This window comes from Achromobacter spanius, from assembly GCF_039673305.1.
Classification (GTDB): domain Bacteria; phylum Pseudomonadota; class Gammaproteobacteria; order Burkholderiales; family Burkholderiaceae_B; genus Achromobacter; species Achromobacter spanius_F.
Genome location: NZ_JBDJLJ010000043.1, coordinates 1 through 46933 on the forward strand (window position 1 = coordinate 1; position 46933 = coordinate 46933).

The 46933-nt window shown below is 66.1% G+C and carries 40 protein-coding genes, 1 rRNA gene and 1 other RNA gene; 10 read left to right on the forward strand and 32 right to left on the reverse strand.

The genetic code is table 11. The annotated features are described in order from the left end of the window. Positions 1-756: tRNA (5-methylaminomethyl-2-thiouridine)(34)-methyltransferase MnmD (gene mnmD, locus ABE485_RS23665; RefSeq protein ID WP_346517688.1), on the reverse strand; the 756-nt coding region annotated here is incomplete at its 3' end. Positions 757-928: 172 nt separating this feature from the next. On the opposite strand from mnmD, the gene ABE485_RS23670 reads away from it, so the two are divergent. After that, a complete protein-coding gene (locus ABE485_RS23670) occupies positions 929-1804 on the forward strand; it encodes an inositol monophosphatase family protein (protein ID WP_346517689.1) in 876 nt (291 codons plus the stop codon). A gap of 25 nt (positions 1805-1829) precedes the next feature. On the opposite strand, the gene ABE485_RS23675 is transcribed toward ABE485_RS23670, so the two are convergent. Further along, positions 1830-3530 (reverse strand): AMP-binding protein, encoded by a 1701-nt coding sequence (locus tag ABE485_RS23675; protein WP_346517690.1) that lies wholly within the window; start codon positions 3528-3530, stop codon positions 1830-1832. Positions 3531-3606: 76 nt separating this feature from the next. Here ABE485_RS23675 and ABE485_RS23680 point away from each other — a divergent pair, with 76 nt between their 5' ends. Then, on the forward strand, positions 3607-4803 hold the full coding sequence (locus tag ABE485_RS23680) for a M20 aminoacylase family protein (RefSeq protein WP_346517691.1): 1197 nt from the start codon (positions 3607-3609) through the stop codon (positions 4801-4803). 6 nt (positions 4804-4809) lie between these two features. On the opposite strand, the gene ABE485_RS23685 is transcribed toward ABE485_RS23680, so the two are convergent. After that, a complete protein-coding gene (locus ABE485_RS23685; protein ID WP_346517692.1) occupies positions 4810-5703 on the reverse strand; it encodes a LysR family transcriptional regulator in 894 nt (297 codons plus the stop codon). Between the two features lie 115 nt (positions 5704-5818). On the opposite strand from ABE485_RS23685, the gene ABE485_RS23690 reads away from it, so the two are divergent. The 4 genes from ABE485_RS23690 (at position 5819) to pagP (ending at position 9586) form a co-directional block, all read left to right on the forward strand. Continuing rightward, positions 5819-6898 (forward strand): YeiH family protein, encoded by a 1080-nt coding sequence (locus ABE485_RS23690; RefSeq protein WP_346517693.1) that lies wholly within the window; start codon positions 5819-5821, stop codon positions 6896-6898. Positions 6899-7004: 106 nt separating this feature from the next. Beyond that, complete coding sequence (locus ABE485_RS23695; RefSeq protein WP_346517694.1) at positions 7005-7415, forward strand: acyl-CoA thioesterase; 411 nt, start codon at positions 7005-7007, stop codon at positions 7413-7415. 10 nt (positions 7416-7425) lie between these two features. Beyond that, complete coding sequence (gene mgtE, locus ABE485_RS23700) at positions 7426-8898, forward strand: magnesium transporter (protein ID WP_346517695.1); 1473 nt, start codon at positions 7426-7428, stop codon at positions 8896-8898. 133 nt (positions 8899-9031) lie between these two features. Then, positions 9032-9586, forward strand: coding sequence for a lipid IV(A) palmitoyltransferase PagP (gene pagP / locus ABE485_RS23705; protein ID WP_346517696.1), 555 nt, complete (start codon positions 9032-9034; stop codon positions 9584-9586). A gap of 15 nt (positions 9587-9601) precedes the next feature. Here the strand turns inward: pagP and ABE485_RS23710 are convergent, their stop codons facing one another. The 3 genes from ABE485_RS23710 to ABE485_RS23720 all read right to left on the reverse strand — a co-directional run bounded on the left by ABE485_RS23710 (position 9602) and on the right by ABE485_RS23720 (position 11677). Next, the gene (locus ABE485_RS23710) at positions 9602-10213 is read right to left on the reverse strand and encodes a gamma-glutamylcyclotransferase (RefSeq protein ID WP_346517697.1); all 612 of its coding nucleotides are present in this window, start codon (positions 10211-10213) and stop codon (positions 9602-9604) included. Between the two features lie 159 nt (positions 10214-10372). Further along, complete coding sequence (locus ABE485_RS23715) at positions 10373-10831, reverse strand: Lrp/AsnC family transcriptional regulator (protein ID WP_346517698.1); 459 nt, start codon at positions 10829-10831, stop codon at positions 10373-10375. A 66-nt stretch (positions 10832-10897) separates the two neighbouring features. Continuing rightward, positions 10898-11677 carry an SDR family oxidoreductase gene (locus ABE485_RS23720; protein ID WP_346517699.1) on the reverse strand — a complete coding sequence of 260 codons (780 nt, stop codon included), beginning with the start codon at positions 11675-11677 and terminating at the stop codon, positions 10898-10900. Positions 11678-11868: 191 nt separating this feature from the next. Here ABE485_RS23720 and ABE485_RS23725 point away from each other — a divergent pair, with 191 nt between their 5' ends. Then, the gene (locus tag ABE485_RS23725; RefSeq protein WP_346517700.1) at positions 11869-12405 is read left to right on the forward strand and encodes a cysteine dioxygenase family protein; all 537 of its coding nucleotides are present in this window, start codon (positions 11869-11871) and stop codon (positions 12403-12405) included. Positions 12406-12471: 66 nt separating this feature from the next. Here the strand turns inward: ABE485_RS23725 and ABE485_RS23730 are convergent, their stop codons facing one another. From ABE485_RS23730 to ABE485_RS23755, 6 genes are all read right to left on the reverse strand, one after another. After that, positions 12472-14166 carry a thiamine pyrophosphate-binding protein gene (locus ABE485_RS23730; protein ID WP_346517701.1) on the reverse strand — a complete coding sequence of 565 codons (1695 nt, stop codon included), beginning with the start codon at positions 14164-14166 and terminating at the stop codon, positions 12472-12474. 65 nt (positions 14167-14231) lie between these two features. Continuing rightward, positions 14232-15218 (reverse strand): tripartite tricarboxylate transporter substrate binding protein, encoded by a 987-nt coding sequence (locus tag ABE485_RS23735; protein WP_346517702.1) that lies wholly within the window; start codon positions 15216-15218, stop codon positions 14232-14234. Next, positions 15215-15979 (reverse strand): GntR family transcriptional regulator, encoded by a 765-nt coding sequence (locus ABE485_RS23740; protein WP_346517703.1) that lies wholly within the window; start codon positions 15977-15979, stop codon positions 15215-15217. The genes ABE485_RS23735 and ABE485_RS23740 overlap by 4 nt, the downstream gene beginning before the upstream one ends. Before the next feature lie 189 nt (positions 15980-16168). Further along, positions 16169-16888 (reverse strand): VOC family protein, encoded by a 720-nt coding sequence (locus ABE485_RS23745; RefSeq protein ID WP_346517704.1) that lies wholly within the window; start codon positions 16886-16888, stop codon positions 16169-16171. A gap of 18 nt (positions 16889-16906) precedes the next feature. After that, positions 16907-19642, reverse strand: a complete 2736-nt coding sequence (secA, locus tag ABE485_RS23750) for a preprotein translocase subunit SecA (protein ID WP_346517705.1) — start codon at positions 19640-19642, stop codon at positions 16907-16909. 190 nt (positions 19643-19832) lie between these two features. After that, positions 19833-20807, reverse strand: a complete 975-nt coding sequence (locus ABE485_RS23755; protein ID WP_346517723.1) for a M23 family metallopeptidase — start codon at positions 20805-20807, stop codon at positions 19833-19835. Positions 20808-20934: 127 nt separating this feature from the next. Between ABE485_RS23755 and ABE485_RS23760 the strand changes: the two genes are divergently transcribed. Further along, positions 20935-21342: a DciA family protein gene (locus ABE485_RS23760; protein ID WP_346517724.1), complete on the forward strand. Its 408-nt coding sequence runs from the start codon at positions 20935-20937 to the stop codon at positions 21340-21342. A 196-nt stretch (positions 21343-21538) separates the two neighbouring features. Here ABE485_RS23760 and lpxC read toward each other — a convergent pair whose 3' ends face one another. The 16 genes from lpxC to rnpB form a co-directional block, all read right to left on the reverse strand. After that, on the reverse strand, positions 21539-22462 hold the full coding sequence (gene lpxC / locus ABE485_RS23765; RefSeq protein ID WP_346517706.1) for a UDP-3-O-acyl-N-acetylglucosamine deacetylase: 924 nt from the start codon (positions 22460-22462) through the stop codon (positions 21539-21541). Between the two features lie 241 nt (positions 22463-22703). After that, entirely contained in the window at positions 22704-23888 is a 1185-nt protein-coding gene (gene ftsZ, locus ABE485_RS23770; RefSeq protein ID WP_346517707.1) for a cell division protein FtsZ, read from the reverse strand. Positions 23889-24075: 187 nt separating this feature from the next. Next, complete coding sequence (gene ftsA / locus ABE485_RS23775; RefSeq protein WP_006217473.1) at positions 24076-25302, reverse strand: cell division protein FtsA; 1227 nt, start codon at positions 25300-25302, stop codon at positions 24076-24078. 4 nt (positions 25303-25306) lie between these two features. Beyond that, positions 25307-26131 (reverse strand): cell division protein FtsQ/DivIB, encoded by an 825-nt coding sequence (locus ABE485_RS23780; protein WP_346517708.1) that lies wholly within the window; start codon positions 26129-26131, stop codon positions 25307-25309. 12 nt (positions 26132-26143) lie between these two features. Next, entirely contained in the window at positions 26144-27094 is a 951-nt protein-coding gene (locus tag ABE485_RS23785) for a D-alanine--D-alanine ligase (RefSeq protein WP_346517709.1), read from the reverse strand. Beyond that, positions 27091-28497 (reverse strand): UDP-N-acetylmuramate--L-alanine ligase, encoded by a 1407-nt coding sequence (gene murC, locus ABE485_RS23790; RefSeq protein ID WP_346517710.1) that lies wholly within the window; start codon positions 28495-28497, stop codon positions 27091-27093. The genes ABE485_RS23785 and murC overlap by 4 nt, the downstream gene beginning before the upstream one ends. Beyond that, on the reverse strand, positions 28494-29570 hold the full coding sequence (gene murG / locus ABE485_RS23795; protein ID WP_346517711.1) for an undecaprenyldiphospho-muramoylpentapeptide beta-N-acetylglucosaminyltransferase: 1077 nt from the start codon (positions 29568-29570) through the stop codon (positions 28494-28496). The genes murC and murG overlap by 4 nt, the downstream gene beginning before the upstream one ends. After that, positions 29567-30760 carry a putative lipid II flippase FtsW gene (gene ftsW, locus ABE485_RS23800; RefSeq protein ID WP_346517712.1) on the reverse strand — a complete coding sequence of 398 codons (1194 nt, stop codon included), beginning with the start codon at positions 30758-30760 and terminating at the stop codon, positions 29567-29569. The genes murG and ftsW overlap by 4 nt, the downstream gene beginning before the upstream one ends. A 55-nt stretch (positions 30761-30815) precedes the next feature. Next, complete coding sequence (gene murD, locus ABE485_RS23805) at positions 30816-32348, reverse strand: UDP-N-acetylmuramoyl-L-alanine--D-glutamate ligase (RefSeq protein WP_346517713.1); 1533 nt, start codon at positions 32346-32348, stop codon at positions 30816-30818. Continuing rightward, the gene (mraY, locus tag ABE485_RS23810) at positions 32345-33514 is read right to left on the reverse strand and encodes a phospho-N-acetylmuramoyl-pentapeptide-transferase (RefSeq protein WP_346517714.1); all 1170 of its coding nucleotides are present in this window, start codon (positions 33512-33514) and stop codon (positions 32345-32347) included. Before mraY ends, murD begins: the two co-directional genes overlap by 4 nt. Further along, positions 33504-36362: a bifunctional UDP-N-acetylmuramoyl-L-alanyl-D-glutamate--2,6-diaminopimelate ligase MurE/UDP-N-acetylmuramoyl-tripeptide--D-alanyl-D-alanine ligase MurF gene (gene murF, locus ABE485_RS23815; RefSeq protein ID WP_346517715.1), complete on the reverse strand. Its 2859-nt coding sequence runs from the start codon at positions 36360-36362 to the stop codon at positions 33504-33506. The genes mraY and murF overlap by 11 nt, the downstream gene beginning before the upstream one ends. Continuing rightward, positions 36359-38089 (reverse strand): peptidoglycan D,D-transpeptidase FtsI family protein, encoded by a 1731-nt coding sequence (locus tag ABE485_RS23820; protein WP_346517716.1) that lies wholly within the window; start codon positions 38087-38089, stop codon positions 36359-36361. Before ABE485_RS23820 ends, murF begins: the two co-directional genes overlap by 4 nt. Continuing rightward, on the reverse strand, positions 38086-38379 hold the full coding sequence (gene ftsL, locus ABE485_RS23825) for a cell division protein FtsL (protein ID WP_346517717.1): 294 nt from the start codon (positions 38377-38379) through the stop codon (positions 38086-38088). Before ftsL ends, ABE485_RS23820 begins: the two co-directional genes overlap by 4 nt. Beyond that, on the reverse strand, positions 38379-39476 hold the full coding sequence (gene rsmH / locus ABE485_RS23830; RefSeq protein ID WP_346517718.1) for a 16S rRNA (cytosine(1402)-N(4))-methyltransferase RsmH: 1098 nt from the start codon (positions 39474-39476) through the stop codon (positions 38379-38381). The genes ftsL and rsmH overlap by 1 nt, the downstream gene beginning before the upstream one ends. Before the next feature lie 7 nt (positions 39477-39483). After that, positions 39484-39912 (reverse strand): division/cell wall cluster transcriptional repressor MraZ, encoded by a 429-nt coding sequence (gene mraZ, locus ABE485_RS23835; RefSeq protein ID WP_006226256.1) that lies wholly within the window; start codon positions 39910-39912, stop codon positions 39484-39486. Positions 39913-40269: 357 nt separating this feature from the next. Next, positions 40270-40675, reverse strand: an RNA gene (gene rnpB / locus ABE485_RS23840) — RNase P RNA component class A. 132 nt (positions 40676-40807) lie between these two features. On the opposite strand from rnpB, the gene ABE485_RS23845 reads away from it, so the two are divergent. Next, positions 40808-42634 carry an ATP-binding cassette domain-containing protein gene (locus tag ABE485_RS23845; protein ID WP_346517719.1) on the forward strand — a complete coding sequence of 609 codons (1827 nt, stop codon included), beginning with the start codon at positions 40808-40810 and terminating at the stop codon, positions 42632-42634. Between the two features lie 115 nt (positions 42635-42749). Here the strand turns inward: ABE485_RS23845 and pyrC are convergent, their stop codons facing one another. Together pyrC and ABE485_RS23855 are read right to left on the reverse strand one after the other, a co-directional pair. Then, positions 42750-43814, reverse strand: coding sequence for a dihydroorotase (gene pyrC / locus ABE485_RS23850; RefSeq protein ID WP_346517720.1), 1065 nt, complete (start codon positions 43812-43814; stop codon positions 42750-42752). Positions 43815-43825: 11 nt separating this feature from the next. Beyond that, positions 43826-45019, reverse strand: a complete 1194-nt coding sequence (locus ABE485_RS23855) for a M20 aminoacylase family protein (RefSeq protein WP_346517721.1) — start codon at positions 45017-45019, stop codon at positions 43826-43828. A gap of 147 nt (positions 45020-45166) precedes the next feature. Here ABE485_RS23855 and ABE485_RS23860 point away from each other — a divergent pair, with 147 nt between their 5' ends. Then, complete coding sequence (locus ABE485_RS23860; protein WP_008160134.1) at positions 45167-45445, forward strand: SWIB/MDM2 domain-containing protein; 279 nt, start codon at positions 45167-45169, stop codon at positions 45443-45445. A gap of 501 nt (positions 45446-45946) precedes the next feature. Here the strand turns inward: ABE485_RS23860 and ABE485_RS23865 are convergent. Both ABE485_RS23865 and rrf read right to left on the reverse strand, forming a co-directional pair. Next, positions 45947-46312 carry a DUF4870 family protein gene (locus ABE485_RS23865; protein ID WP_346517722.1) on the reverse strand — a complete coding sequence of 122 codons (366 nt, stop codon included), beginning with the start codon at positions 46310-46312 and terminating at the stop codon, positions 45947-45949. A gap of 267 nt (positions 46313-46579) precedes the next feature. Further along, positions 46580-46692 (reverse strand): 5S ribosomal RNA (rrf, locus tag ABE485_RS23870). Positions 46693-46933: the final 241 nt, after the last annotated feature.

A 46933-nucleotide genomic window follows, 5' to 3' on the forward strand; every position in this document is an offset into this window, starting at 1 on the left:
CGCCAGCCCCGCCCCCACCACCACCGCATGCCGCCCGCCCGAACGCGGCGCGGGAGCCGCCAAATGGCCCGCCGTCCGCGCCACCCCGACCGTCATGTGCCATTTGCCCCCATATCCGGCAGCCCGCCGCACATCGAATCCGGCCTCCCCCAGGGCGCGGCGCAGTTCGCCGGTGCAGGCCCAAGTGGCGACGGTGGCCTGCGGTGCGGCCAGCGCGGCCAGGTCGCGCAGCAGGGGCAGCGCCCACATGTCGGGGTTGCGCTCGGGGGCAAAGCCATCCAGGAAAAAGGCGTCGACGCGCGCGTCCAGGCGGGGCGCCAGCACGCGGGCATCGCCAAAGCCCAGCGTCAGGGAGACGGCGCCATTCTCGAATTCCAGCCGGTGCAGGCCGGGCAGGAGTTCCGGCCATTGCGCGGCCAGGCTGCGCCCCAGTTCTGCCAGCGGCTCGGGCGCGTACTGCTCCAGCAGCGCGGACAGGTTGCCGCGGGAAAACGGATGGCCTTCGATCGAGACGACATGCAGCGCCGCAGGCCGCTGCGGATCGTCGCGCCAGGCCTTCCACAGGGCCAGGAAGTTCAGGCCCAGGCCGAACCCCGTCTCGCAGACCGTGAATGACTCGCGTCCGCGCCAACGCTCGGGCAGCCCGTTGCCGCGCAGAAAGACATGTTCGGCCTGCCCCAGCGCTCCCGAAGGCGAGTGATACACGTCGCCGTAGGCAGGGCTGTACAGCCTGCCATCCGCGTCGTAATCAACCATTGCAGAAGTCAGGGGAACGTAAGTCACAACAATCGAGTCCAATAGAAAACAGGGTTTGGCAAACGCAGATTATCGGCTCTGAGGCGCGCCCGCGTTGGATGCACACCACGTGGCGCCTCGGATTCGGCCCATTGCCACGGGTTTGACGCATACATGGGCTTACACTGGTTTCATGGATACCTACGATCAGCCCCAATCGCTGGCCTCGCCCATCGACCTGTGCGCCGCGATCGACGCGGCCGTCACGGCCGCCCATGCCGGCGCCGCCATCCTGCAATCCTACGCGCACCATCGTGCCGATCTCGTGATCGATCGCAAGGCGCGCAACGATCTCGTGTCCCAGGCGGACCGCGAAGCCGAAGCCGCGATCATCCAGGAACTCAAATCCCGAACGCCCAAGTTCGGCATCGTCGCCGAAGAAACGGGCGGCAAGGCGCAAGGCGCCGCCACCTGGTACATCGACCCGCTCGACGGCACCACCAACTTCCTGCACGACATCCCGCATTACGCCGTGTCGATCGCGCTCATCGCGCATGCCGGCACGTCCATGTCCGCCAACCAGGTCCTGGCGGAAGACACGCCGGTCATCGGCGTGGTCTATGACCCGTGCCGCGAAGAGCTGTTCACCGCCGTGTACGGCGTCGGCGCCTGGCTCAACGGGCGGCGCATCTCGTGCTCGCGCACGCAGACCATCGAAGATTCCGTGCTGGCCACCGGTTTTCCGTTCCGGGACTTCTCTTTCGCCGCGCAATACATGCCGATGCTGCACGACGCGATCAACCGCGCGCGCGGCGTGCGCCGCATGGGCGCGGCCGCGCTGGACCTGGCCTGGACCGCTTGCGGCCGCTACGACGGCTATTGGGAAATGGGCCTGGCGCCCTGGGACGTCGCCGCGGGCACGCTCATCCTGCGTGAAGCGGGCGGCGCGTGCTCGGACATGCACAAGCAGGACCCGTGGCCGATCGGCGGGCGCGTCGTGGCGGGCAATCCGGCCATCGAACGCGCGCTGCATGAAATGATCGCGCCGCACCTGGAAAAGAAAGGCTGAGGCCGCCCGAGGCGGCCTGCCCGCCTCAGGCCGAGGTGCCCGCGGACGCGGCGGCCTGCGCGTCGGGCCGCAGTTCGCGGCGCAGGATCTTGCCCACGTTGCTCTTGGGCAGTTCGTCGCGGAATTCCACGAAGCGCGGGCGCTTGTAGCCCGTCAGCTTTTCCTTGCACCATTCCTGCACCTGGGCCTCGGTCAGCGACGAATCCTTCTTCACGACGAACACCTTGACGGCCTCGCCGGAATGCTCGTCCGGCACGCCGATCGCCGCGCATTCCAGCACGCCCGGATGCTGCGCCACCGCGGCTTCGACCTCGTTCGGATAGACCTTGAAGCCGGACACCGCGATCATGTCCTTCTTGCGGTCCACGATGCGCGTGTAGCCCTGCTCGTCCATGATGCCGATGTCGCCGGTGCGGAAAAAGCCGTCGGCGGTCATCGAGTCCCGGGTTTCGTCGGGCTTCTGCCAATAGCCCAGCATGACTTGCGGGCCGCGGATGCCGACTTCGCCACGCTCGCCCAGCGGCACTTCATGGCCCGCATCGTCCAGGATCGCGACGTCGGTCGACGGCAGCGGCAGCCCGATGGAACCGGAATACGCCGTCGCATTGGTGGGATTCACCGTCGCCACGGGCGAGGTCTCGGACAGGCCGTAGCCTTCGATCAGGGGCCGGCCGGTGATCTTCAGCCAGCGTTCGGCCACCTGCTGTTGCACCGCCATGCCGCCGCCCAGCGTCAGCCGCAGGCCGGAAAAGTCCAGGCGCGCAAAATCTTCGTTGTGCGCCAGCGCGTTAAACAGCGTATTGACGCCCGGGAAGATATTGACCGGCGTCTTGCGCCACGCATTGATCAGCGAAGGCTGGTCGCGCGGATTGATGATGAGCACGTTGCGCATGCCCGCGTGCATGGCATAGAGGCCGCAGACGGTCATGGCGAACACGTGGTACAGCGGCAACGCGCTGATGATGGTGAGCTGCTGGTCGGCCAGGTCGTGGATGACCGGCTGCGCCACCGCTTCCGTCTGCAGGACGTTCGCCACCAGGTTGCGATGCGACAGCATCGCGCCTTTGGGCACGCCCGTGGTGCCGCCCGTGTACTGCAGCACCGCCACGTCGTCCATCGATATCGCGGGCGGGTTGAAAGGCATGTGCGCGCCTTCGTGCAACAGCTTGGGCAGCGACAGCGCGCCGTCGATATGCCAGGCAGGCACGATCTTCTTGATATAGCGCGCGCCCAGGTTGACCAGCGGCGCCTTCAGGCCGCCGAGCAGGTCGCCAGGGCCGGTCACGACGATGTGCTTGAGCTGGCCGCGGTCGGCCACCCGCTGCAGGGTGTGCGCGAAATTCTCGAGGATGACGATGACGGACGCGCCGCTGTCCAGCAGCTGGCGCTGCAGCTCTTCGGCGGTGTAGAGCGGATTGACGTTCACGACCGTCATGCCCGCCCGCAGCGAACCCAGCATGCCGACCAGATACGCCGGCACGTTGGGCATCATCAGCGCCACCCGCGCCCCCTTGGGCAGGCCCAGCCCCTGCAGCCAGGCGGCGAATGCGCGCGCATGGGCGTCCAGCTGGGCGTAGGTGATGTCGCTGCCCATCGCCGTGCAGGCAATGCGCGGCGCGTACTGCTTGCAGGCCCGGTCCAGCAAGTCGGTGAGCGAGGAATAGCCCTCGGTGGAGATCTCGGACGGAACGCCTTGCGGATAATGAGCGAGCCACGGACGCGTCATGGTATTTGTCTCCATTAAATAGATTTTTGATTGATGATACCCTGGCTGCGTTCCCTTCATTCCGTCCGAACTCCCCATGAAACTCCTTGAACCCATCGTCGCCTGGCACCACGATATTTCCAAGATCCGCCGCGATATCCACGCGCATCCCGAACTGGCATTCGAAGAGTTCCGCACGGCCGACGTGGTCGCGGCCAAGCTCGAGGAATGGGGCATCGAGATCCACCGCGGCCTGGGCGGCACCGGCGTCGTCGGCATCATCCGCGGCAACCAGCCGGGCGACCGCGCGGTGGGCCTGCGCGCCGACATGGACGCGCTGCCCATGCAGGAAGCCAATACGTTCGAGCATGCCAGCAAGAACGAAGGCAAGATGCACGCCTGCGGCCACGACGGCCACACCGCGATGCTGCTGGCCGCCGCGCAGTATCTGTCGCAGCACCGCGACTACGCCGGCACCGTCTATGTGATCTTCCAGCCTGCCGAGGAAGGCGGCGGCGGCGCCAAGCGCATGATCGACGACGGCCTGTTCACCCGATTCCCGATGGAAGCCGTGTTCGGCATGCACAACTGGCCCGGCATGAAGCCCGGCCAGTTCGGCCTGACGCCCGGCCCCATCATGGCGTCCAGCAACGAATTCTCGATCATCGTCAAGGGCAAGGGCACGCACGCCGGCATGCCCAACCTGGGCATCGACCCGGTCATGGCCGCGGTGCAGATGGCGCAATCGCTGCAGACCATCATCACGCGCAACCGCAATCCGCTGGATGCCGCCGTGCTCAGCATCACGCAGATCCACGCCGGCAGCGCGGACAACGTCGTGCCCAACCACGCTGAACTGCGCGGCACCGTGCGCACCTTCACGCTGGATGTGCTGGACCTGATCGAGCGCCGCATGGAAGAAATCGCGCGCCACACCTGCGCGGCGATGGACTGCGAAGTGGAATTCAAATTCCAGCGCAACTATCCGCCCACCATCAACCATCCCGATGAAGCCGAGTTCTGCGCGGGCGTGCTGCGCGACATCGTCGGCGAAGCCAACGTCAACGCCAATGTGCAGCCCACCATGGGCGCGGAAGACTTCGCCTTCATGCTGCAGGAACTGCCGGGCTGTTACGTCTGGATCGGCAATGGCACCGGCGAACACCGCGACAGCGGCCACGGCCTGGGCCCTTGCATGCTGCATAACGGCAGCTACGACTTCAACGACGAACTGCTGCCCCTGGGCGGCACCTACTGGGTCCAGCTGGCGCTCAAGCGCCTGGCCAAGGCCTGACGCCCGCTATCCGCCGTCCGTCTCGCCCACCGCCAGGCACATCGCCAGGAAGCGGCCGGCGGCGCGGGCGGCGGCGTCCGCATGCGGCACCAGGATGCTGAGCGTGCGCGTGAGCGGCCTGGGCAGCAGGCGCAGCGCCGCCAAGGCCCCGTCTTCGTGGCGCATCGACATCACCGACACGAATCCCACGCCCAGCCCCGCCCGCACCGCCTGCTTCACCCCTTCCACACCCGCCAGTTCCAGCCCGACGGACGGCGCCAAACCGGCGTCGCTGAAAGCCCGCTCGACCAGCCGGCGCACGCCGGAGCCGGGTTCGCGCATGACCAGCGCCGACGCCGCCAGGTCGCGCAGCGTGACGGCGCCCTTGCCCGCCAGCGCATGGTCCGCACGCACGATCGCCACGACTTCATCCTGCCGCCAGGCGTGGACCGCGGTGTCGGCCGGCAGGCCCGCGGGCACGTCCCCCTCGATGAACGCCAGGTCCAGCGCGGGCAGTCGTTCGACGATCTCGCGCGTGTTGCCGTCCGACAGGTGCAGGCTCACCGCGGGAAAAGCGTGGCGGAAGTCCGCCACCAGCCGCGGCAGCAGATAGCTGGCGGGAGTCGTGCTGGCCCCCAGGCGCAGGTCTCCGGTTTCAAGCCCTCGCCATGAATCCCGCACGGCCTGCGCCTGCCGGTACACCTGGCGCAATTGCCGGGCCTGCTCGGCCAGGCGTTCGCCCGCCTCGGTCAGGGCAATGCCGTGACCGCTGCGGCGGTACAGGGGTTCGCCGAACCATTCCTGCAACGAACGCAGCTGGCCCGACACCGCGGGCTGCGAGAGATGGAGCGCCTGGGCCGCGCGGCTGATGTTTCCGCTGTCGGCCACGGTGGCGAAAGTGAGCAATTGGTCCGGGGTCATGCTGCTTAATTATCAGAATTTCCGATATTAATTATTTAAATTAAAGATTTTTCAAATAATAAGCGCAGATTTAATATTTCGTCTAGTTATGTAGTTATGCCGAAAAGGCCCCGTGATGAACACCTCCACCAGCACCGCCGTCCCCTTGCCCGCCAGCCCGACCGCCCCAGCCACCGCCGCCACACCCTGGCGCGACAAGCTCAATGGCGTGCTGTTCGTGGGCCTGATGGCCGGCGCGGTGATGCAGCTGGCCGACCTGCCCTTCATCCGCCAACTGGGTTTTTCGCCGCTGGTCGTGGGGATCGTCTGCGGCATGCTGTACGGCAACTTCCTGCGCGGCACCATGCCCGCCGACTGGGGCGTGGGCGTGAATTTCACCGCGCGGCGCCTGTTGCGCATCGCGGTCGCCTTCTATGGCCTGAACATCAGCATCCAGCAGATCGTGGCCGTCGGCCTGCCCGGCCTTGCCGTGTCGGTGGCGGTAGTGGTGGGCACCCTGCTGATCGGCACGGTGGTCGGCCAGCGCCTGTTGGGGCTGGACCGCGACACCGCCATGCTGACCTCGGCGGGCAGCGCAATCTGCGGCGCGGCCGCCGTGCTGGCGTTCGAGCCCACGCTGCGCGCCGCCCCCCACAAGAGCGCCGTGGCGGTGGCCACGGTGGTGCTGTTCGGCACCCTGTCCATGTTCCTGTATCCCGTGCTCTATCACGCGGGCTGGCTCGGCCTGGACACCCAGGCGCTCGGCATCTATATCGGCGGGACCATCCATGAAGTGGCGCAGGTCGTGGGGGCCGCCAGCAACATCGACCCCGCCACCACCGAAGTCGCGACCATCGTCAAGATGACCCGCGTGGCCCTGCTGGTGCCCGTCCTGCTGGTGCTGGGCATGTACCTGCGCAGCGCCGCCGCCCAGGCCGGCGGCCAGGGCAAGGGCGCCAAGCTGCCCATCCCCTGGTTCGCGGTCGGGTTCCTGGTGCTGGCCATCATCAATTCGCTCGACATCATTCCCGCAGACCTGGTCGCCGCCATCCGCCGGCTGGACGTCTTCGCCCTGACCATGGCCATGACCGCGCTGGGCATCGAAACCCGCTTCGCCCAGATCAAGAAGGCCGGCCCGCGCGTGATGGCCCTGGGCCTCATCCTGTACGCCTGGCTATTGGTTGGCGGCTACGGGATCGTGAAGCTGGCCAGCTGATGCCCGGTGCGCGGCCGCAAGGCGCGGCGGCACACCGCCGCCGCGCACGCCGCCGTCTCGTTTTTCCTGCATAATCGGCTGGTTCCCTAGCACCGGAGCCGGCCGCATGACCTCCAGCACCAAAACCCCGTTTACGACTCTGCCTGCCCATCGCGACGCGGTGTTGCGCGTCATGCCGATGCCGGCCGATGCGAACATCCACGGGGACGTCTTTGGCGGCTGGATCATGGCCCAGGTGGACATCGCCGGATCGATCCCCGCCGCCCGCCGCGCCGCCGGCCGCGTGGCCACCGTTGCGGTCAATGCCTTCCAGTTCAAAGAGCCCGTGTTCGTGGGCGACCTGCTCAGCTTCTACGCATCCATCGTCAAGACCGGCACCACGTCGATCACGGTGTCCGTCGAGGTCTACGCGGAACGTCAGCGATTGGACGCCGAAGTCGTCAAGGTCACCGAGGCCACGCTGACGTACGTCGCCACCGACGAAGCGCGGCGCAGCCGCCCCCTCCCCACCCTTTGAGCCGTAACGCATGACGCAGTCCGCCGCCGCGCAGAAACCGCCCGCGACGCCCCGCCGCCTCGACCCGGAAGACGCCCAGACCGCCCTGGCCGAGGTGCAGGAGCGCCTGCGGCGCCAGCAGCTGGTTGCCGACCTGGTGCATCGCCAGGAAGAAGGCGACGCCAAGGCGCCGCTGGTCGAAGACCTGGTGCATCGCCAGCACGAGGCCGAACTCAAGACCCTGCTCGACGGCCTGCACCCCGCGGACATCGCCTTCATCCTGGAGTCGCTGCCCAAGGACGAGCGCCAGGCCATCTGGAAGCTGGTAAGCCCCGAGCACGACGCAGACGTCCTGCTGGAAGTGGAAGACTGGGTCCGCGAGTCGCTGATCGAGGCGATGGACCGCCAGGACCTGGTCGCCGCCACCGAAAGCATGGACGCCGACGAGCTGGCCGACCTGGCGCCAGACCTGCCGCCGGACGTCGTGGCGGAAGTCCAGAAGGGCCTGACCGAGGAAGAGCGCGCGCAGCTGCTGGAAGCCATGGGCTATCCGGAAGACAGCGTGGGCGCGATCATGGACTTCGAGATGGTCCGCGTGCGCGAGGACGTCACCCTCGAAGTGGTCCTGCGCTACCTGCGCCGCCTGCACGAACTGCCCGACCACACCGACCAGATCTTCGTGGTCGACCGCCAGGACAAGCTGCAAGGCATCCTGCCGCTGTCGCGCCTGCTGGTCAGCGAACCCGAAACCGAAGTCCGCGCCGTCATGAACTCGGACTTCCTGACCCTGAATCCGCTGGATTCCGACGCCGACGCCGCCGGCGCCTTCGAACGCTACGACCTGGTGTCCGCCCCCGTGATGGACGACCAGGGCCGCCTCATCGGCCGCGTCACCATCGCCGACGTGGTGGACGTGATGCGCGAAGACTCGCAGGAACAGGCGCTGTCCCGCGCCGGTCTTCAGGAAGAAGACATCTTCGCGCCGGTCTCCACGGCGTTGCGCAACCGCGCGCCGTGGCTGCTGTTCAACCTCTGTACCGCCGCCACGGCCTCATTCGTGGCATCCCAGTTCGAAGGCACGGTCAGCCAGATCGTCATCCTGGCGTTCCTCATGTCGATTGTCGCGGGCATCGGCGGCAACTCCGGCAATCAGACCATGACGCTGATCATCCGGGCGCTTGCCATGGGCCGGATCACCGGGCGCAACCTGTGGCAGCTGGTCAAGCGCGAGCTGTTCGTGACGCTGCTGGTGGGGCTGTGCGGCAGCGTGGTGGCCGCGCTGTTCGCGTGGGTGATCTCGCATTCGCTGTCCATCGCGCTGGTGATGATGGCCGCCATGATCTGCAACATGCTGGTCGGCGCGTCGGTCGGCGTGCTGGTCCCCATGGTGCGGGCGCGGTTCGGCAAGGATCCCGCGATGGGATCGTCGGTGCTGCTCACCTTCGCCACCGACTCCCTGGGATTTTTCATTTTCCTGGGCCTGGCCACCATCTTCCTGTTGTAGTCCCCGCGCCACACCATCCGGGCGGTTTTCGGACCGATGCGGCCTGCAGGCGGCCGTTGACAGCCCGCTGACAGGGAAGATGACGATCACTCCATTACAGTAATGGGATTGTCATCTTTCCCTATGTCCCGCAATGACCGCCAGACTCCGCGCTGCGCTGCTCTGCCTGCTGCTTTCGCTTTTCGCCCTGCCCGCCCATGCTTGCGACGATATGCCCTCGTGGGCAAAGTCGGCCTGCAACCGCCTCGACCAGATCTGGACGGAAGGCGGAAACGACCTGTACGTCAGCGGATACGCGTGGCACAACCGCTCCAAATACAGCCGCGAAAAGATCGACAGCTTCAATGAACTGGCCTGGGGCGGGGGCTATGGCCGCAGCATCTACGACGAAGACGGCGACTGGCAGGGCCTGTACGCCATGGCGTTCCTGGATTCGCACTCCAAGGTCCAGCCCATCGCCGGCTACGGCTTCCTGAAGATCGGACAGGTCAGCGACAATTTCCGCCTGGGCGCCGGCTACACGGTGTTCCTGACCGCGCGCCACGACATCATGAGCTACGTGCCGTTTCCGGGCATCCTGCCGCTCGTGAGCGCGGGCTACAAGGACGCCATGCTGTACGCCACCTACATCCCCGGCTCCAGCGGCGCTGGCAACGTGCTGTTCGTGTTCGGCCGCTGGCACTTCTGAGCCCGCGGCCGGGCGTCAGAACGCGTGGCCCAGCTTGCGGACCAGGTCTCCCAGGCGCCAGTCGTCGATGCCGTGCGCGCGCAAGGCGCGCGCCGTTTCCACCACATAGTCCAGGCAGGGGCCGGAGTGCCCCACCGCATTGCGCACCGACGCGAGCAGGCGGTCGTCGCAGAGATCGGCCGCGTATTCCCGGCATGCCCGGTTCAGCAGGAACACCAGCCCGCGCACCGGCGCCGCTTCGGTATGGCAAGTCAGCCAGCGGGGGCTGTAGGCGCCCGTGACCATTTCACGGCGCCACAGCGCCTGGAACACGGCGGGCACGTCGCAGGCGGCGATCTGGAAGGCGACGCCGCGGCAGCAGCCGCCGCGGTCCAGCCCGAACACCAGGCCGGGATTGTCCGGCGACCCGCGATGATCGTGGGACCACAGGCACAGGGACCGGTGGTAGCCCCGCACGGTGGCCAGGCGCCGCTCGCGCCACGTGAAGCCGGGATGCCAGATCAGGGAACCGTACGCGAACACCCACAGGTCATCGGCGCCGTTCCAGCCAACCAGAAGGTCATCCACCGAAAGCGCTTGCCGAGATTTTTCCAATCCGGCGCAGCCGGCGGGCACTGCCAACGACATAGGGTCCTCTGATATCCCGTTCATTCCAAGGCTGGAATGAGCGATATCCTACGCCGCCGCCCGCGCAAAAGAATTGCGAGATTGGCCGTCCGCAACGCGCTGAAGGAAATTTGCATCCGCGCCAGCCCCGGTCCCGGGAAAAAAATTGCGCGGCCGCGGCTACACCGCGTCCAGGGGCAGTTCCGTGGTGCTCTTGATGACTTCCATCGAGAAGCTGGCGCTGACGTCCAGCAAGTCAACGGCGCCGATCAGGCGGCGGTAGAAGCGGTCGTAGGCGGCCATGTCTTCGACCACGACCTTGAGCAGATAGTCGACATCGCCAGCCATACGGTGGAACTCGACCACGTTGGGCAGCGCCATCACCGCGTTGATCAGGCTCTGCGTCCATTTCTCGTTGTGCTGGCTGGTCCGGATGGACACGAACACCGTCAGGTTCAGCCCGAGGGCGCGCGGATCCAGCAGAATCGCGTTGCGCGCGATGACGCCATCGTCCTTCAGCTTCTGGATGCGGCGCCAGCATGGCGTGACGGAAAGGTTCACCTTTTCCGCGATATCGGCGACCGAACAGGTGGCGTCCTTTTGCAGCAGCGCCAGAATCTTGATGTCCGTCTGATCCATGGGTTTCCTTGACGCGAACGGTGCCAATCTTGCCTTTAACTGCCGCGCGCATCCAGCCAGGCGCCCTCAGTAGGTTCCCGGGTAGCCGCCCCCGTCGATCAGGAGGTTCTGCGCGGTCATGTAGCCCGCATGCGCGGAACAGACATAGGCGCACAGGGCGCCCAGTTCTTCGGGCTGTCCGTAGCGGCCGGCGGGATTCGAGCGCGCCCGTTCGTCCCAGAGCTGCTCGAAGGTCTTGCCGGACTGCTCCAGCATGCCCTGTATGTGGCGGGCCTGCGCATCGGTGGCGAAGGCGCCCGGCAACAGATTATTGATGGTGACGTTGTGGCGCACGGTCTGTCGGGCCAATCCACCCACGAAACCGATCAGGCCGGAACGCGCGCCGTTGGACAGGCCCAGCTCGGCGTGCGGCGCCTTCACGCTGCGCGACACGATGTTGACGATGCGGCCGAAGCGCCGCTCGACCATTCCGTCCACCACGCGCCGGATCATGTCGATCGGGCCCAGCATCATGGCGTCCAGCGCGCCGATCCAGTCATCGTGGGACCAGTCGCGGAAGTCGCCGGGCAACGGACCGTCGGCGTTGTTGATGAGAATGTCGGGGTGCGGACAGGCGGCGATGGCCGCGTCGCGCCCTTGAGGCAGCGTCAGGTCGGCCGACACCCAGCCCACGCCCACGCCGGTTTCGCGCGAGATCTCGGCCGCGGCCTGCTCCAGCGTCTGGGGATTGCGGGCCGCGATGGTCACCGCCACGCCCTCTTTCGCCAATTGCAGGGCGCAGGCCCGGCCCATGCCGCGGCTGCCGCCAAAAACAAGTGCCTTCTTGCCGCTGATCCCCAGATCCATGCCTGCTCCCTGCCGACGCGTTGTTGGCGGCATGCCCCAGCGGCCCGCCGCCCCGAAGCGGTCCAGTATAGGAGTGCGCCTGGCGGGATGGAATTTTTTTCTAATCCGCCGCCTGCAGCCGCCGAATTTGGCAAAGGCATTCCGGCGCGAAGCCCCTAAGATGAATGAAATCTTGCCTCCAGGGGTATGCCATGGCCAACGTCCAACCTGCTTGCGCCGACCTGCAATCGCTGTGCGAATCCGTGCAGGCCGCCCAGATGAACGCCGCCCGCACCCTGCTGCGCGACCTTGCCGCCAGCGTCGCCCACGCCGGCGACATGCTGCGGAACCTGCCGCCAGCCCTGCGCGACGGCCGCGCCGAGTCCTACACCCGTCATATCGCGTACGCGGATCCGCATGGCTCGTTCACCATCGCCTACCTGATCTGGCGACCGGGCCAGTTCAGCCCGGTACACGGGCACAAGACCTGGTGCACCTATCAGGTCCTGCAGGGCGAACTCACCGAAACCCATTACCGCTGGAATCCCGACGCGGCCATTGCGGTGCCGTGCGGGCAAGCCGTCCGCCGCCCGGGCGAGATCGTCACCGCCTCGCAGGGCCTGCGCCACATCCACCGGCTGGGCAACGGCGGCGACCGCGTCGCCGTCTCGCTGCACATCTATGGCGTGGACCAGGCGGACCTGTGCACCGGGGTCAACCATCTGGTGGACACGGCCAGCGCCGCCTGACCCCGGCATTCCAATGAAAAACGGGGCCCCGAAGGGCCCCGTCCGCGCGCGTTCAATCTGGGCGCGTCAACCCATCCACTGGCTGACAGGCGCGGCGGCGTCCTGCAGCGGCTGCGCCACCACGTCGATCAAGGCGGGGCCGTCGTGCTCCATGGCGGCCTTGATCGCGGCGTCCAGCTTGGACGGATCCTCGACCCGCCACGCCTTCACGCCGTAGGCTTCGGCGATGCGCGCATGGTCGGTGCGGTTGAAGTCCACGCTGTAGTAGCGCTTGTCGTAGCCGGCCTTCTGGCTGGCCTTGATCCAGCCGTAGACCGAGTTCGAGAACACCACCATCAGCAGCGGCGCCTTGTGCCGCACGATGGTCTCCAGTTCGCCCACCGTGAAGCCGAAGCTGCCGTCGCCCATCACCGACACGCACTTGGACTGCGGACGACCGACCCATGCGCCCAGCGCGGCGGACATCGAGAACCCCAGCGCGCCGTGGGCGCGGTTGGTGATGAAATGGCGGCCGGGGCGCGACACGTCGTAGTAAGCGGAAAAATACGGGCAAGGCGTGCCGGGATCGGCGCAGACCACCGCGTCGTCGGGCAGCAGGCGGTTCAGCGACTGCACCACGCGCTCGGGACGGATGGGCGCATCCAGGCTGTTGGCCAGCGGTTCCAGCTGCGCCCGGCGCGCCGCCTTGGCGCGGCCGGCCAGCACGGCGCCGTCCGTGGCGTCGGAAGGCCGGTGCGCCAGGCGCGCCTGCACCTCGGCGCCCAGCGCCTCCAGCGCCAGCTTGGCATCGCCCACCAGGCCGACTTCCGTCAGATAGTTGGCGCCGATGACCATCGGATCGATATCGATGTGCAGGATCGGCACATCGCGGTTCGGGAAGCGCCAGTGTTCGGTGGAAGTCGACCCCGCACGGCAGCCGACGAACAGCACGACGTCGGCGGCGGCCACCACGTCGCGCGTGGCCATCACGCCGCCGTTGGAGCCCACCACGCCCGCATTCAGCGGATGCGTGTCGGCCAGGCTGCCCTGCCCGCTCACGGTCACGCACACCGCGGCCTTGAGATCTTCCGCCAATGCCAGCAAGGCGCCGCAGGCGCCGGCGATGACCACGCCCCCGCCGCAGATGATCACCGGCGCGCGAGCGCCCACCAGACGCTGCGCGGCGCGCGCGACGTCGGCCGGATCCGGCGCGAAGCGCATGGCCGGGAAGCGGCCGTGTTCGGGCTGCGCCCACACGTCCGACGCGTCCACCTGCTGCTTCATCACGTCGTAGGGAAAGCACAGGTGCGCGGAGCCGGGCTTGCCGGTCGTCATGGCGCGGAAGGCCGCGCGCACCATGCCGGGGATCTGGTCCGCGCGGTCGATCGTGCGGTTCCATTTCGTCAGCGGCCGGTACAGCGCTTCCTGGTCAAGTTCCGTCAGCGGATACTTGCCGCGCGAACCCACCGCCACGTCCGACGTGATGCCCAGGACGGGAATCGAGGATTCGTTGGCTTCCACCAGTCCCGGCAGCAGATAGGTCGCGCCGCCGCCGCTGGGGCCCTCGCACACGCCGACCTTGCCGGTCACGCGCGCGTAGGCGTCGGCCATGTAGCCGGCGCTGCGCTCATCGCGGGTCAGGATGTGCTGCATCCCGTGATCCAGGCGGTACAGCGCATCGTAGAACGGCAGCGTGGTGTCGCCGCACAGGCCAAAAATATGTTTGACGCCGTTGTGTTGCAGCATCCGCACCATGGCTTCGGCGCCGTTCATGTTTTCCATGTCTTCTCCACGTATTTCTTCGGCGGGGTCGGACGGCGGCCTGCCGCCGCCCGGTGCTGCGCCGCTCAGTTGTCCAGATTGATGTTGCTGCTCTTGATGAAGGCGCTCCAGCGGTCGTATTCCGACTTCACGTACGCATCCAGCGCCGGACCGTCGGACGCAACGATCTCGAAGCCCGCTTCGGTGACCTTCTTGCGGATTTCCGGGTCGGCCAGGACGGCCTGGAAGTCGGCGGTCAGCTTCTTCACGGTGGCCTCGGGCGTGCCCTTCGGCGCGAACATGCCGCTCCACGAGTACGCGACGAACCCCGGGAATCCGGATTCCGCCACCGTCGGCACGTTGGGCAGCTCGGGCAGGCGCTTTTCGCCGGCCACGGCCAGCGGCTTGATCTTGCCCCCCTGGATCTGGCCGCGCAGCGCGGCGAAGCTCAGCCACGTCATGTTGGCCTGTCCGCCCACCACGGCCTGGATGGCCGGGCCGCCGCCGCCATAAGGCACATGCAGCAGCTCGACCTTGGACAGCCGCTTCAGCTCTTCAGGCGCCAGATGGTTCAGCGAACCCACGCCGGTCGAGGCGTAGTTGAACTTGTTGGGCGGCTGCTTGGCGGCGGCTGCCAGGAATTCCTTCAGGTTGTCCCCAGGCACGCCCGGATTCGCGCCGATCACGAGCGGAAAGCGCACGGTCTGGCCGATGGCGACAAAGTCCTTGAACGTGTCGTAGGGCAGCTTGGGCTTTACAGCCGGGTTGATGCCATGGTTGTCGAAGCTGACCAGCAGCGTGTTGCCGTCCGGTTCCGCGCGCGCCACGAAGGCCGTCGCGATCTGGCTGGCGGCGCCGGGGCGGTTCTCGACCACCACCGGGCGGCCGCCCATCTGCTGCGACAGGCGCGGCTGCAAAATGCGAGCCAGGATGTCGGTGCTGCCGCCCGGCGGATATGGCACGACAAGGATCAGCGGCCGTTCCTCGGCGACCGCCGGCGTGGCGACAAAGGCGCCTCCTGCCGCGGCCAGCGTGCATACCGCTGCCAGTACCCGCTTGATCGTGTGATTCATTCGATTTCCCCTGCTGTTGTGGTGTTGGCCGGCGCTGTCGTGGCGGGTCCGGCCTGGTCCCGCATGTAAATCGTAGAAAAGCCCGTGCGTATCACGTCGGTGATCTGGTCCAGCCGTCGCCCGATGTGCGCGCTGATCAGCGCGGGCAAGGCGTCGACGTCGCGCCGTTCCAGCGCCTGCACGATGCGCAGGTGCTCGCCCTGCGTATGGCCGCGGCGGCCCTGCTGCATATCGATCCAGCGCACGAAGTGGATGCGCGCATTGACGCTTTCCAGGGCCCGCACGAATTCGTCGTTGCGCGAGTAGCGCGCCAGCGCCAAGTGGAAAGCTTCGTCCAGTTCCAGCAGCCGCGCCGCGTCGCTGTCTTCCGGTTCGTCGCGCGAACGCTCGACGAACGCCCGCAGGCTGGCCAATTCTTCGTCGGTCGCGCGCTCGCAGGCGGCGCGCACGATGCCGGCCTCCAGCACCGCGCGGTATTCGTAAAGGCTGTGGATCTGCTTGGCGTCCAGCAGGCGGGCGATGAAGCCCCGATTGACCGAGCGAGTGAGAAATCCCTCGACCATGAGCTGGTTGAGCACCTCTCGCAGCGGCGTGCGGCTGACGTTCAGCCGGCGCGCCAACTCAACCTCGTTGATGCGTTCGCCAGGCTTGAACTCGAAACGCACCGCCATTGCCTTGACGGCGCCGTACAGCTCGGCCTGGCCGGCCGACGTGCGGGACGGCCGGGCAACGGGTCGGACTGCTGCGTGGTTAAGCGTCATGCGAGGTCGCCTGAGATCGTTTCCACCTGTAAGTGAAGTGCATACTAAAGTGCATACACTTTGATCGGCAACCCGGGTTTGCCCGGACGCGCGCAATCGCCCCCGAGACAATTCGGGCACAAAAGCGCTGACAGGGAGAAAGCGCCCGGCCTCGATCGGCCAGACGGGAGAGGAACCGACCGGGATCGCTTACAGCCCGGTGTCCAGCGTGTAGTGGGCGCCGTCCCGGTTTTCGAGGGTCAGCGTGGACAGCACTGGGGTCTGGGCGGCGGCGTCCTGCTGCACATGGATGCGCAGGTTGGCCAACGGCACGTCCCAGCCTCCATTGGCGGCTTCGGCGGTGACGCCGGCCACCAGGGCCAGGCGCTCGGCAACGCCGCGGGCGTCGGCCGCGCGGGCATCGATGCCATGCAGGCTGCTGGCGCCGTTGGGATGCGCCATGAGTTCCGGGGACCAGACGCATTCGGGCGTCAGGTGTCGGCAGAAATACATGCGGATGCCGGGCAGGGGCTGCTCGGCAAAGCGCACGGTATGGAAACGGGCCTGGACTTCCTGCCCGTCCAGCAGGGCGGGTCGGGTCAGTTCCTGCACGGGATTCACGGCAAAGCCGGCGTCCTGCAGCCGCTGGTAAGTCGCTTGCGCGTCGTATGTGCGGAACACCAGCGCTTCCAGCCCGAACGGCGAATCGGCGATTTCCTTGCGCGCCGGCGGCGCGCCCGGCGGCCAGCCCAGCAGTTCGACGTACGTGCCTTCCAGCACGATCAGGCGGTTGCACGACCCCAGGTTGTGCACGGCCTTTTCGCTCAGGTGAAAGCCCTGGCGTTCGAAGTGCGGCGCCAGCGCATCCAGCCGGTCGCGCACCATGACGACAGCGTGGTCGAATTCAGTGCGGCCGACGGAATGCAGCATGATGGCGATCCCTTTCTATCAGACCAGCTTGCCGTGGCACTGCTTGTACTTCTTGCCGCTGCCGCACGGGCACGGGTCGTTGCGACCGACCTTGGGCAAGGCATTGCGCACGGGCTGGGCCCCTTCGTCCGACGCGTTCGAGGCCAGGGCTTCGTCGTAGTCGGAGTGGTGGTATTGCACGTTCTGCACATGCGCCTGCGCCGCCTCGGCTTCGGCCTGCTCGACCTGTTCCGAGGATTGCACGCGCACCGTCATCAGCACGCGCACCACGTCGTCGCGCACACGGTCCAGCATGCCCGAGAACAGTTCGAAGGCCTCGCGCTTGTATTCCTGCTTGGGGTTCTTCTGCGCATAGCCGCGCAGATGGATGCCCTGGCGCAGGTAGTCCAGCGCCGACAGGTGTTCGCGCCAGTGCGTGTCGATCGCCTGCAGCATGATCGAACGCTCGAACTGCGACCACGATTCTTCGCCGACCTGGTCGACCTTGGCCTGGTACGCATCCCGCGCCGCGGCCACCACGCGTTCGCGCAGTTCTTCGTCGTTCAGGTTGGGTTCCTTTTCCAGCATCTCGGTCAAGGGCAGATGCAGGTGCCAGTCGGCTTCCAGCGCCTTTTGCAGCGCGGGGATGTCCCACTGTTCTTCCACCGATTCCGGCGGCACGTAGGTGTTGAACAGCTCGGTCACGGCCGCGTCGCGCAGGTTGTGCACGGTGGCACCGACGCTCGCGGCTTCCAGCACGTCGTTGCGCTGCGAGTACAGCACCTTGCGCTGGTCGTTGGCGACGTCGTCGTATTCAAGCAGTTGCTTGCGGATGTCGAAGTTGCGGCCTTCGACCTTGCGCTGCGCGGTCTCGATCGAACGCGTCACCATGCCGGCCTCGATGGGCTCGCCTTCCGGCAGCTTCAGGCGCTCCATGATGGCGCGCACGCGGTCGCCCGCGAAGATGCGCATCAGCGAATCTTCCAGCGACAGGTAGAAGCGGGACGAACCCGGGTCGCCCTGGCGGCCGGCGCGGCCGCGCAGCTGGTTGTCGATACGGCGGGATTCGTGGCGTTCGGTGCCGATGATGCGCAGGCCGCCGGCGGCCTTGACCTGCTCGTTCAGCGGCTTCCATTCGGCGCGCACCTTCTCGATGCGCGCAGCCTTGTCGGCCTCGGACAGCGATTCGTCGGCGCGGATCAGGTCAACCTGTTTGTCGACGCTGCCGCCCAGCACGATGTCGGTGCCGCGGCCCGCCATGTTGGTGGCGATGGTGATGTGGCCCGGCTTGCCGGCTTCGGCAACGATTTCGGCTTCGCGGGCGTGCTGCTTGGCGTTCAGCACTTCGTGCGGCAGCTTGGCCTTTTTCAGCAGGCCCGACAGCAGCTCGGAGTTCTCGATGCTGGTGGTGCCGACCAGCACGGGCTGGCCGCGCTCGTGGCAATCACGGATGTCTTCCAGGATGGCGTTGTACTTTTCGCCATCGGTCTTGAAGACCTGGTCGTTCTGGTCCTTGCGGACCATGGGCCGGTTGGTCGGGATGATGACCGTTTCGAGCCCGTAGATTTCCTGGAATTCGTACGCTTCCGTATCCGCCGTACCGGTCATGCCGGACAGCTTTTCGTACATGCGGAAGTAGTTCTGGAACGTGATCGAGGCCAGCGTCTGGTTCTCGTGCTGGATCTTCACGCCTTCCTTGGCTTCGACGGCCTGGTGCAGGCCATCGGACCAGCGGCGGCCCACCATCAGGCGGCCCGTGAATTCGTCAACGATCACCACCTCGCCGTCCTGCACGACGTACTGCTGGTCGCGGAAGAACAGGGTGTTGGCGCGCAACGCCACCATCAGGTGGTGCATCAGCGCGATATGGCGGGGGTCGTACAGCGACTCGCCTTCAGGCAGGATGCCAAGACGGCCAAGGATGGCTTCGGCGTTCTCGTGGCCGGCTTCCGACAGGTAGACCTGCTGGCTCTTTTCGTCGACCCAGTAGTCGCCTTCGGGTTCCGGCTCCTGCGGCTTGGGCTCGCTGGCCATGCGCTTGAGCAGCGGCGGCACCGCATTCATGCGGATGTAGAGTTCGGTGTGGTCTTCGGCCTGACCGGAAATGATCAGCGGCGTACGGGCTTCGTCGATCAGGATCGAGTCCACTTCGTCGACGATGGCGTAGAACAGCACGCGCTGGCGGCGGTCCTCAACACGGAATTCCATGTTGTCGCGCAGGTAGTCGAAACCAAATTCGTTATTGGTGCCGTAAGTGATGTCGGCGGCGTAGGCGGCCTTCTTCTCTTCGTTAGGCTGCTGCGGCACGACCACGCCCGTGCTCATGCCCAGGAAGTGGTACAGGCGCCCCATCCATTCGGCGTCGCGGCGGGCCAGGTAGTCGTTCACCGTGACCACGTGCACGCCCTTGCCGGCGATGGCGTTCAGGTAGACGGGCAGCGTGGCCATGAGCGTCTTGCCTTCGCCCGTGCGCATTTCGGCGATCTTGCCGTTGTGCAGGGCGATGCCGCCCAACATCTGCACATCGAAGTGGCGCATGCCGAACACACGCTTGCCCGCTTCGCGCACAACCGCGAAGGCCTCGGGAAGCAGGTCGTCCAGGGACGTGCCCTGGGCGTGGCGGGAACGGAATTCCTCGGTTTTGGCCGCCAGCTCCGTATCGGAGAGCGCGGAGATCTTGGGTTCGAGCCCGTTGATCTGGGTTACCAGCTTGCGATACTGCTTAAGCAGCCGGTCGTTGCGGCTGCCTATGAGTTTTTTGAGCAGAGAAACCATGCGTATGTCGGCCGCACGAGCCACGCCGCACCTGAAAGCGCTGGAGCAGCGTCACCCGTGACTTGATGTTATTGGTTGAGCGGGGGTCCGCCGGAAAACGAACCAGTTTAACGCACCTGGAGCGTAATAGCCTGGACCTATGACCAGGGTAGCACTGTTGGCCGGTTTGACCGGCCAATCCGGCAAGGGTTCAAGGCGCGGCGGCCTGAGCCACCGCGGGCGGCGCATGCTGTGGCTGCGGTCCGAGGAAAAGGCGCGGATCCAGCGGCTGTCCCGCAAGGCGGACCTCGAAGTGCAGGTGCGGGCCCGTCGAGCGGCCCGAACTGCCCACGCGGGCCACTTGCTGGCCGCGCTCGACGAGCTGCCCCTGCTTGACCATCAGGGACGAGGCATGGGCGTAGCGGGTGATCAGGCCGTCGCCGTGGTCGATTTCGACCATGTTCCCGAAGCCGGGCTGCCACTTGGCCTCCAGGACCACGCCGCCCGAGGCGGCCAGGATGGGCGTGCCGGAGGGCGCGGCGAAGTCCAGCCCTTCGTGCATGGCCGAGCGGCCCGTCACCGGATTGCGGCGCCAACCATAGGAAGACGACAGATACGGGTAGTCGGTGATCGGCATGGCGGTCGGCATGCGCGCCTGATCCGCCGAGCGCTTGGTCAGGGCGGCGTCCAGCAGCTTCAGGTTGTCGGTCTGCTGCGACAGCCGCGCCTGTATTTCGTCCAGCTGGCGGCCCAGGGCCTCGGCCGAGGCCTCGCTGGGGGGGGGATGATCGGTGAACAGATCGTCCATGACGTGCGTGGCCTCGGGCTGCGCCAGCGCCTCGGGCTGAGCCGTCGCCAGCTGCTTGGCCAGTTCCGGATCGGTGTAGGCCACGCCGGCCACCTTGGCCACGCGCTGGCCCAGGCCGTCGATGCTGACCAGCTTGGCCTGCAGCGCGCCCACCTTGGCTGCCAGCAGATTCATGTTCCCGCGCAGGAAATCGGCGTCGCGGCCCGGTTGTTCGGACAGCGGCCAGCCCATGGTGTGTACGGCGGGCAGGATGGGAGTAATGTAGCGCTGTAGCGCGGCGCCAAAGATCGCCGCCGTGATCAGGGCGCCCCCCAGGAACAGCGCCAGACGCGCGCCGCCCAGGGTGAAATGCCCGTCCTGCCCGGCACGGGCGTGCATAATCACTATTTTCAAGATTTGCTTCCTAATTCTTAGAGCCGGCATGAATAGACCCTCTTCATACCGTCAACGTTCCAGTGCCAGCCGGCGTGGGGAAAATACCGCCCTGGGATGGCTGGGTCATGACATGCGGGGCGCCGGCGTGTTGGCGACCGCCCGCAAGCACTTGCAAATTCAGTACGCGGTGGCGGCGGTGTTGCCCGCCCCGCTTGGCGCCGTATGCCAGGTGGGCAAGCTGGAAAACCAGTGCCTGCACCTGGTGGTGCCCACCGCCGCCCATGCGGCCAAGATGCGTCAATTGGCTCCGCGCGTTGCGCGGTCGCTGGCGGACCAAGGCTGGAACCTTAACGAAATTGCCATCAAGGTACAAGCGGGTTTGCCCAAGCCCGGCGCCCGTCAGGCGCGCCCTCCCAAAGAGGCGCAACCCCTCAGCGACAAGGCCCTGGGGGCCTTTGAAACGCTGCACGACAATCTGCGCCCGGGCCCGTTGGCCGATGCGGTCGCCAAGCTCTTGAAACACCACAAGGGTAGCTGAGCACCGCAGCTTTGTCCGCCACGGCAAGCGTGCGGAAACGTAGCGAAACCATGTTTTCAGACCGATGGCCGGATGGTCTGCTACCGGTTTGCGACTATTGCGCTAGCGGGTGGCGACCAGCGCCATCCTTAAGCAGGAACCCGCGCGTTCGGTCGGGGACGGCCCCCGTGCGCGGGTTCAGAGGGAAAGCCTGGCCTCAGGCCAGCTTCCATTCGTGGCGAAACGCCTGCGGCGCTTCGGCCTGCGATTCATAGGTGATCAGTTCCCAGGCGTCTTGCTGCGCCAGCAGCGCGCGGGCCAACTGGTTGTTCAGGCCGTGGCCCGACTTGCACGCCACATAGCGCGCCACCAGCGGCTTGCCCAGGAGATACAGGTCGCCGATGGCGTCCAGGATCTTGTGTTTGACGAATTCATCGTCGTAACGCAGACCGTCGCTGTTGAGCACGCGGTACTCGTCCATGACGATGGCGTTGTCCAGGCTGCCACCGCGAGCCAAGCCCATCGACCGCAGGGCTTCGACTTCATTCACGAAGCCGAAGGTGCGCGCCCGGGCGATCTCGCGCACGTACGAATGCGTGGCGAAATCGATTTCGGCGAAATTGGCGGTCGAGTCGATGGCGGGATGGCGGAAGTCGATCGAGAAGGCCAGCGCGTAACCTTCATGCGGTTCCAGCCGCGCCCATTTCTCGTTGCGGCCTTCGCCTTCACGCACTTCCACCGGCTTCAGGACACGGATGAATTGCTTGGGCGCGTTCTGCTCGACGATGCCCGCCGAGCGCAACAGATAAACAAACGTCGCCGCGCTGCCGTCCATGATGGGGACTTCTTCGGCAGTGAGGTCAATGTGCAGGTTGTCGATTCCCAGGCCGGCCAACGCCGACATGAGATGTTCCACGGTCGACACGCGGACATTGCCCTGCTGCAGCACGGACGCCATGCGGGTGTCACCCACGCCCATGGCCTGGGCAGGCAGGTCGACGACCTGCGGCAGGTCTACGCGGTGAAAGACGATGCCCGTATTCGGCTGTGCCGGGCGCAGGGTGAGCTCCACCCGCCGTCCTGAGTGGACGCCGACGCCTGTCGTGCGGACGAGATTCTGAATGCTGCGCTGTCGGAACATGGGACTTGGGGAATTTGAATCAGGAAGCCAGCAAGATAACGATCAGATTGCCGGCGTAACCGATGTATTGTAACTCTGTCCGACCCTTGCCGCCATCTGGCGCGCGGATCGACCGATACCTCCGTCCCTTTTTTGATGCCGTGCAAGGGAAACACGGACCGCTCCGCCTCCGGCTCGCCCGTGGGGACAGGCGAGCCGGAGATGAGGGAGTGCAATTAGAGCCGTTGACCGGCCCTAAGGTTCAGTCCGCCTGCTTGCGCAGGAAGGCCGGGATGTCGAAATGATCCATACCCGAGCTTTCCAGCGCGCGCACCTGGGCCGACGCCTGGCTGCGCGGATTGCGCATGACCGACGGCATGTCCAGGTTGCGGTAGTCGCCGCCCTGACCGGCCGGCATCGTGCCCATGGGCATGTTGTCGGTGCCGGTGCGCAGCACTTCAGCGGTCGTCTGCACCAGTTGCGGACGGGATTGCGCGCGGCCCAGGCCGGTTGCAACCACGGTCACGCGCAGGTTTTCACCCATGGACTCGTCGTAGGCGGTGCCGAAGATCACGGTCGCGTCGTCCGAAGCGTAGCTGCGGATGGTTTCCATGATTTCGCGCGTTTCGCGCATCTTCAGCGAGCGGCTGGCGGTGATGTTGACCAGCACGCCGCGAGCGCCGTTCAGGTCCACGCCTTCCAGCAGCGGGCAGGCAATGGCGTGCTCGGCGGCAACGCGTGCGCGGTCCGCGCCCGATGCCGACGCCGTGCCCATCATGGCCTGGCCTTGCTCGCCCATGATCGTCTTCACGTCTTCGAAGTCGACGTTGACGTTGCCTTCGACGTTGATGATTTCGGCGATACCCGCGCACGCGTTGTGCAGGATGTCGTCGGCGGAACGGAAGCAGTCTTCCTGCGTCGCGTCCTCGTCCATCAGTTCATAGAGGTTCTCGTTGAGCACCACGATGAGCGAATGCACGTGCTTGGCCAGTTCCGAGATACCGTCCTCGGCCATCTTCAGGCGCTTGTTGCCTTCGAAGGTGAAGGGCTTGGTGACCACGCCCACGGTCAGGATGCCCAGTTCCTTCGCCACCTCGGCCACGACCGGACCTGCGCCGGTGCCGGTGCCACCGCCCATGCCGGCGGTGATGAAGACCATGTGCGCGCCATTCAGCGCGGCACGGATCTCTTCGCGCGCGGTTTCAGCCGACGCGCGCCCCTGCTCGGGCTTGGCGCCCGCGCCCAGGCCGGTGCGGCCCAGACGGATCTGCACCGGCGCGTTCGTGGCCGCCAGCGCCTGCGCATCGGTGTTGGCGCAGATGAAATCCACGCCGTGCACGCCGCTGCGAATCATGTGCGCCACGGCATTGCCGCCCGCACCGCCCACACCAACGACCTTGATTACGGTCCCTTTGGTGTTGTTCTCAAGCATCTCAAAGTTCATCATGATGACTCCCTCACAAGTCCGATTTTGCAAATCACAAAAATTCCCCAACAACCTATATTTTGTGAATCGCCTCAAAGCCGATGCCGACTACATAGGTCCGCGACGGGTTTGAGACGCCTCCTCTTTCTGGCACACCCCGCAATACAGCCGCGGTTCGCACCAAGGAGCAGGCCCCAACCTGCACCCTTTAATTCATAAACCATTCCTTCATGCGCGCCAGCAGGCTCTTGAAATTGCCCGTCTGCGCAGCCACCTTGCGGCCTCGCACACGCTGCATTCGCGCTTCCTGCAGCAGTCCCATCACGGTCGAGAAGCGCGGATTGCGCATCACGTCGGCCAGGCTGCCTTCGTATTCGGGCACCGCCACGCGAACGGGCTTGAGGAACACGTCCTCGGCCAGTTCGATCATGCCGGGCAACTGCGCCGACCCGCCGGTCAGGACCACGCCGGATGCCAGCAGGTCTTCATAGCCGGAGTCGCGCACCACCTGCTGCACCAGCGTGAACAGTTCTTCCACGCGCGGCTCGATGACGGCGCCAAGCGCCTGGCGCTTGACCTGCCGCGGGCCGCGGTCGCCCAGGCCGGGCACTTCGACGGACTCGTCGGGGCTGGCCAGCACCTGCTTGGCGACGCCGTAGCGCAGCTTGATTTCCTCGGCATCGGGCGTGGGCGTGCGCAGCATCGCGGCGATGTCGTTGGTGATCTGGTCGCCGGCGATCGGCAGCACGGCGGTATGGCGAATCGCGCCGCCGGTGAAGATCGCCACGTCGGTGGTGCCACCGCCGATGTCGACCAGCACCACGCCCAGCTCTTTCTCGTCGGCCGTCAGCACGGCCAGGCTCGACGCCAGCGGCTGCAGGATCAGGTCCTGCACTTCCAGGCCGCAGCGGCGCACGCACTTGACGATGTTCTGGGCGGCGCTGACCGCGCCCGTCACGATATGCACGCGCACTTCCAGGCGCAGGCCGCTCATGCCGATGGGTTCGCGGATGTCTTCCTGGCCGTCGACGATGAACTCCTGGGTCAGCACGTGCAGCACCTGCTGGTCCGTCGGAATGTTCACCGCCTTGGCGGTCTCGATGACGCGGGCGACGTCGGTGGCGGTGACTTCCTTGTCCTTCACGGCGACCATGCCGCTGGAATTGAAGCTGCGGATATGGCTGCCGGCAATGCCGGTGTAGACGTCTCGAATCTTGCAATCTGCCATCAGCTCGGCTTCTTCAAGCGCGCGCTGGATGGAATTCACAGTGGTCTCGATATTGACGACCACGCCCTTGCGCATGCCGCGCGATTCGTGCTGGCCCAGGCCAAGCACTTCGAAGCGGCCTTCAGGCAGGATTTCAGCCACCACAGCCACCACCTTGCTGGTGCCGATATCGAGGGCGACGATAAGGTCCTTGATGTCACGGGTCATGGCGTTAGCGTTTCTTGGGAGGTTTCGGTGTTGATTTGGATTTGGTTTCCGACGCAGGCAACGGGGCCAGCGCCAGGGCGAAACCATTGGGATAGCGCAAGTCGGCCTGCGTGATGGTGCGCCCTTCCAGGCGCCCCGACACGGCGGGCCACGCCTGCACAAAGCGTTGAATGCGCGCCGCGAACGGCAGCGCCCCCGGCAGGCCGTGCGGATCCGGCGCGTCGGCGCCCGGATCGCGGCCCAGGTCCAGCAGCATGCCGTTGGACAGCACGACACGCCAGGCGTAGCGCGGGCTCAGTTCCAACTGATCCACATGCATGTCCAGCGGCGCGAACCAGCGCGCCAGTTCCGCGTAGCGCTGCACGACGAGCGATTCGGTGCCGTCGGGTCCGGAGAACTGCGGCAGCACCGTCTCGTCGTCCACCTCGCCCGTGTTGGCCGTGAACGCTTCGCCCCACGTGTTGATCATCTGGTTCTCGTTCCACAGCGCCAGCGGCTGCTGCTCCTCGATGCGCACGCGCAGCACGTTGGGCCAGATCCGCCGCACGGTCGCATGCCTGACCCAGGGAACGGACTCGAAGATCTCCCGCGCGTCGTCCAGGTCCACCGTGAAGAAATTGCCCTTGACGCGGCCCGCGATCGCCGACCGCACCGCCCCCGTCGACACATAGTGCAGCTCGGTGTCCGGCATCGATTCCAGCTCGATGGCCGACAGCGTGAAGTACGGACGCTGCGCCACCCACGCCACGCCCGCGATGAGCAGGGCGCAAACCGCCAGCACGGCTAGCGTGTTGGCGATCAGGTTGGTAGTACGAGCGTCGTTCCACACGGAATATCCAGGTCAAGCGTTGCGGGCGGGGCTGTGCACCTTGCACGAAGCCTCGGAAAGGATCTCCACGCACAAGTCGGCATAACTGATCCCGACGGCCTTCGCCGCCATGGGCACGAGCGAATGGCCGGTCATGCCGGGCGACGTATTCATTTCAAGCAGCCAGGGCCGGTTGTCGCGGTCGAGGATGAAGTCGGCGCGACCCCAGCCTTCGCAGCCCAGCGTCTGATAGGCCTTTACGGCAATCCGGGCGACTTCTTCAGCCACTTCCGGCGGCAGCGTTGCCGGGCAGAAGTACTGCGTGTCGTCCGAAAAGTATTTGTGCTCGTAGTCGTAGTTGCCGCCGGGCGCGGCGATCTCGATCACCGGGAGCGCGCGCGCCGACTTGCCGGAACCCAGCACCGCCACGGTGAGCTCGCGGCCGGTGATGAACTGTTCGGCCAGGACCTCGCTGTCGAAGCGCGCCGCGGCCGCATAGGCTTCCTTCATGTCGGAATAGCCCACTACCTTGGTGATGCCGACGGTCGAACCCTCGTGCGGCGGCTTGATGATCAGCGGCAGGCTCAGGCGGTCGGGCACCAGGCGCAGCTCGGTGTCGGCATCCAGCACTTCGAAATCCGGCGTCGGCAGGCCATGCTGCAGCCAGATGCGCTTGGTCATGGTCTTGTCCATGGCCAGCGCCGAGGCCATCGGACCGCTGCCGGTGTAAGGGATGCCCAGCAATTCCAGGGCGCCCTGGATGGTGCCGTCTTCGCCGTAGCGGCCGTGCAGCGCGATGAACACGCGGTCGAAGCCTTCGGCAGCCAGCTCGGCAAGGCTGCGCTCGCCCGTATCGAACAGATGGGCGTCCACGCCGGCGCTGATCAGCGCCTGCTGCACGCCCTTGCCCGACATCAGGGACACTTCGCGCTCGGCGGACCGGCCGCCGTACAGCACACCCACCTTGCCGAATTGCTTGCTCATGCCAGTTCTCCCACCTGGGCCGGGACCTTGCTGATCGAACCGGCGCCCATCACGATGACGACGTCGCCATCGCGCACGAAATCCACGACTGCCTGCGGCAGGTCGGCCACGTCTTCCACGAACACCGGCTCCACCTTGCCCGCCACCCGCAGCGCGCGCGACAGGGCGCGCCCGTCGGCCGCGACCAGCGGCGGCTCGCCGGCGGAATAGACCTCGGTCAGCAGCACGGCGTCCGCGGTTCCCAGCACGCGCACGAAGTCTTCGAAGCAATCCCGGGTGCGCGTGTAGCGGTGCGGCTGGAAAGCCAGCACGATGCGGCGGTCCGGCCAGGCGCCGCGCGCGGCGGCCAGGGTCGCGGACATTTCCACGGGATGATGACCGTAGTCGTCGATCACGGTGAAGGTGCCGCCGCCATGACTGGCGGGCACCGGGAATTCTCCGGTCTGCGTGAAGCGGCGGCCCACGCCCTTGAAGGCAGCCAGCGCATCGCAGATGGCGGCGTCGGACACGCCCAGCTCGGTCGCGACTGCGATCGCGGCCAACGCGTTGCGCACGTTATGCAAGCCCGGCAGGGCCAGTTCCACCTGCAGCGGCGGCAGCAGCGTATCGCCGTGCGTGCGCTGCACGTTGAAGCGCATGCGCGTGCCCTCGGGCTGCACTTCGTAGGCGCGGACCTGCGCCTCCGGGTTCAGCCCGTAGGTCGTGATGGGACGCGACACAAACGGCATGATCTCGCGCACATTGGCATCGTCCGAGCACAGCACCGCGCTGCCGTAGAAAGGCAGGCGCTGCGTGAACTCGATGAAGGCGCTCTTCAGGCGCGCCACGTCGTGCCCGTAGGTGTCCATGTGATCGGCATCGATGTTGGTCACGATGGCCATCACGGGCAACAGGTTCAGGAACGACGCGTCGGACTCGTCGGCTTCGACCACGATGTAGTCGCCCTGCCCCAGCCGCGCGTTGGCGCCGGCCGAATTCAGGCGTCCGCCGATGACGAAAGTGGGGTCCAGGTCGCCGGCGGCAAGCACGCTGGCCACCAGGCTGGTCGTCGTGGTCTTGCCATGCGTGCCCGCGACGGCGATGCCGCGCTTCAGGCGCATCAGCTCGGCCAGCATGATGGCGCGCGGCACCACCGGGATGCGCGCGGAGCGCGCGGCGATCACCTCGGGGTTGTCGCCCGCGACGGCGGTCGACGTGACGATGGCGCCTGCCCCGGTGACGTTGCTCGCGGCGTGGCCGATGGCGATCTTCACGCCCAGGCCGGCCAGACGGCGCGTCACGGCCGATTCGTTCAGATCGGAACCGCTGATGGCGTAGCCCAGGTTGAGCAGCACTTCGGCGATGCCGCTCATGCCGGAGCCGCCGATGCCTACGAAATGGATATGTTGAATTCTGTGTTTCATGATGAACGCCCCGCTGCTTGTTCACAGACGTCGGCGATATGGGCAGCCGCGTCGGGGCGCGCATGCGCGCGGGCCCGGACGGCGACAGCCTGCAGTTCTTGTCGGGAGCGCTGGGCGAGCCAGTCCGCCAGCCACTCGGGCGTCATGGCGGTCTGCGGCTGCAGCCAGGCGGCCTGCGCGTCGCTCAGGAAGCGCGCGTTGGCGGTTTGATGGTCATCGATGGCATGCGGGAACGGCACGAACAGCGCCGCGACGCCGGCCGCGGCCACTTCGGACACCGTCATGGCGCCCGCGCGGCAGATCAGCAGATCGGCCTCCGCCATGGCGCCCGCCATGTCATCGATGAATGCACGGCAGTCGGCCTGCACGCCCGCCTGGGCGTAGGCCTGCTGCAGCGCGGGCAAATGTTGTTCGCCGGCCTGGTGGACGACCGTAGGCCGGCTTTCCAGCGGCAGGCGGGCAAGCGCCAGAGGCACGGTGGAGTTCAACGCCTGCGCGCCCAGGCTCCCGCCCACCACCAGCACGCGCAGCGGACCGCTGCGGTCGGCGTAGCGTCCGGCGGGATCCGGCAGGGCGCACAGGTCGGCGCGCACCGGATTGCCCATGGCTTCGCCCTTGGGCAGCACCCCGGGGAAGCCGCTCAGGACGCGGCGCGACATCTTCGCGAGGCACTTGTTGGCGGTGCCGGCGACGGCGTTCTGCTCGTGCACGACCAGCGGCGTGCCGCGCAAAGCCGCAATCACGCCGCCCGGAAAGGCCACATAGCCGCCCATGCCCAGCACGACATCCGGACGGACGTCGGACAGGCGCGACCACGCTTGCGCGAACGCGCGCAGCAGGAGGAATGGCAGCTTCAGCAGCGCCGACGCGCCCTTGCCGCGCACGCCCTGGAAGCGCAGCGGAACCAGCTCGATACCGCGCGGCGGCACCAGCTTGCCTTCCATTTTTTCGGGATTGCCCAGCCACAGCACGCGCCAGCCGCGTTCGCGCAGCACGTCGGCCACGGCCAGGCCGGGCATGATGTGCCCGCCGGTGCCGCCGGCCATGATCAGGATGGTGCGGGCGGCGGTCATACCCGTCCTCCCCGCATCATGACGCGGTTTTCCACGTCGACGCGGATCAGCATCGCCAGCGCGCACAGATTCATCACCACGCCCGAACCGCCGTAGCTCATCAACGGCAGGGTCAGGCCCTTGGTGGGCAGCAGGCCCAGGCAGACGCCCATGTTGATGAACGACTGCACGCCAAACCACATCGCCACGCCGTGCGCCACCAGTCCGGCGAACGTGCGCTCCATGGCGATGGCCTGGCGGCCGATGTCGAAGCCGCGGTAGACGATGATGGCAAACAGCGTGATCACCAGCATGACGCCGGCAAACCCCAGCTCCTCGCCCACCACGGCCATCAGGAAGTCCGTATGGGCTTCGGGCAGGTAGTGCAGCTTCTCGACGCTTGCGCCCAGTCCCACGCCCAGCCACTCTCCGCGGCCCAGGGCGATCAGCGAATGCGACAGCTGATAGGCGCTGCCATAGGCGTTGTCTTCGTTCCAGGGATCGAGGTACGCGAACAGGCGCGCGCGGCGCCACGGCGACAGCCAGATCAGCATCAGGAAGGTGCCCACCAGCACCGCCAGCAGGCTGCTGAAATACTTGCCGTTGATGCCGCCCAGGAAAAGGATGCCGATGGCGATGGCCACGATCACCATGAAGGCGCCCAGATCGGGCTCCAGCAGCAGCAGCATGCCCACGCCGGCCAGCGCGAAGGCCATCGGCAGGAAGCCGCGGGCGAACGCCTGCATGTGCTCCTGCTTGCGGACGGTGTAGTCGGCCGCGTACAGCAAGGCGGCCAGCTTCATCAGTTCGGAAGGCTGGAAGTTCAGCGGGCCCAGCGGAATCCAGCGGTGCGCGCCGTTCACCTCGCGGCCGATTCCGGGAATCAGCACCGCGACCAGCAAGGCAATCGACACCATGAATAGCGGAACGGCCAGGCGCTGCCAGACGCGGATGGGAATCGACAGGACCACGGCGGCGCCGACCAGGCCGGCGCTCACGAACAGGCCGTGGCGGATCACGAAGTAGTAGCGACCATAGGACGCATAACGCGGGCCGTCGGCCAGCGCTATCGACGCCGAATACACCATCAGCAGGCCGAGCAGCAGCAACGTCGATGCCGCGATGACGAGCGGCATGTCGAAGTTGCGCATGCGGGTACGGCCGGGCCGTACGGCATTGACGCTGGCGGTGAGATCGGCGATCAGGCTCATCGGACAGCCTTTGCGCTGCGCGCAGCGGATTTCGCCTTGGGAGCGGCGTTGCGGCTCATGCCACCTCCCCACGGTCGCGGGCCAGGTCTTCGACCTCTTCCACGAACACCTGCCCGCGATGCGGGTAATTGCGGAACATATCCAGGCTGGCGCAGGCGGGCGACAGCAGCACGGCATCGCCCGGCTGCGCCAGGTCCGCAGCGCCGCGCACCGCGTCGCGCAGGGAGTCGACCGTCACGCAGTTGACGCCGGTCGGCGCCAGCACGCGGCCGATCTCGGGACCATCCACGCCGATCAGCATCACGGCGCGCGCATGGCGCGACACCACCGGAATCAGCGGAGAAAAGTCCTGGCCCTTGCCCTGGCCGCCCGCGATCAGCACCACCGGCTGCCCCAGGCCTTCCAGGGCGGCCACCGTGGCGCCCACGTTGGTGCCTTTGCTGTCGTTGATGTAGTCGACGCCGCCGATCGTGCGCACGAAGGCGGCGCGGTGGGGCTCGCCCGCATACTCGCGCAACGCGCGCAGCATGGCGCCCCAACCCAGGTCCAGGCAGCGGGCCAGTTGCAGGGCGGCAAGCGCATTCAGTGCATTGTGGATGCCACGGATGCGCAGGGCATCGACAGGCATCAGCCGGCTCATCCGGCCCTTGGCCCGGACAGGTTCGGGCGCATCTTTCTTGCGGCGCACGGGCGGCGCCGGTTCGTCGAAATCGCTGGGCTCGCAGGCCGTCAGCCACGCCACGCCCTGCCCCAGTTCCAGCCCCATGTCGCCCACCAGTTCCGGCAGGTCGCGGCCGAAGCTGCGCACGTGCATGGCGTTCAGCGCCGGGACCATGTCCACGGTGAGCGGATCGTCGCGGTTGACGATGGCGACACGCGCCATCTTCAGGAGGCGCGCCTTGGCCTGTGCATAGGCTTCCATGCCGCCGTGCCAGTCCAGATGATCCTGGGTGACGTTCAACACAACGGCCGCGTCGGCCATCAACGAGCGCGTGGTTTCCAGCTGGAAGCTGGACAACTCCAGCACCCACACCTGCGGCAGCGACTCGGTGTCCAGAGCATCCATCAATGCGGCCAGCGCCGCAGGGCTGATGTTGCCTGCGGCAAGCACGGTCAGGCCGCTGGCTTCGACCAGCTGGCGCGTCAGCGCGGTAACGGTGGTCTTGCCGTTGGTGCCCGTCACGGCCAGCAGGCGCGGCCGGTATTCGCGCGTCTGCGCCAGATCCGACAGCGCACGCGCGAACAATTCGATTTCACCGACGACTTCGATGCCACGGGCCTCGGCCTCGCGCAGGATATCCGCCGCCGGCGCCTGCGCGGGCGCCAGTCCGGGGCTGAGCACCAGTTGGGCGACGCCGTCCAGCAGGTCCGTGGCGAACGATCCGTCGCACCCCAGGCGGTATTCCACCTCGCTCTGCGCCAGCGCTTCGCGCAGCGCGGCGAGCCCGCCCGGTTCGGCGCGCGTGTCGGCCACACGCAAGCGGGCGCCCTGTCGGGCGCACCAGCGTGCGGCGGCGACACCCGTCTCGCCCAATCCGAGGATCAGGACGAGCGGCGCGTCAGCGCGGGAGGTTTCCATCGTATTCATCGCAACTTCAGGGTAGAGAGGCCAATCAGCACCAGCATCATGCTGATGATCCAGAAACGCACGACCACCTGGGTTTCTTTCCAGCCGCCCACTTCAAAGTGATGATGCAACGGCGCCATGCGGAAAATGCGTCGACCTGTTCCATAACGTCGCTTCGTGTACTTGAACCAGGTCACCTGGATCATCACGGAAAGGGTCTCGACCACGAACACGCCGCCCATGATGAACAGCACGATCTCCTGGCGCACGATGACCGCGATCGTGCCCAGCGCGCCGCCCAGCGCGAGCGCGCCGACGTCGCCCATGAAGACCTGCGCCGGATACGCGTTGAACCATAAAAATGCCAGGCCCGCTCCACCGATCGCGGCGCAGAGCACCATCAATTCGGCGGCGCCGGGAATATACGGAAACAGCAGGTACTTCGAATAGTCCACGCGGCCGACCACGTAAGCGAAGATGCCCAGCGCGCTGCCCACCATGACGGTCGGCATGATGGCCAGGCCGTCCAGGCCGTCGGTCAGGTTCACGGCGTTGCTGGTGCCGACGATCACCGCCCACGTCAGCGCCACGAAACCCAGCACGCCCAGCGGATAGCTCACCGTCTTGAAGAACGGCACGATCAGGTCGGCGCGCGTGGGCAGGGACATCGTGAAGCCGCTGCCCACCCAGGCCTTGAACAAGGGCCAGAGTTCCGTGTTGGCGGGCGCGGATACCGCGAACGCCAGATACACCGCAGCCACCATGCCGATGGTGGCTTGCCAGAAGAACTTCTGCCGCGCGGGCATGCCCTCGGGATCGCGATAGACCACCTTGCGGTAGTCGTCGCGCCAGCCGATCCAGCCGAAGCCGAAGGTCACCAGCAACACGACCCACACGAAGCGGTTCGTCCAGTCGGCCCACAGCAGAGTGCTGATGGCGATCGAAATCAGGATCAGCACGCCGCCCATGGTGGGGGTGCCGGTCTTGACCAGGTGCGATTCCGGGCCGTAGGCGCGCACGGCCTGGCCGATCTTCATTTCGGTCAGTTTGCGGATCACGCGCGGACCCGCCACCAGGCCGATCAGCAGCGCGGTCGCGCACGCCAGCACGGCGCGCAAAGTGATGTACTCGAACACGCCCAGCGCGCGAACATCGTCGGAAAGCAGGCGGGCGATTTCAAGCAGCATGCTGCTCTCCCTGCCCCTTGGCCGCGATACCGTCATTCGTGGAAAAAGCCGTCACTACCCGCTCCATGCGCATAAAGCGCGATCCTTTTATCAATACGCAGGACGGGCGCAAGCCGCGCAAGGCGGCAACGACTTCGTCTACCGATGCGCAGGCGTGCGCGCCTGGGCCGAATGCGGCGGCTGCCGCCCGGCTGGCTTCGCCTAGCGTGATGAACGCGTCGAGCCCATGCTCGCGCGCATAATTGCCCACCTCGGCATGCATGGCGGGGCCGTTGTCCCCGATTTCTCCCATGTCGCCCAGCACCAGGACTCGCGTGCCGGCGATGCGCGCCAGCACGTCGATGGCCGCGCGAACCGAGTCGGGGTTGGCATTGTAGGTGTCATCGATGAGCAGCGTTCCGTCACTCATTCGCTTGTGCTGCATGCGGCCGGCAACCGGGCTGAAACCCGCCAGCGCGCGCACCGCGGTGTCGAGCGGCGCCCCCGCGGCGATTGCGCTGGCGATCGCCGCCAGGGCATTGCGCAGGTTGTGCAGGCCGGGCACCGGCAGCGCCAGATCGGCAGTGCCCACGGGCGTCACCACCCGGCAGCGCGTCGTGTCCACTTCCGCGATGATCTGTTCCGCGTACACGTCCAGGCCGGGCTGCAGGCCGAAACGCAGCACGCGGCGCGGCTCGGCCAGCGCGTCCCAGATCGCGGAATAGGGTTCGTCGCCCGGATAGACAGCGACGCCGTCCTGCGGCAATGCCGCGATGGCGGCGCCGTTTTCGTGCGCAACCGCTTCCACGGTGTGCATGAATTCCTGATGTTCGCGCTGGGCATTCGTGACCAGCGTCACGGTCGGGGCCGCGATGGCGGCCAATTGCGCGATCTCGCCGGGATGATTCATGCCCAGCTCGAACACGGCGGCGCGATGCTCCGGACGCAGGCGCAGCAACGTCAGCGGCACGCCGATATCGTTGTTCAGATTGCCCGCGGTAGCCAGACGGCCCGACTCGCCTTGCCAGTCGGCGAGCATCGCCGAGATCATTTCCTTGGTGGTCGTCTTGCCATTGCTGCCGGTCACGGCCACGACGGGCAGCGCAAAACGCGCGCGCCAAGCGGCGCCGATGCGCATCAGTGCGTTGCGAGTGTCGCCCAGGACCAGTTGCTGCAACCGGGTATCGTGCACCGCGTGCGCCACGACGGCGGCGCATGCGCCCCGCGACTCGGCCTGGTCCAGGTAGTCGTGCGCATCGAAGTTCTCGCCCACCAGCGCGACGAACAGCTCGCCTTCGCCGATGCGGCGCGTGTCCGTGGAAACGCCCTTCACTTGCGGCAGCAGCAGCGCCAGCCGCGCCCATTCGCGATCGTCGAAGGGCAGCTTTTCGCCCCCGATATCCTGATAGGTCTCGTGGCCCTTGCCCGCCAGCAGCACGACATCTTCGGGCGAAGCCGCCCAGATGGTCTGCATGATGGCGCGCGCGCGGTCCACCTGAACGTCCGCCCGGGCGGATTCAGGAATGCCGGCCAGTATCTGTTCGACGATGGCTTCCGGCGACTCCGTGCGCGGGTTGTCGCTGGACACCACCACATGGTCGGCCAGCTCGGCCGCGACGCCGCCCATCACGGGACGCTTGCCCGGATCGCGCTCTCCGCCGCAGCCGAACACGCAGATCAGGCGACCAGACCGCGCGTCGGAAACGGCACGCAGCGCCAACAACGCGCGGGACAGCGCGTCCGGCGTGTGTGCGTAATCCACCACCACCAGCGGGCCCCGCCCCGCATGGGCTTGCGCACCAGCAGCCGCCGGTTCCACGGTCTGCAGGCGGCCGTCCACGGGATCGGTCGCAGCCAGTTCGCGGGCAATCTGCGCGAAAGGCAGGCCCAGTTTGTAGAGCACGCCCGCCACCAGCAGCAGGTTCGACACGTTGTGCGCACCCAGGAGGCGCGTCACGATCTGGGCTTCGCCATGCGGCGACACCAGCGTGAATATCTGGCCCTGGGAAGTGGCCTGCAGGTCGCGCGCCCGCATCGCGGCGGGAATCGCGGGGTCTTCGCTCAGGCTGTAGCCCATCGGAGACACGCTGTCGGGCAGACTGGCAAGCAGCCGCCGTCCCGCCTCGTCGTCGGCGTTGATCACGGCGGAGGTCAGGCCCGGCCAGCGGAAGAGGCGAGCCTTCGCCGCTTCGTAACGCTCCATCGTGACGTGGTAGTCAAGATGGTCGCGCGTGAGATTCGTGAACGCAGCCAGCGCAACGCGAACACCGTCCATGCGGCCTTGCTCGATACCGATGGACGACGCCTCCATGGCAACGGCCTTCGCGCCGGCGTCGCGCATCGCGGCCAGCGTGCGATGGACGGTCAGGACGTCGGGCGTGGTCAGGTCACCGCCCAACGTGCGCCCGTCGGGCAGCACCGCGCCCAGCGTACCGATGGTGCCGCACGCCTTGTCGTTGCGACTCAGGGCGTGGGCGATCCACTGGACCGAGGAAGTCTTGCCGTTGGTGCCGGTCACCGCGACCACCGCCAGCGCGGCCGACGGCCGGCCGTACCAGGTATCGCCCAGTTCGCCCAGCAGCGAACGCAGGCCGGTCACCGGCAGCATGGGCGTGTCCGCCGCCGCGGCCAGCAGTGCGTCGCTGGCCGGCGCCTCGAACAGCACCGCGCTGGCGCCCCGCGCCAGCGCCGTATCTATATAGAGACGTCCGTCGCTGGACAGGCCCGGGCAGGCGACGAACACGTCGCCCGGCTCGATTTCGCGCGAGTCCAGCTTGAGGTGCGCGGTCAAAGAGACGCGCGCATGCAACCACGCCACGGTCTCGGCAACCGTGGCGACAGGGGAAGAGTGGAAGCCTTTGGCGCTCATCTGCCTGGCTCCTTGATACCAGCAACAATCGTGGATTCAAAAGGCGCATCGGGCTGCACCCCCATCAGCCTCAGGCTCCCCCCCACGATATGGGAGAACACGGGCGCGGCAATGGCGCCGCCGTAATAACCGCCGGTCGTCGGCTCGTCGATGGACACGGCAACCACGATCTTCGGATCCGACACCGGAGCGAAACCCACGTAGGAGCTCCGATAGCGCTGGGTGCTGTACTTGCCGTCCACGATCTTGCGCGCGGTGCCGCTCTTGCCCGCCACGCGGTAACCCTGCACCTGGGCAGCCTTGGTGCCGTCCGGGCCGGTCGCGGCTTCGAGCATGGCGCGCACCATCGCGGTGGTCTTCGGGGTGTAGATCTTGACGCTGGTGGGATCGCTGTCGCGCTTGACCAGGGTCAGCGACACCATGTCGCCATTGCGCGCGAACACGGTGTAGGCGCGCGCCACCTGCAGCAGCGACACCGACAGGCCGTAGCCGTAGGCCATCGTGGCCTTTTCGATCAGGCGCCAACGGTCCCAGGGACGCAGGCGTCCGGGCGCCGCACCGGGGAATCCCACTTGCGGGGCCTGGCCCAGGCCCAACTCCGTGAAGCGATCCCACATTTCGCGGGATTCCAGCTTCTCGGAGATCATCGTCATGCCGATATTGCTGGACTTGCGCAGCACGCCCGCCACGTCCAGCGTGCCGTTGCGGCTCACGTCGCTGATGGTGCTGCCCTGATAGGTGAAGCGGCCGTTGCCGGTTTCGAACAGCGTCGACGTCGTGATGCGGCCCAGGTCCAGCGCCAGCGCGGCGGTGAACGGCTTCATGATGGAGCCGGGCTCGAACGTATCGGTAATGGCCTGGTTGCGCAGCTTCGAACCATGGAAGGTTTCGCGCTTGTTCGGATCGAAGGTAGGCACGCTGGCCAGCGCCAGGATCTCGCCCGTATGCACGTCCACGACCACGGCGGTGGCGCCCTTGGCCTGGTGCTTGTCCATGGCGTCCTTCAGCTCCTTGAACACCAGGTACTGCAAGCGGGTATCGATGGACAGGCGCAGGTCGCGGCCGTCCACCGGCAAGGTGACGGCCTGCACGTCCTCGATCACGCGGCCCAGCCGGTCCTTGATGACGCGGCGACTGCCCGGGCGGCCGGAAAGCTGCTGGTTGAAGGTCAGCTCGACCCCCTCCTGGCCCTGGTCCTCGACGCTGTTGAAGCCCACGACGTGAGCCATCACCTCGCCGTCCGGGTAGTAGCGGCGGGTCTCGGGTTGCTGATGCACGCCCGGCAGGCCCAGTTGCTTGATCTTGTCGGCCACGTCCATCGAGACCTGGCGCTTCAGATAGACGAAGTTCTTGTCTTCGTCCACCAGGCGGCGGCGCAGGTCGGCCGCCGGCGTCTCCAGCAGCTTGGCCAGCGAGTCGATCTGGCTGGGCGTGGCCTGCTTCACGTCTTCCGGGATCGCCCAGATGGCGCGCGCCGGCACGCTGGAAGCCAGCACCGCGCCGTTGCGGTCCATGATCTTGCCACGCGTAGCGGCCAGCGTCAGCGTGCGCTCGTAGCGCCTTTCGCCCTGCTGCTGCAGGAACTCCGTCGACAACCCCTGCAGGAACAGCGCGCGGCCGGCCAGCACGGTGAATCCGCCAAACAGCAGGATCAGCACCAGGCGCGCGCGCCACGTGGGCAGTTGTCCGCGCAGCACGGGGTTGTCGAAGAAAGGTACGCGCTTCATTGGGCGCCTCCTGCCGCAGCGGGCACGGGCGCCTGGTTCAGGTATAGCGTGCGGTCCGGAACGATGGAGATCATCTTCAGGCCGTCGCGCGCAATGGCGTCCACACGCGCATTGCGGGCGAGCTCGGCGCGCTCGAGCTGCAGGCGCCGCCAATTGGTTTCGAGGTCGCGCGCCTGCGCCTGATCACGGCCCAGCTCGATAAAGAGCTGGCGCGACTGATACCGGCTGGTGACCAGGGAAATGGCCGACAGCATCAGCAAAGCCGCAACGATCAGGCTGACGCGACCCATTAGCGGCGCCCTCCCTTGCCGCCGCGCCGCGGCGGCGGGGCCAGGTCGCTGCCGGGCAGCGAACCGATCTTCACGAACGCAAAGCCGCCTTCGGCGGGCAAAGGTGTTTCGGTGCGCTCGGCAACGCGCAGGATGGCCGAGCGGGCACGGGCATTGGCCGAGACCTCATCGTCTTCGGCCACGACCTTGCCAAGGGAGCGCACCACGGGCTGGGGCATTTCGCTTTCACGCAGCGGCAGGCGTGCATGCGCGGCGGCCGGACGAGCCGCCGCCGCGATGCATTGCTTGACCATGCGGTCTTCAAGCGAATGAAAGCTGATCACCGCCAACCTCCCTCCCGGGGCAAGCAGGTCTAGAGCTGCCGCGAGGGTGCGCGCGAGCTCTTCGAGTTCCCGATTGATGTAAATCCGTAGAGCTTGAAAGGTGCGTGTGGCCGGATGTTGCCCCTTTTCGCGCGTGCGGACGGCGCCGGCGACGCACTCGGCAAGCTCGAGCGTGGTGCGCAGCGGCCTTGTTGCGCGGCGAGCAGCAATCGCCTTTGCAACCTGAAAAGCAAACCGTTCTTCGCCATAATCCGCTATGACCTCCCGCATCTCATCCACACTGGCTTGCGCCAGCCAATCCGCCACCGTGGGTCCACGAGTGGTGTCCATCCGCATATCGAGCGGTCCGTCTCGCATGAACGAGAAACCGCGCTCAGCGTCATCGATCTGAGGCGATGAAACGCCCAGATCCAGCATCACGCCATCGACCTTGCCGATGCCGCGCTGCTCCAACTCTTGCGCCATGGTGGCAAAGCCCCCATGGACGACCGTCACCCGAGAATCCTGCGCCGCCAGCGCGTTGGCGACGGCGATTGCCTCGGGATCCTTGTCAAACACCACCAGCCGGGCTTGCTTGCCCAAACGGCCAAGCAGCTCGCGGCTGTGCCCGCCACGCCCGAAGGTGCCGTCGACAAAAACGCCGCTCTCGGCTCGCGTGGCCGTATCCGGCTCGTCCTGCTGGTGCGACCGTGCCGCACCCTTGCCGCCGAAACCGGGCAGCAAAAGCGCGTCCACCGTCGGCGCCAGCAGGACGGGCCGATGTTCGAATTCCATAACTCTTTCAGAACGAAAACTGGTTCAACACATCCGGCATACCCTTGGCTAGGTCCTCAGCCTCGCGGCTGGCCAGGGTAGCGGCGTCCCACAGCTCGAAGTGCGCGCCCAGACCGAGCAGCATCACATCGCGCGTCATACCGGAAGCGTTGCGCAGTTCAGGAGCGATCAGGACCCGGCCGGAGCCGTCCAGTTCGACGTCCTGAGCGTTGCCCAGCAACAGCCGCTGCAGCGCCCGAGCCGTCATGGGAAAAGCGGCGATCTGCTCGCGCTTCTTTTCCCACTCGGGCCGCGGATACACCAGGAGGCAGCCGTCGGGGTGGCGGGTCAGGGTCAGCCGGCCATCGGCCTGCGACATGAGCGCGTCACGATGCCGGGTCGGAATCGAGATCCGTCCCTTGGCATCCAGCGTGAGCGCGCTGCTTCCCTGAAACACCACTTTTACCCCACTTAATTGCACAATTTCCTACTATTTCCCACTCTACGGTATGGGACAGGGGCGGTCAAGCGCGTGGTTGCAATTTTTTCAATCACAACAAGGACTTAGATCAATTTGTAAATTCGCAAAAAGAAAAACCTCCCAATAAATCAGGAGGTTGCGACACACTCTAAAAGTCCTTCATCAGAAGTAGCGGCTAACGATAGCTGCCTTTCGATTTACGGCCGGCCGATTTTCTCCGGCGGGCGGGGCTTTCGGCCGACCGCCGGCCTCGGTGGTGAAAAAAAACCGGTGCGGCCAGCGCAACGCGCGCGCCCGGGCGGGACCCGGGCGGCGCATGGCGCGGAATTTCAAATGCAAGACGGGTCTATAGGCCGGATTCTGTACGCCAGGTTTCCCTGGCGGACGATCATTCCTCTGCGCGGATCATTGCTGAGCCGCTGTAGCCATCTACCCGCATACTCGGACGGAGCCGCCCGTCACGGCCGTGAGGCCGCACGCATGCCTATTTGATGTTGCTCCGGATAGAGGTTGCCGCGTTTCACCCTGCGATGCCGCCGCCCGTTGCCGGAAGACGCAATACGGAGATGGCCGTATCAGTGCGCGCAATGCGCGCCCGCGCCGCAGTCTCGTCTCTGTGGTCCTATTCCTCAGCCGCGCCCGAAGACGCGACCGGACGGCCGTTAGCCGTTACCCTGCCCTATGGAGTCCGGACCTTCCTCGATGGATTCGCATCCACCGCGATCGTCCGACCCGCCTTGCAGCCCGTATTCTATTACAGCCGCCGGCTCCGTCCCCGAGGCACCGGCATCTCGTCCGCCCGCCAACGATGCGCCGGGTTCCTGCGACAATACGCCCTGATCCGCTTTGACGCCGCAGACGCTATCCATACATGGCCCTCGAAACTCTCATTACCCTGACCGACATCCAGCTGGCGTACGGCCACCATCCGCTGCTGGATCATGCCGACTTCGCCATCCAGGCCGGCGAGCGCATCGGCCTCATCGGCCGCAACGGCGCGGGCAAGTCCTCGCTGCTCCGGCTGCTCGACGGCAGGACCCTGCCCGACGACGGCACCATCGCCCGAAATTCGGGGCTGCGCGTCGCCACCGTCGAACAGGAACCGGAACTGGACGACAACGCCACCGTCTTCGACGTCGTCTGCAATTCGGAAGGCGACCACGAGGACTGGCAACGCCCCTCCCGCGCCCGCGCCGTCCTGGAAAAGCTGGGCCTGCCCGCCGACGTGCAGATCGCGGGCCTGTCCGGCGGCACCCGCAAGCGCGTCGCGCTGGCCCGGGCCCTGATCGACGAGCCCGATCTGCTGCTGCTGGACGAACCCACCAACCACCTGGACTTCGAAGGCATCGCCTGGCTGGAAGACATGCTGCGCGGCTGGAAAGGCGCTGCCGTCATCATCACCCATGACCGCCGCTTCCTGGACGCCGTCACCACGCGCATCGTCGAACTCGACCGCGGGCGCCTCCTGAGCTTTCCGGGCAACTTCTCGCAGTGGCAGGAACGCAAGGCTCAATGGCTCGAATCAGAACGGCTGGAGCAGGCCCGTTTCGACAAGCTGCTGGCGCAAGAGGAAGTCTGGATCCGCAAGGGCGTGGAAGCCCGACGCACGCGCAATGAAGGCCGCGTGCGCCGGCTGGAAAGCCTGCGCGTCCAGCGCGCCGAGCGCCGCGAACGCGTCGGCAATGTGTCGCTCGCGCTGGCTGAAGGGCAGCGCTCCGGCAAGCTCGTCGCCGAACTCGAGCATGTCGGCAAGACGTTCGGCGACAAAACCGTCGTCGACGACTACTCCACCACCATTCTGCGCGGCGACCGCATCGGCATCATCGGGCCCAATGGCGCCGGCAAGACCACCCTGCTCAAGCTGATCCTGGGCGAGATGCAGCCCGATACCGGCACGACGCGCCTGGGCACCAACGTCGCGGTCGCCTACTTCGACCAGATGCGCGCGCAACTCGATGAAAACGCCTCGCTCGTCGACATCATCAGCCCGGGCAGCGAGTGGGTCGAGATCGGCGGCGTCCGCAAGCACGTCATGACGTACCTCGGCGACTTCCTTTTTTCGCCCGCGCGCGCGGGCTCTCCCGTGCGCAGCCTGTCCGGCGGCGAACGCGCCCGCCTGCTGCTTGCGCGCCTGTTCGCACGCCCCGCCAACGTGCTGGTGCTGGACGAGCCCACCAACGACCTGGACATCGAAACGCTGGAGCTGCTTGAAGAACTGCTGCAGGAATATGCCGGCACCGTGCTGCTCGTCAGCCACGACCGCGCGTTCCTCAACAATGTCGTCACGCAGACCATCGCCTACGAAGGAAATGGCCATTGGCGGGACTACGTCGGCGGCTACGACGAGTGGGTCGCGCAGCGCCCTGCTTCGGCGGCGCCGCAGGCCGATGCCGACAAGGCAAGCAAAGCCGCCGACGACAGCGCCACGCGCGCCAAGACGGCGCGCCCCAAGCCCGCCAAAGCCGGCAAGATCAACGCCTGGGACCTGCGCGAACTCGAGGGCCTGCCCGACGCCATCGCCGCGCTCGAGGCGCAGCAGGCCGAACTGGCGGGCAAGCTCGCGGACGGCAGCCTGTATCGCGACGCCCCGGCGGAAGTCGAGCGCATCAATGGCGAACTGGCCAAACTGGAAAGCGAACTGGAAGAGAAGTTCGCACGCTGGGAACTGCTGGAAGCCCGCCGGGACGGCACGCTCTGAAGCGCGGCGCCTCTATCTAATATAGAGACGCCCAAATAAAAAGGGTTGAACGGCGCAAAGCGGTTCAATCCTTTTTCATGCAAGTTCGCAAGCGGGGCCGGCCGCGGCCGCGCCTTTAAACGTGCGCGCGCCAGGCCAGCGATTCGCCAGCGGCCAGCGGAACCAACGTGGTGTTGCCAAAGGCCAGCTCGTCCGGGATCTGATAGGTCTCGCGGGTCAGCGTCAGCGTACCCGTGTTGCGGGGCAGACCATAGAAGTCCGGACCGTAAAAACTCGCAAACCCTTCCAGCTTATCCAGCTTGCCCGCTGCTTCGAATGCCGTGGCATACAGCTCCATCGCATGCAAGGCGGTGTAGCAGCCGGCGCAACCACACGCGTGCTCCTTCAAACCGCGCGCGTGCGGCGCGCTGTCGGTGCCCAGGAAGAAACGCGGGCTGCCGCTGGTGGCGGCTTCGACCAGTGCCAGGCGATGCGTCTCGCGCTTCAGGATCGGCAGGCAATACCAATGCGGCCGCACGCCGCCCTGGAAAATCGCGTTGCGGTTGTACAGCATGTGCTGGGGCGTGATCGTCGCCGCGATGGGGCCTTCCGCGTCGCGCACGTACTCGGCGCCCTCTTTCGTCGTGATGTGCTCGAACACCACCTTCAGTGCCGGGAAGGCGCGCCGCAACGGCTTCATGACGCGTTCGACGAAAATGGCTTCACGGTCGAACACGTCGATCGACGGGTCCGTCACTTCGCCGTGCACCAGCAGCGGCATGCCGCACTCCTGCAGGGCCTCCAGCGCCTTCGCGCATTTGCCCAACAGGTCGGTCACGCCCGCATCGGAGTTGGTGGTGGCGCCCGCCGGATACAGCTTCACCGCGTAGACCTGGCCCGACTCGTGCGCCCGCACGATCTCCTCGGCCGAGGTGTTGTCGGTCAGGTAAAGCGTCATCAGCGGGGTAAACGAAGCCGAGTTGACGCCCGCCTTGTCCAGGGCAGCAAGAATGCGGCCGCGGTAGGCCAGCGCCTGCTCGGTCGTCGTCACCGGCGGCTTCAGGTTGGGCATGATGATGGCCCGCGCGAACTGGCGCGCGGTGTCAGCCACCACGGCCTCCAGCGCGGCGCCATCGCGCAGGTGCAGATGCCAGTCGTCGGGGCGGGTGATGGTCAGTTGGGTCGTGCTTTGAGTAGACATGGAAGGGCTTCTTAATCTGCCAGCGGCATGCCCCGCTCAGCCAGCGCGCAGAACATCGCGCTGCCCAGGGGAATGACCGCATCGTTGAAGTCGAAATGCGAGTTGTGCAGCACGCAGCCGGAATCGGCTCCGCCCTGGCCCAGGCGAAAGTAGGCCCCGGGTTTGGTCTGCAGCATGAAGGAAAAATCCTCTGAGCCCATCGAGGGCGTCAGGTCGCGCACCACATTCTCTTTGCCGATCATCTCGGTCGCGATGTCGGCCACCAGGTTTGCATGTTGAGGCGTATTCAGGGTGGCGGGGTAGATGCGTTCGTAGACGACTTCAGCAGTACCGCCGAAGGCCCCTGCAATCGCGCCGACCAATTCGCGCATCCGTGTCTCGACCATTTCCTGGACCGATTTGCGGAACGTGCGCACCGTGCCCACCATCTTGGCTTCACGCGGGATGACGCTCATCGCACCCGGATGCCCGGCCTGGACTGAACCGATCGACACGACGGCGGAGTCCAGCGGATTCACGTTGCGCGACACGATGGTCTGCAAAGCGGTGATGATATGGCCCGCGATCGTGACGGGATCGATCGTCTGGTACGGATGCGCGCCATGGCCGCCGCGTCCTGTGATCTGGATCTCGAAGCGGTCGGCCGCGGCCATCATCGGCCCCGGGTTGATGCCGATCGTGCCCGGCTTCAACCCCGGCCAGTTGTGCAGCGCGTAGATCGCGTCGCACGGAAAGGTATCGAACAGCCCGTCCTCGAGCATGGCCCGGGCGCCGCCGCGCCCCTCTTCGGCGGGCTGGAAAATCAGCACTGCCGTGCCGTCGAAATTGCGCGTCTGCGCCAGATACTTTGCCGCACCGATCAGCACCGCCGTATGGCCGTCATGGCCGCAGCCATGCATCAGGCCAGGCTTGGTCGACTTATGCCCGAACGTGTTGTCCTCGGTCATCGGCAGCGCGTCCATATCCGCGCGCAACCCGATCATGCGGCCGCTATCGCAGCGTTTGCCACGGATCACGCCCACCACACCCGTCTTGCCGATGCCACGATGCACCTCGACGCCCAGCGCCTCCAAGGCGCCCGCGACGATGCCCGACGTACGAACTTCCTCGAAGCCCAGTTCCGGGTGTGCGTGCAAATCGCGGCGTAGTGCAGTCAATTCGTCATGAAAAAGCCGAATCGATTCCAACGGAGATCGTGCGTACATAGGACGTTACAGAATGACGTGATAGAGGGGACAGTCTGCGCATTTTAGTTGCTACAGAGGATAAATGCCTTTGTCTTTACTGTAGAGACACGTTATGCTCCGGCCGCAGGACAATTTTTCCAACAGCCAGAGAAGGAGCGCCGCATTATGGCCACAACCTCCAAACCCGCGACCGCGCGCAAGCCGAACGCTGCATTCATGAAGCCCCTGACCCCCAGCGCCGAATTGGCCGCAGTCATCGGCTCGGAAGCCGTGCCGCGTACCGAGGTCACCAAGAAGATCTGGGAATACATCAAGAAGCACAACCTGCAAGATGCCAGCAACAAGCGCAACATCAACGCCGATGCCAAGCTGCTCCCGATCTTTGGCAAGGATCAGGTCACGATGTTCGAATTGACCAAACTGGTCAACGCACATCTGAAGTAAGCAGGCAAAGGGCGTACGGCGTACGTCCCTGCCTTTGGATTGTCGCGACGCCCTGGCTCACCGCCGGGCGAGCTCGGCTCCACCACGCAAGTCCCATCTCCGGCGCATTCGCCATATCCACGTTCCGTGGATACGCTTCCCCCCAGCCTCATTGCCTGATCACCAGGCCCGACGCCCGCGCTTCGAGCTGCGTCGCCCACAGCGCGCGATACCGTCGTTGTTCGAGCTCCTGCTCGCTCAACCCGCCGGCGCTTTCGCCATCTCCACGTTGCGTGGATAAGCTCCCCACGCCTCATTGCCTGATCGCCAGACCCGGAGCCTGCCCTTCGAGCCCCGTGGCCGCACACAGCGCGATACGGCCATTGCGCACGAGCTCGTGGCCGTTCGAGCCTTCATGTTCCCTACGCCGACTGTCGACGGCCTGGCGCCGGCGGATCCTCAATTGGCAAGCAAAAGAAAAGGCCGGCATTCATGCCGGCCTTTTCACTCACCACGTGACACTCACGCGTATGTCGTGGGCGCGCTGCCTTCCAGGAGCGACAGCCAACCCTTTATCAGGCGGTACAACACCCATATGATCGTTGCCGCTACGCCAATCCAGCCAATGAAGATCAGCGTGGCGATGCCGCTGATGGCAAGCCAAAGCAGCGCCCACCAGAAGGTACGCAGCAGCCAGTCGAAATGGGCCGCATAGACGGTGCCGGCGGCATCCGAGCGCTTCAGGTACATCAGCACAACGGCGGCAAGCGTGGCGATGCCCAGAAATCCACTCGTCAGAAAGCCCAAGGCATACAAGCCGTAAGCCACGTGGGTCAACGTGCGCAGGTCCAATGTCGTACCGGGCACGGGGGTCTGGGGATCACTCACGATAACGCTCCAACGAATTGACTCGGTCAATCTTACCGCACAAACCCCCACCGCCCACGAGCGTTGTTATTTGGGCACATTCAATATTGGCGCGGCTTGCAGCCCAACTGCAGGCGCTTCATGCGTCCGTATTGGCATGCGTGCATGACCTCTGCGTGCGACCTGGAGACGGTCTCGGAAGCAGCTCGAGCATGCACAGATGGCGCCCGTGTCGATGACACAAAGACAAAGCCCCACCGGGTCGCGGTGGGGCTTTGAGGGATAAGAGCTTGACGATGACCTACTTTCACAGACGTCCGTCCACTATCATCGGCGCAAAGGCGTTTCACGGTCCTGTTCGGGATGGGAAGGAGTGGTACCACCTTGCTATGGTCGTCAAGCGTAGCTGCTTGAGCCGTTGACACTCGCGTCAACGTTCGAATCTTGGGTACTGCAGCGCGGGCCGAGGCTCGCGCATCTTGCGCATGATTGCCGGCACGCCAGGCAATCGAATGCGCGAAGGTTCTCACTAAAGACAAAACCCCGCAGGGGATACCTGCGGGGTTTTGCGGAATAAAAGCCTGACGATGACCTACTTTCACAGACGTCCGTCCACTATCATCGGCGCAAAGGCGTTTCACT

Coding starts and splice junctions, on each gene's coding strand:
- ABE485_RS23755 (WP_346517723.1), bottom strand. CDS start 20,807: ATGCACGCCCGTGCCGGGCAGGACGGGCATTTCACCCTGGGCGGCGCG.
- ABE485_RS23860 (WP_008160134.1), top strand. CDS start 45,167: ATGGCCACAACCTCCAAACCCGCGACCGCGCGCAAGCCGAACGCTGCA.
- rsmH (WP_346517718.1), bottom strand. CDS start 39,476: ATGGAATTCGAACATCGGCCCGTCCTGCTGGCGCCGACGGTGGACGCG.
- murD (WP_346517713.1), bottom strand. CDS start 32,348: ATGAATACGATGGAAACCTCCCGCGCTGACGCGCCGCTCGTCCTGATC.
- secA (WP_346517705.1), bottom strand. CDS start 19,642: ATGGTTTCTCTGCTCAAAAAACTCATAGGCAGCCGCAACGACCGGCTG.
- ABE485_RS23745 (WP_346517704.1), bottom strand. CDS start 16,888: ATGCTGCATTCCGTCGGCCGCACTGAATTCGACCACGCTGTCGTCATG.
- pyrC (WP_346517720.1), bottom strand. CDS start 43,814: ATGTCTACTCAAAGCACGACCCAACTGACCATCACCCGCCCCGACGAC.
- murC (WP_346517710.1), bottom strand. CDS start 28,497: ATGAAACACAGAATTCAACATATCCATTTCGTAGGCATCGGCGGCTCC.
- ABE485_RS23690 (WP_346517693.1), top strand. CDS start 5,819: ATGAACACCTCCACCAGCACCGCCGTCCCCTTGCCCGCCAGCCCGACC.
- ABE485_RS23695 (WP_346517694.1), top strand. CDS start 7,005: ATGACCTCCAGCACCAAAACCCCGTTTACGACTCTGCCTGCCCATCGC.
- ABE485_RS23735 (WP_346517702.1), bottom strand. CDS start 15,218: ATGAATCACACGATCAAGCGGGTACTGGCAGCGGTATGCACGCTGGCC.
- ABE485_RS23855 (WP_346517721.1), bottom strand. CDS start 45,019: ATGTACGCACGATCTCCGTTGGAATCGATTCGGCTTTTTCATGACGAA.
- ABE485_RS23760 (WP_346517724.1), top strand. CDS start 20,935: ATGCGGGGCGCCGGCGTGTTGGCGACCGCCCGCAAGCACTTGCAAATT.
- ftsW (WP_346517712.1), bottom strand. CDS start 30,760: ATGAGCCTGATCGCCGATCTCACCGCCAGCGTCAATGCCGTACGGCCC.
- ABE485_RS23720 (WP_346517699.1), bottom strand. CDS start 11,677: ATGGATCTGGGGATCAGCGGCAAGAAGGCACTTGTTTTTGGCGGCAGC.
- ABE485_RS23845 (WP_346517719.1), top strand. CDS start 40,808: ATGGCCCTCGAAACTCTCATTACCCTGACCGACATCCAGCTGGCGTAC.
- ABE485_RS23675 (WP_346517690.1), bottom strand. CDS start 3,530: ATGACGCGTCCGTGGCTCGCTCATTATCCGCAAGGCGTTCCGTCCGAG.
- ABE485_RS23730 (WP_346517701.1), bottom strand. CDS start 14,166: ATGGAAAACATGAACGGCGCCGAAGCCATGGTGCGGATGCTGCAACAC.
- murF (WP_346517715.1), bottom strand. CDS start 36,362: ATGAGCGCCAAAGGCTTCCACTCTTCCCCTGTCGCCACGGTTGCCGAG.
- ABE485_RS23680 (WP_346517691.1), top strand. CDS start 3,607: ATGAAACTCCTTGAACCCATCGTCGCCTGGCACCACGATATTTCCAAG.
- lpxC (WP_346517706.1), bottom strand. CDS start 22,462: ATGTTCCGACAGCGCAGCATTCAGAATCTCGTCCGCACGACAGGCGTC.
- ABE485_RS23710 (WP_346517697.1), bottom strand. CDS start 10,213: ATGTCGTTGGCAGTGCCCGCCGGCTGCGCCGGATTGGAAAAATCTCGG.
- ABE485_RS23670 (WP_346517689.1), top strand. CDS start 929: ATGGATACCTACGATCAGCCCCAATCGCTGGCCTCGCCCATCGACCTG.
- ABE485_RS23685 (WP_346517692.1), bottom strand. CDS start 5,703: ATGACCCCGGACCAATTGCTCACTTTCGCCACCGTGGCCGACAGCGGA.
- ftsL (WP_346517717.1), bottom strand. CDS start 38,379: ATGGGTCGCGTCAGCCTGATCGTTGCGGCTTTGCTGATGCTGTCGGCC.
- ABE485_RS23785 (WP_346517709.1), bottom strand. CDS start 27,094: ATGAGCAAGCAATTCGGCAAGGTGGGTGTGCTGTACGGCGGCCGGTCC.
- ABE485_RS23725 (WP_346517700.1), top strand. CDS start 11,869: ATGGCCAACGTCCAACCTGCTTGCGCCGACCTGCAATCGCTGTGCGAA.
- ftsZ (WP_346517707.1), bottom strand. CDS start 23,888: ATGATGAACTTTGAGATGCTTGAGAACAACACCAAAGGGACCGTAATC.
- pagP (WP_346517696.1), top strand. CDS start 9,032: ATGACCGCCAGACTCCGCGCTGCGCTGCTCTGCCTGCTGCTTTCGCTT.
- mraY (WP_346517714.1), bottom strand. CDS start 33,514: ATGCTGCTTGAAATCGCCCGCCTGCTTTCCGACGATGTTCGCGCGCTG.
- mgtE (WP_346517695.1), top strand. CDS start 7,426: ATGACGCAGTCCGCCGCCGCGCAGAAACCGCCCGCGACGCCCCGCCGC.
- ftsA (WP_006217473.1), bottom strand. CDS start 25,302: ATGACCCGTGACATCAAGGACCTTATCGTCGCCCTCGATATCGGCACC.
- murG (WP_346517711.1), bottom strand. CDS start 29,570: ATGACCGCCGCCCGCACCATCCTGATCATGGCCGGCGGCACCGGCGGG.
- ABE485_RS23740 (WP_346517703.1), bottom strand. CDS start 15,979: ATGACGCTTAACCACGCAGCAGTCCGACCCGTTGCCCGGCCGTCCCGC.
- ABE485_RS23715 (WP_346517698.1), bottom strand. CDS start 10,831: ATGGATCAGACGGACATCAAGATTCTGGCGCTGCTGCAAAAGGACGCC.
- ABE485_RS23820 (WP_346517716.1), bottom strand. CDS start 38,089: ATGAAGCGCGTACCTTTCTTCGACAACCCCGTGCTGCGCGGACAACTG.